Origin of the sequence: Streptomyces sp. NBC_01306 (assembly GCF_026340465.1) — a bacterium.
Taxonomy (GTDB): Bacteria; Actinomycetota; Actinomycetes; order Streptomycetales; family Streptomycetaceae; genus Streptomyces.
On the sequence record NZ_JAPEPC010000001.1, the window covers coordinates 4,277,377 to 4,335,047 of the forward strand.

47 protein-coding genes and 1 pseudogene (2 of these 48 only partly in view) are annotated in these 57,671 nt (G+C 69.1%); 28 read left to right on the top strand and 20 right to left on the bottom strand.

Annotation, left to right across the window (positions count from 1 at the left end; genetic code table 11):
* A protein-coding gene (locus OG385_RS18920) for a hypothetical protein (protein WP_266855876.1) crosses the window boundary here: on the top strand, nucleotides 1–1,443 show its end. It extends 2,859 nt beyond the left edge of the window; only the last 1,443 of its 4,302 coding nucleotides appear in the window; its start codon lies off the left edge, out of view; it ends in the stop codon at nucleotides 1,441–1,443.
* A 1,051-nt stretch (nucleotides 1,444–2,494) separates the two neighbouring features.
* Complete coding sequence (locus OG385_RS18925) at nucleotides 2,495–2,947, top strand: hypothetical protein (RefSeq protein ID WP_266855878.1); 453 nt, start codon at nucleotides 2,495–2,497, stop codon at nucleotides 2,945–2,947.
* 425 nt (nucleotides 2,948–3,372) lie between these two features.
* Here the strand turns inward: OG385_RS18925 and OG385_RS18930 are convergent, their stop codons facing one another.
* The 3 genes from OG385_RS18930 to OG385_RS18940 are packed head-to-tail and all read right to left on the bottom strand — an operon-like array spanning nucleotide 3,373 to nucleotide 5,747.
* The gene (locus OG385_RS18930) at nucleotides 3,373–4,143 is read right to left on the bottom strand and encodes an enoyl-CoA hydratase/isomerase family protein (protein ID WP_266855880.1); all 771 of its coding nucleotides are present in this window, start codon (nucleotides 4,141–4,143) and stop codon (nucleotides 3,373–3,375) included.
* Entirely contained in the window at nucleotides 4,140–4,565 is a 426-nt protein-coding gene (locus OG385_RS18935; RefSeq protein ID WP_266855882.1) for a Zn-ribbon domain-containing OB-fold protein, read from the bottom strand. Before OG385_RS18935 ends, OG385_RS18930 begins: the two co-directional genes overlap by 4 nt.
* A gap of 6 nt (nucleotides 4,566–4,571) precedes the next feature.
* Nucleotides 4,572–5,747 (bottom strand): lipid-transfer protein, encoded by a 1,176-nt coding sequence (locus OG385_RS18940; RefSeq protein WP_266855884.1) that lies wholly within the window; start codon nucleotides 5,745–5,747, stop codon nucleotides 4,572–4,574.
* A 70-nt stretch (nucleotides 5,748–5,817) separates the two neighbouring features.
* Between OG385_RS18940 and OG385_RS18945 the strand changes: the two genes are divergently transcribed.
* Entirely contained in the window at nucleotides 5,818–7,413 is a 1,596-nt protein-coding gene (locus OG385_RS18945; RefSeq protein WP_266855886.1) for a FadD3 family acyl-CoA ligase, read from the top strand.
* A gap of 116 nt (nucleotides 7,414–7,529) precedes the next feature.
* Here the strand turns inward: OG385_RS18945 and OG385_RS18950 are convergent, their stop codons facing one another.
* The 3 genes from OG385_RS18950 to OG385_RS18960 form a co-directional block, all read right to left on the bottom strand.
* The gene (locus OG385_RS18950; RefSeq protein ID WP_266855888.1) at nucleotides 7,530–7,721 is read right to left on the bottom strand and encodes a hypothetical protein; all 192 of its coding nucleotides are present in this window, start codon (nucleotides 7,719–7,721) and stop codon (nucleotides 7,530–7,532) included.
* A gap of 128 nt (nucleotides 7,722–7,849) precedes the next feature.
* Complete coding sequence (locus tag OG385_RS18955; RefSeq protein WP_266855890.1) at nucleotides 7,850–8,005, bottom strand: hypothetical protein; 156 nt, start codon at nucleotides 8,003–8,005, stop codon at nucleotides 7,850–7,852.
* A gap of 240 nt (nucleotides 8,006–8,245) precedes the next feature.
* On the bottom strand, nucleotides 8,246–11,206 hold the full coding sequence (locus OG385_RS18960; protein WP_266855891.1) for an AfsR/SARP family transcriptional regulator: 2,961 nt from the start codon (nucleotides 11,204–11,206) through the stop codon (nucleotides 8,246–8,248).
* A 257-nt stretch (nucleotides 11,207–11,463) separates the two neighbouring features.
* Here OG385_RS18960 and OG385_RS18965 point away from each other — a divergent pair, with 257 nt between their 5' ends.
* The 7 genes from OG385_RS18965 (at nucleotide 11,464) to rph (ending at nucleotide 22,330) form a co-directional block, all read left to right on the top strand.
* Nucleotides 11,464–12,681 (top strand): amidohydrolase family protein, encoded by a 1,218-nt coding sequence (locus OG385_RS18965; RefSeq protein WP_266855892.1) that lies wholly within the window; start codon nucleotides 11,464–11,466, stop codon nucleotides 12,679–12,681.
* Between the two features lie 88 nt (nucleotides 12,682–12,769).
* Complete coding sequence (locus OG385_RS18970; RefSeq protein ID WP_266855893.1) at nucleotides 12,770–13,717, top strand: TIGR03619 family F420-dependent LLM class oxidoreductase; 948 nt, start codon at nucleotides 12,770–12,772, stop codon at nucleotides 13,715–13,717.
* Between the two features lie 40 nt (nucleotides 13,718–13,757).
* Nucleotides 13,758–14,540: an SDR family NAD(P)-dependent oxidoreductase gene (locus OG385_RS18975; protein ID WP_266855894.1), complete on the top strand. Its 783-nt coding sequence runs from the start codon at nucleotides 13,758–13,760 to the stop codon at nucleotides 14,538–14,540.
* 219 nt (nucleotides 14,541–14,759) lie between these two features.
* Nucleotides 14,760–15,884, top strand: coding sequence for an LLM class flavin-dependent oxidoreductase (locus OG385_RS18980; protein WP_266855896.1), 1,125 nt, complete (start codon nucleotides 14,760–14,762; stop codon nucleotides 15,882–15,884).
* A 224-nt stretch (nucleotides 15,885–16,108) separates the two neighbouring features.
* A complete protein-coding gene (locus OG385_RS18985) occupies nucleotides 16,109–17,848 on the top strand; it encodes an amidohydrolase family protein (RefSeq protein ID WP_266855898.1) in 1,740 nt (579 codons plus the stop codon).
* 20 nt (nucleotides 17,849–17,868) lie between these two features.
* The gene (locus OG385_RS18990; protein WP_266855900.1) at nucleotides 17,869–19,332 is read left to right on the top strand and encodes an aldehyde dehydrogenase family protein; all 1,464 of its coding nucleotides are present in this window, start codon (nucleotides 17,869–17,871) and stop codon (nucleotides 19,330–19,332) included.
* 331 nt (nucleotides 19,333–19,663) lie between these two features.
* Nucleotides 19,664–22,330: a rifamycin-inactivating phosphotransferase gene (gene rph / locus OG385_RS18995; RefSeq protein WP_266855902.1), complete on the top strand. Its 2,667-nt coding sequence runs from the start codon at nucleotides 19,664–19,666 to the stop codon at nucleotides 22,328–22,330.
* Nucleotides 22,331–22,462: 132 nt separating this feature from the next.
* Here the strand turns inward: rph and OG385_RS19000 are convergent, their stop codons facing one another.
* Nucleotides 22,463–24,022 carry a CehA/McbA family metallohydrolase gene (locus OG385_RS19000; RefSeq protein WP_266855904.1) on the bottom strand — a complete coding sequence of 520 codons (1,560 nt, stop codon included), beginning with the start codon at nucleotides 24,020–24,022 and terminating at the stop codon, nucleotides 22,463–22,465.
* Between the two features lie 187 nt (nucleotides 24,023–24,209).
* Here OG385_RS19000 and OG385_RS19005 point away from each other — a divergent pair, with 187 nt between their 5' ends.
* From OG385_RS19005 to ligD, 4 genes are all read left to right on the top strand, one after another.
* Nucleotides 24,210–25,043, top strand: a complete 834-nt coding sequence (locus OG385_RS19005) for a TIGR03619 family F420-dependent LLM class oxidoreductase (protein ID WP_266860994.1) — start codon at nucleotides 24,210–24,212, stop codon at nucleotides 25,041–25,043.
* 102 nt (nucleotides 25,044–25,145) lie between these two features.
* Nucleotides 25,146–25,412 (top strand): hypothetical protein, encoded by a 267-nt coding sequence (locus tag OG385_RS19010; protein ID WP_266855906.1) that lies wholly within the window; start codon nucleotides 25,146–25,148, stop codon nucleotides 25,410–25,412.
* A gap of 189 nt (nucleotides 25,413–25,601) precedes the next feature.
* Nucleotides 25,602–25,817: a hypothetical protein gene (locus tag OG385_RS19015; protein ID WP_266855907.1), complete on the top strand. Its 216-nt coding sequence runs from the start codon at nucleotides 25,602–25,604 to the stop codon at nucleotides 25,815–25,817.
* A 66-nt stretch (nucleotides 25,818–25,883) separates the two neighbouring features.
* On the top strand, nucleotides 25,884–26,831 hold the full coding sequence (ligD, locus tag OG385_RS19020) for a non-homologous end-joining DNA ligase (RefSeq protein WP_266855909.1): 948 nt from the start codon (nucleotides 25,884–25,886) through the stop codon (nucleotides 26,829–26,831).
* A 26-nt stretch (nucleotides 26,832–26,857) separates the two neighbouring features.
* Here ligD and OG385_RS19025 read toward each other — a convergent pair whose 3' ends face one another.
* Nucleotides 26,858–28,477 carry a TROVE domain-containing protein gene (locus OG385_RS19025; protein ID WP_266855911.1) on the bottom strand — a complete coding sequence of 540 codons (1,620 nt, stop codon included), beginning with the start codon at nucleotides 28,475–28,477 and terminating at the stop codon, nucleotides 26,858–26,860.
* 476 nt (nucleotides 28,478–28,953) lie between these two features.
* On the opposite strand from OG385_RS19025, the gene OG385_RS19030 reads away from it, so the two are divergent.
* On the top strand, nucleotides 28,954–31,548 hold the full coding sequence (locus OG385_RS19030; protein ID WP_266855913.1) for a bifunctional FO biosynthesis protein CofGH: 2,595 nt from the start codon (nucleotides 28,954–28,956) through the stop codon (nucleotides 31,546–31,548).
* Nucleotides 31,549–31,656: 108 nt separating this feature from the next.
* On the opposite strand, the gene OG385_RS19035 is transcribed toward OG385_RS19030, so the two are convergent.
* Together OG385_RS19035 and OG385_RS19040 are read right to left on the bottom strand one after the other, a co-directional pair.
* Nucleotides 31,657–32,166, bottom strand: coding sequence for a DUF1992 domain-containing protein (locus OG385_RS19035; protein WP_266855915.1), 510 nt, complete (start codon nucleotides 32,164–32,166; stop codon nucleotides 31,657–31,659).
* 132 nt (nucleotides 32,167–32,298) lie between these two features.
* Nucleotides 32,299–32,898, bottom strand: coding sequence for an HD family hydrolase (locus OG385_RS19040; protein ID WP_266855917.1), 600 nt, complete (start codon nucleotides 32,896–32,898; stop codon nucleotides 32,299–32,301).
* Between the two features lie 223 nt (nucleotides 32,899–33,121).
* Here OG385_RS19040 and OG385_RS19045 point away from each other — a divergent pair, with 223 nt between their 5' ends.
* The 3 genes from OG385_RS19045 to sufU are packed head-to-tail and all read left to right on the top strand — an operon-like array spanning nucleotide 33,122 to nucleotide 35,713.
* Nucleotides 33,122–33,967 carry a hypothetical protein gene (locus OG385_RS19045; protein ID WP_266855918.1) on the top strand — a complete coding sequence of 282 codons (846 nt, stop codon included), beginning with the start codon at nucleotides 33,122–33,124 and terminating at the stop codon, nucleotides 33,965–33,967.
* Entirely contained in the window at nucleotides 33,964–35,274 is a 1,311-nt protein-coding gene (locus OG385_RS19050; protein WP_266855919.1) for a cysteine desulfurase, read from the top strand. The genes OG385_RS19045 and OG385_RS19050 overlap by 4 nt, the downstream gene beginning before the upstream one ends.
* Before the next feature lies 1 nt (nucleotide 35,275).
* Entirely contained in the window at nucleotides 35,276–35,713 is a 438-nt protein-coding gene (sufU, locus tag OG385_RS19055) for a Fe-S cluster assembly sulfur transfer protein SufU (RefSeq protein ID WP_266855920.1), read from the top strand.
* A gap of 113 nt (nucleotides 35,714–35,826) precedes the next feature.
* Here the strand turns inward: sufU and OG385_RS19060 are convergent, their stop codons facing one another.
* The 3 genes from OG385_RS19060 to OG385_RS19070 are packed head-to-tail and all read right to left on the bottom strand — an operon-like array spanning nucleotide 35,827 to nucleotide 37,048.
* On the bottom strand, nucleotides 35,827–36,021 hold the full coding sequence (locus OG385_RS19060; RefSeq protein ID WP_266855922.1) for a DUF397 domain-containing protein: 195 nt from the start codon (nucleotides 36,019–36,021) through the stop codon (nucleotides 35,827–35,829).
* On the bottom strand, nucleotides 36,018–36,227 hold the full coding sequence (locus OG385_RS19065) for a DUF397 domain-containing protein (protein WP_266855923.1): 210 nt from the start codon (nucleotides 36,225–36,227) through the stop codon (nucleotides 36,018–36,020). The genes OG385_RS19060 and OG385_RS19065 overlap by 4 nt, the downstream gene beginning before the upstream one ends.
* A complete protein-coding gene (locus OG385_RS19070) occupies nucleotides 36,224–37,048 on the bottom strand; it encodes a helix-turn-helix transcriptional regulator (protein ID WP_266855924.1) in 825 nt (274 codons plus the stop codon). Before OG385_RS19070 ends, OG385_RS19065 begins: the two co-directional genes overlap by 4 nt.
* A gap of 146 nt (nucleotides 37,049–37,194) precedes the next feature.
* Between OG385_RS19070 and OG385_RS19075 the strand changes: the two are divergent.
* Both OG385_RS19075 and gyrB read left to right on the top strand, forming a co-directional pair.
* A pseudogene (locus tag OG385_RS19075) lies at nucleotides 37,195–37,506 on the top strand (hypothetical protein).
* 409 nt (nucleotides 37,507–37,915) lie between these two features.
* Nucleotides 37,916–39,925, top strand: a complete 2,010-nt coding sequence (gyrB, locus tag OG385_RS19080; protein ID WP_266860996.1) for a DNA topoisomerase (ATP-hydrolyzing) subunit B — start codon at nucleotides 37,916–37,918, stop codon at nucleotides 39,923–39,925.
* Nucleotides 39,926–40,032: 107 nt separating this feature from the next.
* Here gyrB and OG385_RS19085 read toward each other — a convergent pair whose 3' ends face one another.
* Both OG385_RS19085 and OG385_RS19090 read right to left on the bottom strand, forming a co-directional pair.
* Entirely contained in the window at nucleotides 40,033–41,004 is a 972-nt protein-coding gene (locus tag OG385_RS19085) for a hypothetical protein (protein WP_266855925.1), read from the bottom strand.
* Complete coding sequence (locus OG385_RS19090; RefSeq protein WP_266855926.1) at nucleotides 41,001–43,241, bottom strand: hypothetical protein; 2,241 nt, start codon at nucleotides 43,239–43,241, stop codon at nucleotides 41,001–41,003. Before OG385_RS19090 ends, OG385_RS19085 begins: the two co-directional genes overlap by 4 nt.
* A 496-nt stretch (nucleotides 43,242–43,737) precedes the next feature.
* Here OG385_RS19090 and OG385_RS19095 point away from each other — a divergent pair, with 496 nt between their 5' ends.
* From OG385_RS19095 to OG385_RS19120, 6 genes are all read left to right on the top strand, one after another.
* The gene (locus OG385_RS19095) at nucleotides 43,738–44,334 is read left to right on the top strand and encodes a LysE family translocator (protein ID WP_266855927.1); all 597 of its coding nucleotides are present in this window, start codon (nucleotides 43,738–43,740) and stop codon (nucleotides 44,332–44,334) included.
* Between the two features lie 177 nt (nucleotides 44,335–44,511).
* Nucleotides 44,512–44,769 (top strand): acyl carrier protein, encoded by a 258-nt coding sequence (locus OG385_RS19100; protein ID WP_266855928.1) that lies wholly within the window; start codon nucleotides 44,512–44,514, stop codon nucleotides 44,767–44,769.
* Between the two features lie 17 nt (nucleotides 44,770–44,786).
* On the top strand, nucleotides 44,787–46,178 hold the full coding sequence (locus OG385_RS19105; RefSeq protein ID WP_266855929.1) for a TrpB-like pyridoxal phosphate-dependent enzyme: 1,392 nt from the start codon (nucleotides 44,787–44,789) through the stop codon (nucleotides 46,176–46,178).
* A 30-nt stretch (nucleotides 46,179–46,208) separates the two neighbouring features.
* Nucleotides 46,209–48,122 carry an FAD/NAD(P)-binding protein gene (locus OG385_RS19110; RefSeq protein WP_266855931.1) on the top strand — a complete coding sequence of 638 codons (1,914 nt, stop codon included), beginning with the start codon at nucleotides 46,209–46,211 and terminating at the stop codon, nucleotides 48,120–48,122.
* A 112-nt stretch (nucleotides 48,123–48,234) separates the two neighbouring features.
* On the top strand, nucleotides 48,235–49,917 hold the full coding sequence (locus OG385_RS19115; protein WP_266855933.1) for an AMP-binding protein: 1,683 nt from the start codon (nucleotides 48,235–48,237) through the stop codon (nucleotides 49,915–49,917).
* A 61-nt stretch (nucleotides 49,918–49,978) separates the two neighbouring features.
* The gene (locus tag OG385_RS19120) at nucleotides 49,979–51,094 is read left to right on the top strand and encodes an ADP-ribosylglycohydrolase family protein (RefSeq protein WP_266855935.1); all 1,116 of its coding nucleotides are present in this window, start codon (nucleotides 49,979–49,981) and stop codon (nucleotides 51,092–51,094) included.
* Between the two features lie 69 nt (nucleotides 51,095–51,163).
* Here the strand turns inward: OG385_RS19120 and OG385_RS19125 are convergent, their stop codons facing one another.
* Both OG385_RS19125 and OG385_RS19130 read right to left on the bottom strand, forming a co-directional pair.
* Complete coding sequence (locus OG385_RS19125) at nucleotides 51,164–52,747, bottom strand: sodium:solute symporter family protein (protein WP_266855937.1); 1,584 nt, start codon at nucleotides 52,745–52,747, stop codon at nucleotides 51,164–51,166.
* A 367-nt stretch (nucleotides 52,748–53,114) separates the two neighbouring features.
* On the bottom strand, nucleotides 53,115–53,942 hold the full coding sequence (locus tag OG385_RS19130) for an SDR family oxidoreductase (RefSeq protein WP_266855939.1): 828 nt from the start codon (nucleotides 53,940–53,942) through the stop codon (nucleotides 53,115–53,117).
* 92 nt (nucleotides 53,943–54,034) lie between these two features.
* Between OG385_RS19130 and OG385_RS19135 the strand changes: the two genes are divergently transcribed.
* Complete coding sequence (locus tag OG385_RS19135; protein WP_266855941.1) at nucleotides 54,035–54,952, top strand: hypothetical protein; 918 nt, start codon at nucleotides 54,035–54,037, stop codon at nucleotides 54,950–54,952.
* Nucleotides 54,953–55,133: 181 nt separating this feature from the next.
* On the opposite strand, the gene OG385_RS19140 is transcribed toward OG385_RS19135, so the two are convergent.
* The 3 genes from OG385_RS19140 to OG385_RS19150 form a co-directional block, all read right to left on the bottom strand.
* A complete protein-coding gene (locus tag OG385_RS19140; RefSeq protein WP_266855943.1) occupies nucleotides 55,134–55,343 on the bottom strand; it encodes a DUF397 domain-containing protein in 210 nt (69 codons plus the stop codon).
* 191 nt (nucleotides 55,344–55,534) lie between these two features.
* Nucleotides 55,535–56,392, bottom strand: a complete 858-nt coding sequence (locus OG385_RS19145) for a helix-turn-helix transcriptional regulator (protein WP_266855944.1) — start codon at nucleotides 56,390–56,392, stop codon at nucleotides 55,535–55,537.
* 256 nt (nucleotides 56,393–56,648) lie between these two features.
* The gene (locus OG385_RS19150; RefSeq protein ID WP_266855945.1) at nucleotides 56,649–57,362 is read right to left on the bottom strand and encodes a GPP34 family phosphoprotein; all 714 of its coding nucleotides are present in this window, start codon (nucleotides 57,360–57,362) and stop codon (nucleotides 56,649–56,651) included.
* A 193-nt stretch (nucleotides 57,363–57,555) separates the two neighbouring features.
* Here OG385_RS19150 and OG385_RS19155 point away from each other — a divergent pair, with 193 nt between their 5' ends.
* Nucleotides 57,556–57,671, top strand: the beginning of a protein-coding gene (locus tag OG385_RS19155; RefSeq protein ID WP_266855947.1) for a D-alanyl-D-alanine carboxypeptidase. The gene runs 2,509 nt beyond the window's last position; the window shows 116 of its 2,625 coding nt (coding positions 1–116); the start codon lies at nucleotides 57,556–57,558; its stop codon lies off the right edge, out of view.

Sequence of the window (57,671 nt, forward strand, 5' to 3'; positions counted from 1 at the left end):
GTCGACCAGAACGGCAACAACGGCAAATGGGTGCCCCTGGGTGCCTACAAATTCACCTCCACTCCAAGTGTGAGTCTGTCGAACTACACGCCAGACGGTTCCGCAGACTCCGACGTGGCTTTTGGCGCCGTCGCTTTCCAGCCCATTAAGGGCACATACGCGTCGGACAGCGTCGAGGCGGATGCATACTTCGACGAGGACCAGAACATCGATGTCCGGCCCGAGAGCCAGATGTTCAACACCCCGTTGAAGTCGCGACAGTCACTGCATGACTGGGCATTGGACGTATCCCAGAAAGTCATTGCTCTCCCAGCCTGCGCCGACGGCGTACCTTCGTCGCGGTGCACCATGCCGGTCACGAAGGCTGCCGTTCAGAAGTGGAACAGCGAGGTCACCACAGCGGGCACGAGCACCACGGACCACCCCGACGGCCATAGCATTCCCGAATGGATACACTTCTCCAACGCGTTCGACAAGCGGCCTACCTCGGACAGCAAGCCATCCTGGTTCGGCACTGACGATGCTGCCTACAAGATGTTCGACCGAGCCACGGTGTCATATGTGAAGACCGCGGACGGGAAGATCATTAATGGTAGTGAGAGTGTGTCGTACGACGACCGCACCGCCGACACCCACATGCCTGACTTCGTCCGTGACTTCTTCACGAATGTCAGCAAGGAATACGGCATCGCGCCACCGGGCCTCTCCTACATCGCGAAGGACCTCAACGTCCACGACGGAAAGCTGACCACGACAAACACGAACAAGGACGGGATACTCCCCGGGCGTGCCTACAAGTCGATCGGTGTGAAGCCAGTCATTACCGACAACAACGACAACGTGGTCACCGATGATTCAGGAACCTGCGTTGCGGTCATGCATACCGCCGGCGGGTCCATCGGCTACCGGCCCGCTCTTGCGGACACGCACCTCACGGACAGCGTGGCGAACTGGGTGGACCAGGTCTCGGCTGCAACCGGGGCATCTCACCCCGTCACGAAGATGGCTGAAGAGATCCGCAACATGTTCTTCAAGCCGGGCCTCACCGGGTCGATCTTCGGTCAAGCTCCCCCAATATGGCAGGAGTTGGACTTCAAGGCTTGCACGGACGGAACTATCAAAAAGGTCAGTGGTGCACCGGTCTTGCGTTCCAGCTACATGCCGAGCCAGTACCTCTATCGCAACGGCAAGGCCATAGACCTGAACGGTGCCTTCACGAATTCCAGCTCACCGGTGACCACTGGCGACTTCTACCACTTCAGCGGGCCTGCCGCCCCGCCCAGCACCGAAGACCCATACGCGAACTGCACGACGGTCGGCGGCCACTCAGGGAACCCGTGGGACATTCCCGTGTATGCCTCACCGAACCCCGGCGTTGACCCAGGAACGGCGCACTTCTGCAACGCCCCAGACAAGAAGCCCGACCCCCTGTACAGCCGGTAGATTTGTGGTGGGGTCCCGATCCGGGGCCCCACCCCTTTGCCGCAAAAGAGAGGTTGTTCCATCATGGCGGCGGGTTCGCTGCTCATTGGCTTTGCGATATTTTTCTTCTCTCCGGTTGTCCCATGGGTTCTGTTCCCGTTCCACAGAAAGACGGGGGCCGCTGTCGCCGCAGTGTGGGGATTGCTTGCCGGGCTAGGCTTCTTCTTTTGGGATGGGGCGCTTATTGCTTCAGCGACTCTTGCCGAGTTCTCATGCTTCGTCCGAATAATTGTGGAAGCATCCGGAACTCTGGAAGAGCCACGTGCCCGACACTGGGAGCGCAAGCGAGTAAAGCTATCGGCTGAACGGAGCCCCTGACCGTGAGTATTGCTGGCGTGATCGAGTTACGCATCGGAGTGGTTCTGTTCATGATTTTGGGTTCTGGCTCAACTTCGACCATGTGCAAAGTTGTGTGAGGCTTGTAGTGTTTTCGGGCAGGTTCCCGAAAGTGATCGGCTGTAGTGTTTGCGTGGTAGGCAGCTTTGCGTCTGATGGAAACAACACCCCACTCAACGGGATCACGGGTGGATTTTCTTGAGGCACTCCCAGTAGTTGAGGCTGCAGAAGGAGTGGACGAAGGCATCGTAGAGATCGGTTAGGTGTCCCCAACTTTCGATCATTTCCAGTGATCCGTTGCGGGGGGCCACGTAGAAGACCCGTCGGTGCCGAGCTCATCGCGGTAGACGTTGGGGTCGTAGCCTTCGCCTCCGAGCACGACTTCGGGTCCGTGACGGGTGGTATCTGGTCGATCGGGGCCAGGATCTGGGCGAAATCTTTGACGTTGGAAAGCGGTCGTGATGCCCTTCAGTCGGTTGCCGCATCCGCCGTGGAGCAGGCAGTACTTACTGCCCGTTTTGTCGCGCGGATGCGGGAACTGGCTTTATCTGCATTGGTTTTGTTCTCTGAGCTTTTTCCGCTTTAACTCGGCATGTGGCGAGCGACGGTTGTATCTGATAGATTGCACTGGCCTCGGAATTCAGAGGGAAAGCTAAACCTGGAGGGGGAGGGGCTAATGCGGAAGAAGCTGGCCGCGGCGGTGTCTATATCGGGTGCGTTGATGGCGGTCTTGGCTGGGCAAGGACCGGCGATGGCGGCGGAGGGTTACGGGAGCCCTGCTTACGCTGCTTGTACGCCAGCCGGTGCAGCAGGAGGCTTTACAGAGACGGGTTGGACTGGTGCCAAGGCATCTGTGAAGCTGGAATTGTATGTCTCGGACATCAGATCCGATGGCCATCATGTGGCAGTTCGGTTCCTGTCCGTAAACTCTTATCTGAAAATCAAATATTGGGCCTGGCATTCGAACTATGATGGTCTGGATCACACGTCTCGCTGGAATACGACGGCGAGTGACTCCGAGGGCTTGTATTACACCGGAGTTCAGGTGGCTACGCTCGAGGGCAGTAAGATCATTAGCTATTGCACCGATTGGGCTAACATCCCAGGTGATCCGCCTGGCGCGACCTGAGAGTGTTCCTGGCTCCGTCACTTAAGGCGAGCGGCTCTAACTGAGGGCCGGATGGTCGAGCCAGGATTCCAGGTTCTGTGACGGTCAGCATCTGATTTCCGATGCTGACCGTCATTCGTAATCCCCACGTTCGGTGGTTTTGACGTAGCGTCACGCGAGATGACATTCTGGACACCTACGTGGTGCATGACTTGTCGTCAGGACCGATACGGTTACTTTCCATTCGGGAAAAGGGGGCCCGGCGGCGATCGCGGCGCTGCTATTTTCGTGGGTAGCAGCCTGCCATTGCAGTACCGGGCACCCAGTAACCAATAGCGTCTCGTTCCGCCCGCTCGGCGTGAGGCGACTGGGTGGCCTGCTTCTTCGTGTACGGGGAAAATTGCCTTGTGGGGCGTCGTAGTGCACGCACCCACCCGCCGCCCCGGTCAACGCACCCGGAAATCATTGCTTCTGGCGCCGAACAGCGCCGACTGCCGGTCCGGCGGCAGATTGCCGAGCGCCACCAGATGGGGGGCCTGCGCCAGAGCCTGCGCGCGGGCCCCCTCCTTCGCGGCCCACACCGCCCGTACCGTGCCCTGCACCGCATCCGTCGGATACGAGGCGATCGTCTCCGCGCAGCCGACCGCGGCCGCCAGCTCGTCGCCGGGCGCGGTCACCTCGCTGACGAACCCCGTCTCGTACGCCCGCTGCGCCGAGATCCGCTCGGCGGTTCCCATCAGCGCCATCCGTGCGACCTCGCCGAACGGCATCCGCTGGGCGAGGTAGATGGTCTCGTAGGCGCTGACCATGCCGTACGACGTGTGCGGGTCGAAGAAGGTGGCGTCGTCGGCCGCGATCACGAACTCCGCCTCGCCGAGCAGATAGAACGCCCCGCCGCACGCCATCCCGCGCACCGCCGCGATCACCGGCTTCCAGAGGTCGTTGGCCTTCGGGCCGATCGCGATCAGCGGGTCGTCGACGGAGTAGGGGGACTCCGGCTGCGGCACCTCGGCCGAGCGGTCGATCCCGGTGCAGAAGGCCCGGGTCCCCGCGCCGGTGACGACGACCGCCCGTACGGAGGTGTCGAAGCGGAACTCCCGCCAGGCGGCGGACAGTTCACCGGCGGTGTCCAGATCGACGGCGTTCAGCCGGTCGGGCCGGTCGAGGGTGACGACCGCGACGCCGGTCTGCCGGTTCCTCTCGACGCGCAGGCTCATGGCCGCTCCAGCAGCCAGCGCGGCACGGTCATCCCGTCGTCCTCGGTGAAGGCGACCTGCACCCGGGCGCCGATCCGCAGCCGCTCGGGGGCCACCGAGTTCAGCGGCGCGTCCGGCGCGGCGACCACATTGCCGACGAGCCGGATGTGCGGGGCGTCGGCCAGCTCCACCACGACCGTGTTGTACGGGGCCTGGGCCGCGTAGTCGGGCAGCAGCGGCGGGTGCGGGAAGACGTACGACCAGATGCGGCCGCGCCCGGACATGAGCTGCCACTCGCTGTCGAAGGACTGGCACTGCGGGCAGCACGGGCGGGGCGGGAAGCGCAGCGTGGCGCACTCCGCGCAGGACTGGACGCGCAGTTCGTGCCGGGCGGTGTACTCCCAGAAGGGCGCGCCGTCCTCGTCGGTGACTGGCTGGAGCATCGGGACTCAACTCCTCAGCAGGATCGCGGATGTGGGGACACACTCGCCCGCCGTGACCAGGCAGGTACTGGCGTCGGGCACCTGGGCGGTGGAGGTGCCGCGCAGCTGTTTGACGCCTTCGGTGATGAGGTTGAAGCCGTGGACGTAGGCCTCGCTGAGCCCGCCGCCGCCCGTGTTGAGCGGCAGCCTGCCGCCGATCTCCAGCGCGCCGCCCTCGGTGAACCCGGCGCCCTCGCCGCGCCCGCAGAAGCCGTACCCCTCAAGAGAGAGCGGGACGAGCGGGGTGAAGGCGTCGTAGATCTGCGCGACATCGACGTCGTCGGGGCCGAAGTCGGCGTGCTTCCACAGATGCCGGGCCGCGGTCCAGGAGGGGCCGGTCAGCGGTTCGTCGTTCCAGTAGTTGACCATGCCGTGGTGCTGGGCGGGCAGGCCCTGGGCTGCCGAGTGCACGTACACGGGTTTGCGCCGGCAGTCGCGGGCGCGGTCGGCGGAGACGATGACGACGGCCAGTGCCCCGTCCGTCTCCAGGCAGTTGTCGAAGAGGCAGAGCGGTTCGCTGATCCACCGCGAGGTCATATACATGTCGCGGGTCAGCGGGCGGTCGTACATGATCGCGGCCGGGTTCTGGTTGGCGCGGTTGCGGCAGGCCAGTGCGACGTTGAAGAAGTGGTCGCGGGTGGCGCCGTACTCGTGCATGTACCGCCGGGCCAGCATGCCGATCTCATCGGCGGGCCGCAGCAGGCCGAAGGGGCGGGTCCACTGGGCGGGGGCCGGCAGCTGGACCGTCGTGTTCTTCCAGGGGCGCGGGCCGCTGCCGCGTTTGCGCGCCCGCCAGGCGACTCCGACGTTGGCCTGTCCGGTCGCGACAGCCGCCGCGAGGTGTGCGATGGTCGCGCAGGAGCCGCCGCCTCCGTAGCCGACCTTCGAGAAGAAGGTCACGTCGCCGGCCCCGACGGCCTTGGCGACGTCCACCTCGTCGGTGTCCTCCATCGTGTACGAGGAGAACGCGTCCACCTCGGACGGTGCGATCCCGGCGTCGTCCAGCGCGGCGAGGATCGCGCGGCAGGCCAGCGCCTTCTCGGATTCGGGGAGTTGCTTGGCGAACGCGGTCTGGCCTATCCCGACTATCGCCGTTGCGTCTTTGAGCGTCGCCACTGCCATCGCCACCTCCGGGGACGTCATGACTGCTGACAGCGGGGAAGGCTACAGCTAATCTGACGGATAGTCAGCTACTGGTCGCGGGAGGCATACGATGCGCGGGGACATGGAGTGGGGCAGTATTCCGGCGCTGGTGCGGTCCGCTGCCGAACGGTACGGCGAACGGGAGGCGGTCGTCGACGGCCGTACCCGGATCTCCTACACGGAGTTGGGCGAGCGGGTCGAGCGGGCGGCCGCCGCGTGCATCGCGTCGGGGGTCGACGCCGGTGACCGGGTCGCGGTCTGGGCGCCCAACACCGTCGACTGGATCGTCTCCGCGCTCGGCGCGGTGACGGCGGGCGCGGTCCTGGTCCCGCTGAACACCCGCTTCAAGGGGGCGGAGGCGGCGTACGTACTGGAGCGCAGCCGCGCCAAGCTGCTCTTCGTGACCGGCACCTTCCTCGGCGCCTCGTACGTGGCGTCGCTGCGGCGCGCGGCCGGCACCGGGAGCGGAACCGGTCCGCTGCCCGGGCTGCCGCAGCTGGAGCAGGTCGTGGTCCTGTCGGACGACGCCCCGGAGTCCTTCCGTACCTGGAAGGACTTCCTGGCGGGCGGCGAGCACATCTCCGACGCGGCGGTACGGGCCCGCGCGGACGCGGTCGACTCCTCGGCGCTCTCGGACATCATCTTCACCTCGGGCACCACGGGCCGCCCCAAGGGTGCCGTCATCACCCATGCGCAGACCCTGCGCTGTTACGGCATCTGGTGCGAGCTGGCAGGGCTGCGCGAGGGCGACCGCTACCTCATCGTGAACCCGTTCTTCCACACCTTCGGCTACAAGGCGGGCATCATCGCCTGTCTGATGCGGGGCGCGACGATGGTGCCGCAGCCGGTCTTCAACGTGGACACCGTGCTCGCCAACGTCACCGCCGAACGCATCTCGGTACTGCCGGGCCCGCCCACCCTCCACCAGTCCCTGCTCGACCACCCGGCCCGCGACCAGCACGACCTGAGCGCGCTGCGGCTGGTGGTGACGGGCGCCGCGGTCGTCCCGCTCCAGCTGGTCGAGCGGCTGCGCTCGGAGCTGCACATCGCGACGGTGATCACGGCGTACGGCCTCTCCGAGGCGAGCGGCATCGTCACGATGTGCCGCAGGACCGACACCGCGGAGGTCGTCGCCACGACATCGGGCCGCGCGATCCCGGACACCGAGGTACGGGTGTCGGCCCCGCCCGGCGAGCCGGGGGAGGTGCTGGTGCGCGGCTTCAACGTCATGCGGGAGTACTTCGAGGCCCCGGAGGCGACAGCGGAGGCGTTCACGCCGGACGGCTGGCTGCGCACCGGGGACGTGGGCATCCTGGACGCGGCGGGCAATCTGCGGATCACCGACCGGATCAAGGACATGTTCATCGTCGGCGGCTTCAACGCGTACCCGGCGGAGATAGAGCAACTGCTCGGCCTGCACCCGGACATCGCGGACCTGGCGGTCGTCGGCATACCGGACGGCCGCCTGGGCGAGGTCGGCAAGGCGTACGTGGTCCGGCGCCCGGGCGCGACCCTGACGGCGGACGACCTGATCGCATGGTCCCGCCGCGAGATGGCCAACTACAAGGTGCCGCGCGAGGTCGAGTTCGTGACGGAACTGCCCCGGAACGCGAGCGGGAAAGTGGTGAAGGGGGAGCTGCGGGGGCGGAGTGGCGGGCGGGGGTAGCGAGCCGACCGCCATGAGCGCCGGGAGAGTCTGCTCGGCACGGGTGCTGGTGCGGTCCGTCTGACGCCGGGGGGATGCGGCAGGGCGTGCCGCATCCCCCCGGCCGACGGGTGGCGTCACGCCGCGCGGGACTCCAGCGGGGCCGCGGTGATGTGGCCGTTGTCCGGGCCCACCGTGGCGGCCCGGACCTGGGCGGTCGACGGGTCGGTGTCCGTCACATGGCCGTTGGCCAGGGCCGGTGTCGCGGAGGCTGCCGCGGTGGCGAGCACTAAGGCGGCAGTGGCGAACAGCTTCTTCGTCAGCGTCATGGCAGCTCTTTCGTTACGGTGGGTCGGATGGGTGCGGACATACGGCAGTGGCCGTGGTGGCTCCCCCTCCGGGCCGCCACGGCCACTGTTCCCCCGGTTCCCCCGTGCCCCGTCGTAAAGGTCTCAGATCACGCGGGCTTGTCGGTGACGTGCGCGTTGTCGGGCTGCACCGCGGTCGGCTTGTCGGTGACATGCGCGTTGGCGGGCTTCGCGACGGTGGGCTTGTCCGTGACGTGCGCGTTGTCCGGATCGACGGTGGTGTCGTTCTGCGGCTCTGCGGCCATGGTGGTCAACTCCCCTGTTCGTGATGGTCCGTGGTGCTGAAGCCCGTCCGGCTGCTCCCCCGAGCGCGGCCGGACGGACGTTCCGCAGGCCGCTCACCTTAGTTCGCCGGTGCGGGGCCCTCCTGACGACCGCCTGCCCCCCGACGCGACGGGTCGTCGTGGAATGAGAATGTCGGGTCGCGATAAACAAACGATGAACGCCCGATACGAGGCAGGGACAGGCTCGTCCGCGGCTCGGACTCAGGCCGCCGGCAGGGGCGTCAGCAGCCTGCGCACCTCGTCCGCCTCCGGTGACTTGAGCTCCTCGTAGATGGCCAGGGCCTCCAGCCAGCAGACCCGCGCCCGGCCCGACTGCCCTATGCCGTTCAGGGCGCGGCCCAGCACGGCGAGGACGTTGCCGCGCCGCCACTCGCCGCCGATGCCGCGCAGGACGGTCAGCGCCATCTCCGCCTCGGCCGCCGCCTGAGCACAGTGGCCCGCCGCGATGTCGACCTCGGCCAGCCGGAAGAGCGCCATCCCCTCCCAGAGCCGCTGCCGGCTGTCGCGGAAGACCTCCAGGGCCTCGTGCAGCCGGTCCGCCGCCGCGGCGAGGTCACCGCTCTGGGTCAGCGCGACCCCCAGCGCGTAGCGTCCGTTGGCCCCCTTGAGGGCGTGGCCCAGGCGGTCGTACGTCTCCATGCCCTGCCGGGAGAGCGCCACCGCCTTGTCGACGTCCCCGGTGACGAGGTGCAGCCGCGACAGGTTGCACAGCGCGCTCGCCTCGCCCGCCATGTCCTCGCAGTCCCGGAACCCTTCGACGGCCCGGGTGAGATGGGCCTTCGTCGTCCCGACGTCGAAGTGGCCCTGGTAGAACTTCAGGATGCCTCGCAGGTTGGCAGCCCAGCACGCCGACAGCCGGTCCCCGGTGTGTACCGCGAGCCGGTCCGCCTCCTCTGCGTCCTGCCCGGCCAGGTCGAACCGGCCCGCCACGTGGTGGACATAGGCCAGCGTGATCGCCGCCCGCCCCTCGGCGTGCTCGTCCCGTGCGGTCCGCGCGGCGTCCCGCAGGAGACCGGCCGCGTAGCTGTACTCCTTCGAGTTCGCCCCCGACTCCGCCAGATCGAGCGCGGCCCACAGCAGGTCGACCGCCCGCCGCAGTGTGCCGGTCGCGCCGGCCGACTGGCGGACGCACGCCAGCAGTGACATCGCCTCCGCGTACAGCCAGTCCTGGGCGTCGTGCCGGTCCGTGAAGGCCAGGCCCTCGTACGTCGTCGGCTCCAGGTGGTCGACCAGCCGGTCGCCCGGGCGCTCGATCGCGTACACCCGGGCCGCGGTCGCCAGATAGAAGTCGAGCAGCCGCGACAGCGCCAGCTCCCTTTCCACCGGCGGCTGTTCGTCGCGCTCGGCGCAGGAACGCGCGTAGAGCCTGACCAGGTCGTGGTAGCGGTACCTGCCGGGCGCGGCCGATTCCAGGAGCGAGGTGTCGACCAGTGACTCAAGGAGGTCCTCCGCCTCCCGGGCCGGCATGTTCAGTACGGCGGCGGCCGCGGCCAGCGAGAGGTCCGGGCCCTCCGCCAGGCCCAGCAGCCGGAACGCCCGTGCCTGCTGCGGCTCCAGCTGCCCGTACCCCAGCTCGAACGTGGCCTTCACCGCCAGGTCGCCCGCCTGGAGTTCGTCCAGCCGGCGGCGCTCGTCGGCGAGCTTCGCGGCCAGCACCGAGACCGTCCAGGTACGGCGGGCCGCGAGGCGCGACGCCGCGATACGGATCGCCAGCGGCAGGAAGCCGCAGGCCGCGACCACGTCCAGGGACGCCTGGCGTTCGCTGCCGACCCGCTCCTCGCCGACGATCTTCGTGAAGAGCTGGAGCGCCTCCTCGGGCGACATCACATCCAGGTCCACCAGATGCGCACCCGCCAGATCGACCATCCGGGCGCGGCTGGTGACCAGGGCCGCCGACCCGGCCGTGCCGGGCAGCAGCGGGCGGATCTGCGCGGCGTCGCGCGCGTTGTCGAGCAGGACCAGGACCCGGCGCCCGTCGAGCGCCGTCCGGTAGAGCGCGGCGCGCTCGTCGAGCGAGTCGGGGATGGCCGAGTCGGCCGTACCGAGCGCGCGCAGGAACGCGCCGAGCACGGTCTCGGGCTCCGCCGCGCGCGACCCCGCGCCCTGGAGGTCGACATACAGCTGCCCGTCGGGGAAGTGCGACCGTGCCGCGTGCGCCACATGCACGGCGAGCGTCGTCTTGCCCACTCCGCCGATGCCGGCCAGCGCCGACACGGCCATCACCGACCCCTCGGCGGTGCCCAGCCGGTCGCCCAGCTCCCGTACGAAGGCGGTACGCCCGGTGAAGTCCGGCACGGTGGCGGGCAGCTGTGCAGGCCTTACGGCGGTGGGCGCGGCTGGCGCCGACTCCTCGGCCGGCCGGGCCAGTTCCGCGTCCGCCTGGAGGATCCGCTGCTGGAGCCTGGCCAGTTCGGGCCGGGGGTCCACCCCCAGCTCGTCGGCGAGCAGTTTGCGTGTGTCGGCGTACACGGCCAGCGCCTCCGCCTGCCGCCCGCTGCGGTACAGCGCCAGCATCAGCAGCTCGCGCAGCCGCTCCCGCAGCGGATGGGCGGCGGTCAGCGAGGTCAGCTCGGAGACCGCCTCCGCGTGGCAGCCAACCTCCAGGTCCATGTCGAGCCGCGACTCGGTCAGCTGGAGCCGCCACTCCTCAAGGGCGGCCCGCTGGGTCTCGGCGTACGGCCCCGGCACGTTCGCCAGGGGCTCGCCGTCCCACAGCTCCAGCGCCTCGTCGATCAGGGCGCGCGCCGTGGAGCGGTCGCCGCTGCCGGCGGCCTTCTCGGCGTTCGCGGCCAGCTGCTGCGCGCGGTGGAGGTCGACGGACTCGGCCCGTATCCGGATCGCGTACCCGCCCGACTCGCTGACCAGGACCTCCGGGTCCAGGACCTTGCGCAGCCTGGAGGCGTACGTCCGTACCGCGGCCAGTGCCTGGGAGGGCGGGTCGTCGCCCCAGATCGCGTCGATCAGCTCACCCGCGGTGGCCGTGCGGCCGTCGCGGGTCAGCAGCGCGGCCAGCAGGGCGCGCTGCTGCGGCGATCCGGGCGGCAGCGCCTCACCGTCCCGCCAGGCGCGCACCGGCCCGAGCACGCTGAACGTGAGCCTGCCGTCCCGGCTCTGCTGCGGAGTCCGCTGCCCCGGTACGCGCGGCCCGCTGTCACGGTCCATAGCTGCCCCTGCCTCCTGCCCCGTGCCTGCTGCCCGTGCCTGTTGCTTCAGGTGGTTGTCCGGTCCTCACCTGTCCGCACCCGTCCGCTCGTATCGCACGGGCCAGTTTGCCTTGTTCATGGCGAGTACGTCAGCTCTGGGGGTGCCTCTCCACAAGCTCTCCGCCAACCGGCGCGCCGGACCGGCGCCGCATCTTTCGGCAGGGAGAGCCGCACCAGTAGCTGACGGTTCGTCAGATGGGCGCTACGGTGGAGAACATGGAGACTTTCCCGAAGATCATCTCGGTGGACGACCACACCGTGGAACCTCCCCACGTCTGGCAGGACCGGCTCCCGTCCAAATACCGGGACACAGGTCCGCGTATCGTCCGGGCGCCCCTCAAGTCCATGTCCTTCATGGGCGGCAAGTTCGCCCCGGTGATGGGCGCCAAGGGCGATGACGGGCCGATCGGCGACTGGTGGATCTACGAGGACCTGCACCGGCCGCTGACCCGCCTGGACACGTCGGTCGGCTACGACAGGGACGACATCAAACTCGAAGTCATCACCTACGAACAGATGCGGCCCGGCTCCTTCTCGGTGCCCGACCGCCTCGCCGACATGGACGTCAACCACGTCCAGTCCGCGCTCTGCTTCCCGACCTTCCCGAGGTTCTGCGGCCAGACCTTCACCGAGGCCACCGACCGCGAACTGGCCCTGCTCGGCGTCCGTGCGTACAACGACTGGATGGTGGAGGAGTGGTGCGGGCCCGAGGCGCACGGGCGCCTCATCCCGCTGCCGATCGTCCCGCTGTGGGACGCGCGGCTCGCGGCGGACGAGGTCAGGCGCAACGCCGCACGCGGGGTGCGCGCGGTCGCGTTCTCGGAGATACCCCCGTTCCTGGGGCTGCCGTCCATCCACACCGACGAGTGGGACCCGTTCCTCGCCGCGTGCGACGAGACCGGCACGGTGATCGGGATGCACATCGGCTCGTCGTCGAAGATGCCGTCCACATCGGCCGACGCACCGCCGGCGGTCGGCTCCACGATCACCTTCGCCAACTGCTGCTTCTCGATGGTCGACTGGCTGATGAGCGGCAAGTTCGAGCGCTTCCCGAACCTGAAGATCATGTACGCGGAGGGCCAGATCGGCTGGATCCCGTACATCCTGGAACGCGCCGACGTGGTCTGGGAGGAGAACCGCGGCTGGGGCGGGGTGGCGGACAAGGTCCACCGGCCGCCGTCCGAGCTGTTCACCGACCATGTGTACGGCTGCTTCTTCGACGACGCCTTCGGGCTCAAGAACCTCGACTCGATCGGGGTGGGGAACGTGCTGTACGAGACGGACTACCCGCACTCCGACTCCACCTGGCCCAAGTCCCGTGAGGTCGGCGAGGCCCAGATGGGGCACCTGGCCCCGGACGTGGTGGACCGCATCGTGCGCGGCAACGCGATCGAGCTGCTCGGTCTGACAGAGGACGGCCTCTGGGCCGGGTGACGCTCCGCGCCCGGCATGAGCACCGGAGCGTGCGAGGTCCTGTTATTTCCTGCCACTTTTCACAGGGCGCACAGGAGGAGTCCCACCCATGACAAGGGTCTTTCCCGAAGGGCAGCTCGTCTACGGGATGCAGTTGCCCATCCAGTCCCAGAGCACCATCTACGCGGAGGCGTGGGAGGCCGCCGCCACCCCGCACGACCTCGCGGAGATCGCCCGCACCGCCGACCGCACCGGCTTCGCCTACATCGCGGGCTGCGACCACGTGGCCATCCCGCGGCGGCTCGCCGAGGCCATGGGCACCGTCTGGTACGACCCGGTCGCCACCCTCGGCTTCCTGGCCGGGATCACCCGGCGGGTACGGCTGATGAGCCATGTCGCAGTCCTGGGGCTGCGGCACCCGCTGCTCACCGCCAAGCAGTACGCGACCCTGGACCACCTCAGCGGCGGCCGGCTGATCCTGGGGGTCGGGGCGGGGCACGTGCCGGAGGAGTTCGAGGCCGTCGGGGCCGACTTCCCGGGGCGCGGCTCCGTACTGAACGAGTCCATCGACGCACTCCGGTCCGCACTCGGCCCCGACGAGTACCCCGAACACCACGGCGAGCTCTACGACTTCGAAGGCCTCGCGCAGCTGCCCAGACCGGCTCAGCGCCAGGTGCCCGTCTGGGTCGGCGGGTCGTCGCCGGCCGCTGTGCGCCGGGCCGCCGAGCGGGCGGACGGATGGCTGCCGCAGGGTGACCCGCGCGACCGGCTGCCCGCACAGATCGCCCGGCTGCGCGCGCTCAGGGAGGCGGCCGGGGTGACGGACCCGATCGAGATCGGTGCCATCACCGAGCCGCTGTACGTGGGGGAGCCCGGCCGGCCGGTCGGGCGCAGGACCCTCACCGGCAAGCCCGACGCCATCGCCGATTCGCTGCGGGAGTACGCGGCGATGGGCGTCGACCAGATCCAGGTGCGGTTCCGCAGCCGGAGCCGTACCGAACTCACCGACCAGATGGCGGCCTTCGCCGCCGACGTCGCTCCGCACCTCAATCAGTAGTCAGTCAGTTGCTCCGCACCTCAATCAAGGGAGAGCGGTTATGGGCAAGCTCGACGGGCGGGTCATCGTCATCACCGGCGCGGCACGCGGACAGGGGGAACAGGAGGCGCGGCTCTTCGTGGCCGAAGGGGCGAAGGTCCTGCTCGGGGACGTGCTGGACGAGCAGGGAGCGGCGCTGGCCAAGGAGTTGGGGGAGTCCGCCGCGTACGTACGGCTCGACGTGACCCGGGAGGCGGACTGGAGCGCCGCCGTCGAGGCGGCCAAGGAGACCTTCGGGAAGATCGACGGGCTGGTCAACAACGCCGGGATCCTGCGCTTCAACGAGCTGGTGACGACGCCGCTCGACGAGTTCCAGCAGGTCGTACAGGTCAACCAGGTCGGCGCCTTCCTCGGCATCAGGACGGTCGCACCGGAGATCGAGGCGGCGGGCGGCGGGACCATCGTCAACACCGCCTCGTACACCGCGCTGACCGGGATGGCGTTCGTCGGCTCGTACGCGGCGACCAAGGCCGCGATCGTCGGTCTGACCCGGGTGGCCGCGATGGAACTGGCGGCGAAGGGCATCCGGGTCAACGCGATGTGCCCCGGCGCCATCGACACCCCCATGAGCAACCCCGCCCAGCTCGACCCGGACGCGGATCCGGCGGAGTCGTCCGCTGCCCTGGACGAGCTCTACCGGAAGCTGGTGCCGCTGGGGCGGGTGGGCAGGCCCGAGGAGGTCGCCAGGCTGGCGCTCTTCCTCTCGGGCGAGGACTCCTCGTACATCACCGGGCAGCCGTTCGTCATCGACGGCGGCTGGCTGGCCGGGGTCAGCATCTTCTGACGCACAGCTTCTTCCGACGCACAGCTTCTTCCGACGCACAGCTTCTTCCGACGCGCAGAACGCGCAGAGCACCTTTCTGACGCACAGACCCGCATGTGACATGTGTACCTGACTCATCGTCAGGTATTGACGCTCCTCGCGTGCGGTGCCACAGTCGACTTCACCGCGATCTGACGATGTGTCAGATAAGCGGCAGAGACCTAGGGACGGTGAACCCCTTTGGAATTCGGGCTCTTTGTACAGGGATACGTACCGAAGCAGCGCGCCCAGGCCGATCCCGAGGCCGAGCACAAGGCGCTGATGGAGGAGACCGAGTACGTCATCCAGGCGGACAAGTCCAACTTCAAGTACGCCTGGGCCTCCGAGCACCACTTCCTGGAGGAGTACTCGCACCTCTCCGCCAACGATGTGTTCCTCGGCTACCTCGCGCACGCGACGGACCGCATCCACCTCGGATCCGGCATCTTCAACCCGCTGGCACCGGTCAACCACCCCGTCAAGGTCGCCGAGAAGGTGGCCATGATGGACCACCTCTCGGAAGGCCGCTTCGAGTTCGGCTCGGGGCGCGGTGCGGGCAGTCACGAGATCCTCGGGTTCATGCCGGGCATCACGGACATGAACCACACCAAGGAGATCTGGGAAGAGACGATCGGCGAGTTTCCCAAAATGTGGCTCCAGGACGAGTACGTCGGCTTCCAGGGCAAGCACTGGTCCCTGCCGCCGCGCAAGATCCTGCCCAAGCCGTACGGGAAGGCGCACCCGGCCATGTGGTACGCCGCCGGGTCCCCCGCCTCGTACGCCATGGCCGGCAAGAAGGGCCTCGGGGTGCTGGGGTTCAGCGTCCAGAAGGTCTCGGACATGGAGTGGGTCGTCGAGTCGTACAAGAACGCGGTGAAGGAGGCCGAGCCGATCGGCGCCTTCGTCAACGACAACGTCATGGTGACCTCGACCGCGATCTGCGCCGAGACCCACGACAAGGCGGTCGAGATCGCCGTCAGCGGCGGGCTCAACTACCTTCAGTCGCTGCTGTTCCGCTACCACGACACGTTCCCCAGGCCCGATGGCATACCCGAGTGGCCGGAGCTGCTGCCCGAGTACAGCACGGAGATCATCGAGCTGCTCATCGCGGAGGAGCTGATGATCTGCGGTGACCCCGGCGAGGTGCTCCAGCAGTGCAAGCGCTGGGAGCAGGCGGGGGCGGACCAGCTGTCGTTCGGGCTGCCGATCGGGATCTCGTCCGAGGACACGCTCAACACCATCAAGCTGATCGGTGAGCACGTCATCCCGCAGATCGACACGGACCCGGTCCACCGGACGACCCGCTTCCGGCAGACCGGCGCGTAGGGCCTGCCGTTCGGATCAGGCCGGACCGCCACCTCGGGGCGGACGGCGGCTCCATCCCGGACGGCTGCCGTCCGGTTCCGGCCGGTGCGTACGGGGGAGCGGCCTTCCCGTATGCACCGGCCGGAGCCATGCGCCCGGCCCGGCCGACCGGGACGGAACCGCACCCGGGCCGGATCCGGTCCGCCGCGCCGCCCAGAAGAGATACAGAGAAGGGACCAGACCACATGCTCGACCACCTCATCCGCGGAGCGACCGTCGTGGACGGCACCGGTGCCCCCTCGTACGTCGCGGACCTCGGCATCCGGGACGGCCGCATAGCCGTCATCGCGAAGCCCGGCACCGTCACCGAACCCGCCGCGACCACCGAGGACGCGACGGGCCTCGTGCTCGCCCCCGGCTTCGTCGACCCGCACACCCACTACGACGCACAGCTCTTCTGGGACCCGTACGCCACCCCGTCCATGAACCACGGCGTCACTACCGTCGCGGGCGGCAACTGCGGCTTCACCCTCGCCCCGCTCAACCCGGACCACCCCGGCGACGCCGACTACACGCGCCGCATGATGTCCAAGGTCGAGGGCATGTCGCTGGTCGCGCTCGAAGAGGGCGCCCCGTGGAACTGGTCGACCTTCGCCGAGTACCTGGACGCCCTGGACGGCCGTACCGCCGTCAACGCCGGCTTCATGGTGGGCCACTGCGCCCTGCGCCGGCACGTCATGGGCGCCGACGCGATCGGCGGACAGCCCACCGGCGAACAGCTCGCCGAGATGCTGCGGATCTTCCACGAGGCGATGGAAGCGGGCGCCTGGGGGTTCTCCACCACCCAGTCGTCCACCCACTCCGACGGCGACGGCGAGCCCGTCGCCTCCCGGCACGCGAGCCCCGCCGAACTGCTCGCCCTGTCCAAGGCGGTCGGCGAGCACGAGGGCACCCAGATCGAAGCGATCGTGGCCGGCTGCCTCGACCAGTTCAGCGACGAGGAGGTCGACCTCTTCGTAGGGATGAGCGCGGCAGCGGGCCGCCCGCTCAACTGGAACGTCCTGACCATCGACGCCGCCGTACCCGAACGCGTACCGCGCCAGCTCAGCGCCAGCGACCGCGCGCGCAAGGAGGGCGGCCGGATCGTCGCCCTGACGATGCCCATCCTCACCCCGATGAACATGTCGCTCGGCACGTTCTGCGCGCTGAACCTGATACCCGGCTGGGGCGACATCCTGGGGCTCCCGGTGCCGGAGCGGATCGCCGAGCTGCGCGACCCCGACGTACGGGCCGAGATGCTGCGGCACGCCAACAGCAAGGAGGCGGGCGTCTTCCGGCGGCTGGCCAACTTCGGGCGGTACGTCATCGGTGACACCTACTCCGAGGCCAACGAGGGGCTCAGCGGCCGGGTGGTGAAGGACATCGCGGCCGAGCGCGGGCAGGAGCCGTTCCACTGCCTGGTGGAGATCTGCGCCCACGACGAACTGCGCACCGTGCTCTGGCCGATGCCCAGCGACAACGACCCGGACTCCTGGGAGCTGCGGCGCAAGACCTGGGAGCACGAGGACGTGATGCTGGGCGGCTCCGACGCGGGCGCGCACCTGGACCGGATGTGCGGGGCCCCGTACACGACGCGCTTCATCGGCGACTGCCTGCGCGGCCGCAAACTGGTCGGCCTCGAAGCGGCGGTGAAGATGCTGACCGACGACCCCGCCCAGCTCTTCGGGCTGCGTGAGCGCGGCCGGATCGAGGAGGGCTTCCACGCCGATCTGGTGCTGTTCGACCCGGAGCGGATCGCGGCGGGCCCGGCGACGCTCGTGCACGACCTGCCGGGCGACAGCCCCCGTCTCGACTCACGGGCGATCGGCATCGTGTCGGTACGGGTCAACGGCGTCGAGACCATCCGGGACGACGAGATCACCGGCGCGGTGCCGGGCACGGTGCTGCGGTCCGGCCGCGACACCAGGACGGTGGCGACCCGTTGAGCGCAGGCCAGGAGCAGCGGGTGAACGCACGCCAGGAGCAGGGGCTCTTCATCGACGGCGAGTGGGTCGCGCCGGACGGCGGGCACTACGACGTGATCAACCCGGCCACCGAGGAGAGCGTGGGACCCGCGCCCGAGGCGAGCCGCGAGCAGGTGTACGCGGCGGCCGCCGCCGCCCGTGCGGCCTTCGCGGGCTGGTCGCGGACGGCGCCGGAGGAGCGCTCCGCGATCCTCGCCCGTGCGGCCGGCATCATGCAGCGGGAGTTCCTGCCGTACGCGGCGCTCGCCCAGGCGGAGAGCGGCGCCACCACGGGGACCGCGCGCGGGATGCAGGTCGGCGTGGGGGTGGCACGCTTCCGGCGTTACGCGAAGGGCGCCCTGGAACCGGTCGAGCAGGGCCTGCCGCCGCAGATCAACGAGGCGGGCCCGATGGGGAAGGCAGGCGTCTTCGGGGCGCTCGCCGCCCGCCGGCCGGTGGGAGTGGTCACCTGCATCACCTCGTACAACAACCCCTGGGCCAACCCGGCGGGCAAGATCGCGCCCGCGCTCGCCATGGGCAACACCGTGGTCGTCAAACCGGCCCCGCAGGACCCCCTCTCCGTCTTCCGGATGGCGGAGGCGCTGACCGAGGCGGGTGTGCCGCGCGGGGTGGTGAACGTGGTCAGCGGGACGGGTACGGAGGTGGGCGAGGCGGCCGTCGACTCACCGGACGTCGACATGGTCAGCTTCACCGGCTCCACGGTGGTCGGCAGGCGCATCGCCGAGGTCTGCGGCCGCGGTATGAAGCGGCAGCTGATGGAGCTGGGCGGCAAGGGTGCGGCGCTGGTCTTCGACGACGCGGACCTGGAATCGGCGGTGTCCGGGATCGGCACGACCTTCTCCTTCTACAGCGGCCAGATCTGCACGGCGCCCACCCGGGTACTGGCCCAGCGTGGTATCTACGACCGTCTGGTCTCCCAACTCGCCGCATACACAGGGCACTTGAGGGTGGGTGACCCGGGTGAACGGGGCACGGTGGTCGGACCGGTGATCTCGGCGGCCCACCGGGACCGGATCGAGTCGTACGTGGAACTCGGCCGGAAGGAGGGCGCGACGGTCGTCGCGGGCGGCGAACGGCCGTCGTTCGACAAGGGCTTCTACACCGCGCCCACGCTGCTCGCCGACTGCACCAACGACATGCGCGTGGTCCGCGAGGAGATCTTCGGCCCGGTCGTCGTGGTGGTCCCCTTCGACGACGAGGAGGAGGGCATCGCCCTGGCCAACGACAGCGACTACGGCCTGCTCGACTACGTCTGGTCGGGCGACGTGGCACGGGCGTTCCGGGTGGCGGCACAGCTGCGGGCCGGAGGGGTGGGGGTGAACACCATCGGCCGGAACATGGAGGCGCCGTTCGGCGGGTTCAAGCAGAGCGGAGTGGGCCGGGACGTCGGCTCGTACGCCCTGCACGCGTACAGCGAGCTCCAGTCGATCGTCTGGCCGGGGTAAGGGCAAGCAACACGTCTCACGCGTAAGAGGGGCTGCAAGGGTCGCTGAAGACCCTTGCAGCCCCTCCGCGCGATCTGCCACCGCGCCGGCAAAGACAGCCAGAGACAGCTGGCAAAGAATAAAGACAAGGAGAGCACTCTCCTTGCCACTCTCAACTTATAGCGCGACGGGGGGCTTGCCGCAAGGCCCCCGTCATGGCGCAGAATCGTCGGCCGGTGCCTCGACCTGCGGAAATGGGAGGGGGCGCCACGACGTGTGGGGGACGCGGTGACGTCGAACCAGTGGTGGGATCGGCAGTGCAACGGAGCCCGGCTGCCTCGGAAGGATCGCAGTGAGTGAGCAGTACGTATTGGATCTTCAAGAGGCCGACGAGACACAGGTAGCGGTCGTCGGTGGCAAGGGCGCCCACCTGGGCGGGCTGTCGCGGATCGAAGGCATCCGCGTGCCGGGTGGCTTCTGTGTGACGACGGACGCCTTCCGGCGGATCATGGCGGCAGCGCCGTCGATCGGTGATCAGCTCGATGAGCTTGATCAGCTCGATCAGCTGTCGCGCTCGACTCGCTCTGCCGGCGAGGGGGACGACCGGGAGACGATCCGCACGCTCAGCGCGCGGATCCGCCGGACCATCGAAGGGATTGCCATCCCGGACGATCTTGCGGCGGCGATCACCGGCGCGCTCGCCCGGCTCGGTGAGCACACCGCCTGCGCCGTCCGGTCCAGCGCGACGGCGGAGGACCTGCCGACGGCCTCCTTCGCCGGCCAGCAGGACACGTATCTGAACGTCGTGGGGCCGGAGGCGGTCCTCCAGCACATCAGCCGGTGCTGGGCCTCGCTGTTCACCGAGCGGGCCGTGACCTACCGCCGGCGGAACGGCATCGACCACCGTACGGTCCACATGGCCGTGGTCGTGCAGCAGATGGTCTTCCCCGATACGTCCGGCATCCTGTTCACGGCCGACCCCGTCACGGGCAACCGGAAGGTCGCCACCGTGGACGCCGGCTTCGGTCTCGGTGAGGCCCTGGTGTCCGGCCTGGTGAACCCGGACGTCTTCAAGGTGCGGCACGGCGAGGTCGTCGAGAGGGTGATCGCCGCCAAACAGCGCGCCGTTCACGCCCTGCCGGCCGGAGGTACGCGGGAAGTGGCGGTCGACCCGCAGCGGCAGGAGCAGCCGGCGCTGACGGATGCGCAGGCCGTGCGGCTCGTGCAGCTCGGCCGGCGGATCGAAGCGCACTTCGGCCGCCCGCAGGACATCGAATGGTGCCTGGCCGACGACGACTTCCGGATCGTTCAGAGCCGGCCGATCACGACGCTCTTCCCCATCCCGGAGACCGGCGACGTCCTCGGGTCCGGCGCCCAGGAGAACCACGTCTACCTCTCCGTGGGCCATCAGCAGATGATGACCGACCCCATGAAGCCCCTGGGGATCTCCATGTGGCAGCTGACAGCGATGGCGCCGATGCACGAGGCCGGCGGGAGGCTGTTCGTGGACGCCACCCGGCGCCTGGCCTCGCCCGCGAGCCGCGCCGCACTCCTGGACGTCGTCGGGAGAGGCGATCCGCTGATCAGGGACGCTCTGGAGACCGTTCTCGGCCGCGACGACTTCGTCCCGTCGCTCCCGGACGCGGCACCCGCCGGACCGCCCGCCGGCGGTGCGTCCGCTCCGGCCGAGCCCGATCCGGCCATCGTCCCCGAGCTGATCGAGCGCAGCCGGACGTCCATCGCCGCCCTGGAGCGCGACATCCGGACGAAGACCGGACCGGCGCTGTTCGACTTCCTGCTGGAGGCCTTCGACGAGCACAAGCGGGGCCTCGGTGATCCGCTGAACTTTCAGGCGATCATGGCGGGGATGGAGGCCACGTGGTGGCTCAACGACCAGTTGCAGGAGTGGCTGGGTGAGAAGAACGCGGCTGACACCCTCACCCTGTCCGCCCCCGGCAACATCACGTCGGAGATGGGACTTGCGCTGCTCGACGTCGCGGACGTGATCCGCCCGAAGCCGGAGGTGGTGGAGTTCCTGCGGGGCGTCGAGCACGCCGGGTACGCCGAAAACACGACCTTCCTGGACGAGCTGGCGAAGCTCCCGGGCGGGACCGGAGCACGCGATGCCATTGAGGCCTACCTCGACCGGTACGGGATGCGCTGCGTCGGCGAGATCGACATCACCAGGCCGCGCTGGAGCGAGCGCCCCGCCACGCTCGTGCCCGTGATCCTCGACAACGTCAGGAACTTCGAGCCGGGCGCCGCCGAGCGGCGCTTCGAGCACGGGCGGCAGAAGGCCCAGCAGAAGGAGCAGGACGTGCTGTCCCGCTTGCGGGCCCTGCCGGACGGGGACCGGAAGGCCGACGAGGCCAAGCGGATGATCGACCAGGTCAGAACCTTCATCGGGTACCGGGAGTACCCGAAGTACGGCATCATCAGCCGCTACTTCGTCTACAAGCGGGCCCTGCTGGCGGAGGCCGGGCGCCTGGTGCGGGCCGGTGTGCTTCCTGAGAAGGAGGACGTCTTCTATCTGACGTTCCAGGAACTCCACGACGTCGTGCGCTCGAACCAGGCGGACGGCCGGCTCATCCAGCAGCGCAAGGATGCGTTCCGGTCGTACCACGCACTCACCCCGCCCCGGGTGCTCACATCGGACGGTGAGGCCGTCAACGGGGCGTACCGGCGCGATGACGCGCCGGCCGGAGCCCTGATCGGTTTGCCGGTCTCCACCGGGACCATCGAGGGAAGGGCCCGCGTCATCCTCGACATGGCGGAGGCCGATCTTGAAGAGGGCGACATCCTGGTCACGACCTTCACGGACCCCAGCTGGTCTCCGCTGTTCGTCGCGGTCGCGGGGCTGGTGACGGAGGTGGGCGGCCAGATGACCCATGGCGCGGTGATCGCCCGGGAGTACGGCCTGCCGGCCGTCGTGGGCGTGGACCGGGCCACCCGGCTGATCCGGGACGGGCAGCGGATCCGCGTGCACGGAACGGACGGGTACGTCGAACTCCTGCCCTGACCGAATCCATCCCTGACCGAATCCATCCGTGCCCGAATCCTGCACTGACTGAATCCTGCCGTGACCGACCACCCCGGGAAGCCCCGCGCGCAGCTTCCCGGGGCCGTCGACCCGCCCCGGCGGCCCCGCCCGTCACGCCCCCAGAAACACCGGATTGGTCAGCGCCGCCAGCGCCCCCGGCAGCCCCGCAGCCGCCGGGGCGTGCCGGACCTCCGCGCGTACATAGGTGGCGTACGCCGGTGTCGTGTGCCATTCCACCGTGCCCGCACCCGACTTGGGCAGGGACGTGGTGTACAGCGTGCCCTGGTCCGTGACGAAGTTCGCCGTGCAGCCGGGGGCCCCGGTGACGTCCAGGCGGACCGTCACCGGGGTGTCGGCGGGCACCCGGAGGCGGTCGCCGATGCCCGCGTGGGCCGCGCGGCCACCGGCGGCGCCGAAGGTGAGCGAGATCGCCGAGGACTCGGTGATGTACGAGTGGCCCGCGCGGATGCCCGCCAGGATGGCGTCCCTGCTGAGGTCGTCGGCCAGTACGACCGTCTGCGGGGTGCCGATCCGGTCCGGGTCCTTGTGCGCGTCGCTGTTGCCCATCGCCGGGGTCCAGTCCCGGCCGCCGCTGACCAGGGTGTTGTCCCAGTCCGCCACGGACACCTCGTCGTCCAGGGTGTAGGGCCCGTTCCACACCTCCACCGCGTCCGCCTCGCCGAAGCCGAACTTCCAGTTGCAGCCGATGCAGGTCGCGTGCGGGTGCGCCGGGACGACCAGGCCGCCCGCACGGCGGATCTCGCGGGCGTAGTGGCCGAAGCGGTTGTCCCGGGCGCGGTAGCGCCAGTCGACCCAGGTGCCGTGGTCGGTGGAGATGCCCAGCACATGGCCGTTGCGCGTGGTGATCTCCTCACCGGTCAGGATGAGCAGGTCGTCGCCCCACAGCCCGTCCCACGCGCGGTGCCCGGAACTCGTGTTGTGCTCACTGGTGTTGATGAAGTCGAGCCCCGCCGAACGGGCCAGCGCGGCGATCTCGGCCGGGGTGCGCTTGCCGTCCGAGTGCACCGAGTGGATGTGGCAGTCGCCCCGGTACCAGGCCCGCCCGCGCCCCTTCGCGCGCACCGGCGGATACACCGGCTTCGGCGTCCCGGGCGTCGGGCCGAAGCGCAGGGTGATGGTGACGGTGTACGGGAGCCCCTCGGGGGCCGTGGTGTACGGGCCGAGCGCGATGTTCCACCGGCCCGCGCGGACCGGGCCCGGCAGATAGCCGGGGGTCGCCGCGTCGCCGCGGATGAAGAACTCGCTGCGCGCGCCGCCCGACCAGCCGCGGAACCCCGTCCCGCCGAGGTCGGTACCGCGCTCGTCGAAGATGCCGATGTCCAGGGCGTTGCCCTGAGTGCCCGCGGGCACCACCGGCTTCTCGTACGTGTACGAGACCGCCAGCTCGCGGACCCCTTCGGGAACGTCCACCGGCAGATAGACGTAGTCGGGCGAGCCGGGCGGCAGCGTGCCGCTCACCGTCCTCGTCCGGTCCTGCGGTGTGCCTCCTGCCGGTGGTGTGCCGCCCGGGGTGCTGTCCTGCGGTGCGCCGCCACCGCCGTCCGCCGCGTTCGCGAAGCTCACGCTTCCCAACGTAAGCGCGGCGGCTGCTCCCGTCACCAGCAGTCCGCGCCGGCCCAGCTCGCCGGGGGTCGGGTCTCCAGGGTTCATGCCAACGGCTCCAGGGGTCTGTGGGGACACAAGGGGTGCAGCTGAACCCTGGTATTCAGCCGTGAACCGGGCGAGAAGGGAAGAGGGCGGGACAGAGACCGTGACACGGCGCTCGGATTTTCGCCCCGGACGTCATAACCTCTGCGCCCACGGCACGGATACACGAGCGCGAATGAGGGCTGATGTCATGCGGCTGGGCACCACGATCTTTCTGACCGACCGGACCGTCACCCCGGTACGGCTCGCACGGGAGCTGGAGCAGCGCGGGTTCGCCGGGCTGTATCTGCCCGAGCACACGCACATCCCGGTCGAGCGGGCCACTCCGTACCCGATGGGAGGCGAACTGCCCGCCGAGTACAGCAGGACGCTCGACCCGTTCGTCGCGCTGGGGCAGGCCGCCGCGGTGACGGACACCCTGGCCCTGGGCACGGGTGTCACGCTCATCGCCCAGCACGACCCGATCGGCCTGGCCAAGCAGATCGCGACCCTCGACCACCTCTCGGGCAGCCGCTTCACGCTCGGTCTCGGCTACGGCTGGAACAAGGAGGAGGCCGCCGACCACGGGGTGGAGTGGACGCGCCGCCGCGATCTCGGCCGGGACCGGATGGCGTTGATGCGGGCTCTCTGGGCGGCCGAACCCACCTCGTACGAAGGAGAGTTCGGCTCAGTACGGGCCAGCGAGGCGCATCCGAAACCGCGGGGCGGCAGCGTACGCACCCTGATCGGCGGGGCCGCCGGACCGAAGCTCTTCGCGCACATCGCGGAGTACGCGGACGGCTGGATGCCGATCGGGGGCCGGGGGCTCGGTGAGTCGATGCCGGTACTGCGCCAGGTCTGGCAGGACGCGGGCCGCGACCCGGCGGCGCTCCACGTCGTCCCGTACGCGGTGCTGCCGACCCCCGGGAAGCTGGCGCACTACGCGGAGCTGGGCATTGAGGAGGTCGTACTCCAACTGCCGTCCGCGGACGAGGCGTCGGTGCTGAAGGTGCTGGACGAGTACGCGCCGTATCTGGCCGCCTGAGCGTCCGCCGTGCCGGATGCGCCTACGGGCTACGGAGCCACGGAGCGGGGGAGCGGGCTCCCCGACGTGCGGTGACCCGCGACCGGGCGGAAGCTGGTTGGTGTGCTTCAGGAACCGAAATACAACGGCCGGGCGGTACTGGCCATCCACAGCCATGTCCTGCCGGTGGCAGCCACGCTCGCCTTCTCCGCGCACGGCTGCTCCGGCGTACTGCGCACGCAGATCATCTCCGACGACGACCTGGATTTCCCCGCGGAGCCTGTGCCGCTCAGGCTCCTGCAGGAGCCGAAGGGGGAGGTCTGGGGCACGGTCTCGGTCTGCCGCGTGACGCCGGAGGGCGCTGTGTCGATGAAGTTCGAGGGCGTCTGAGCTTTCGAGGGCGTCTGAGCTGCGGCCCCCGCCTGAGCCGATTCCCCCGCCTCCGCTGCTTCCCCGCCTGTGCTGCTTCCCCGCCTGTGTTCCTGCCTCCGCCTGCGCTGCTGCACCGCCTGAGCCGGTCCTGTCGGCAGGCACCCTCCCCGGGGTGCCGGAACGGCGGAGCAGGAGCACGCTGGACGTATGAAGATGCCGGTCATTGTCTACCCGCCGGACCCGTCCGGCGGCCGTCGTGTGCGAGCCGGTAAGGAGACCCTTGGCGTAGCCCACAGCCAGCGGGATGTCGTCGAGCTGCTGCGCGGGGCCGGTCTTGCGGGCGTCGACGAAGCAGAGATCCCGACCACGTCGCTCATCCAGTGGCACGGCGGCGGTCCCGATGTGTGGCCGGCGCCCGGGTGACCGGCGACCTGGCCGGAACGCGCCGTACTGCCGGGATCCGCAGCGGGGCCCGCAGCGGGGCCCACCGTGGCTGATCGGCCCGGCCGGCTCGCTCCGATGCTGGCCGGCGAGGCCCCGCTCCCCAGCGACCTCGGCGGCTGGGCGGCGGAGGTCAAGTGGGACGGAATGCGCCTCCTCACACACATTGACGCGCGTGGTGAGGTGACGGTGCAGGCCCGCTCAGGGGCGGACGCCACCGCCAGATACCCCGAACTCGCCTCACTGGCCGGGCTCGTGGACGACGCACCCGTCGTCCTGGACGGGGAGGTCGTCGCCCTGGACCCGGCGGGTCTGCCGTCCTTCAGCAGGCTCCAGCAGCGGATGATGCTCGCCGGGCCGGCCCGGATCAGGACCGCACGCGCACAGACCCCCGTCACGCTCATGCTCTTCGACATCCTGGTTCACCACGGCACGACGGTGACGGGCCGCCCGTATCTGGAGCGGCGCCGGCTGCTGGAAAGCCTCCCCCTCCCCGGCGACGGCACGGTCGTCGTACCGCCCGCGTGGACGGACGACGCGTCGGCCGGGATCGGCTGGACCCGTGACCGGCAGCTGGAGGGGGTCATCCTCAAGCGCCTGACCTCGCGCTACCAGCCCGGCCGCCGGTCCCCGGACTGGATCAAGGTGAAGTTCCGCCCCTCTGCCGATGTCGTGATCGGCGGCTGGTCCGCCGACGCCCGTGGTGAGCCCCGCTCGCTGCTCGTCGGCGTACCCGGACCCGAGGGCCTGCGCTATGCCGGCGCCGTCGGCTCCGGCCTGTCCACCGACCAACGGCGCTTTCTGCTGCCGCTCCTCACGGCGGCCGCCGCCGACACCCCTCCCTTCGCGGCAGGCGCACCCCAGCCCAAGCCACCGCCCGGCGTCCACTGGGTGCTGCCCCTCCTGGAGGGCGAGGTGCGGTACGCCGAGCTGACCCCCGACGGGATTCTCCGGCAGCCTTCGTGGAAGGGGCTCCGGGGGATCGTCGGGGAGTAGGCGGGACTTCTGAGACCGGACAGCCCCTAAGACACGACCTGCTCCCAGGGCCACTTCGCGTCGCGACCCGACTCGATGAGCGGGATCGTGCGGAACGCCTGGTCGGTGAGGCCGCCGAACGTGTGCCGGAACCCGCTTCCCGACGGGGCGTGCCCGGTCTCGTATCCGGCGAGGTTCCACGTGTACATCGGAGTCTGCGCCGGGACGGCCTCGGTGACCTCCTGGGCGTCGTGGCCGTGCTGCTCGTCCGTGACGATGACGACCCGGTCGTGGCCCCGGAACGTCTCCCGCAGCGCCGCCGCCGTGTCCGTGCCGCCGCCCAGGAACCAGCCGCCGTCCCGCCACTTCCGTACGTCCCCGATGAGCGAGCCGCCGCGCGTCAGCGGGAACGCCTTCACCTTCGCTCCGGGGCTGTCGTTCACGTAGTAGCGCGCGGAGGAGAACGACACGACATCCGCAGCGCCGCACCGCCGGCCGATGGCGACGCCGAACAGGGCCGCAGCGTCCCAGCGCATCAGCGTTCCGTCACGGGAGAACGACGACTCCATCGAGGTCGAGGTGTCCACCAGGACGAGGGTCCGGCCGCCGAGCCGGGGAATGTTCGACAGGGACGCGGTGAGCGCCTTGTCGAGAGCATGTCCCCACCGCAGCGACGGGGCCGCGTTGAACGCGGCGTAGAAGCGCATGGGCAGCTGCCGGGAGCGGGCGACCTGCTCGGGGTCGGCGAGCTTCGCCGCGACCTGTGCGGCCGTTTCGTCGCAGACGCCGGCCTCGTCGAAGTTCCGGAGGTTGCGGAGCAGCGCCATGTACCCCATCGACGGGATGACCGCCTCCCAGGCAGTGGCGTCCATCGGGCCCTGGAGCCACCCGGTGAGCGCCTCCCAGGTCATGCCCGCGCGCCCCAGCAGCTCCGGGTGCTCGGTGAGTACGGCGCGGCGCCGGTCGGCCGGGGTCGCCATCAGCTGCTCGCGCGCCCGGAGCGTGGTCAGCGGGGCGGGAATCTCCTCGTCCCGCTTCTTGCGCCGGTCGATCGCGTGCTTGAACAGGTCGCCCTGCCACGGCTTGTCGGCCGCGGGAATGGGGTGGACCAGGTTGAGGACGTCGCCGAACCGGTAGCCCTTGCTGTCGGTGTCGTACTTGAGGAGCGACCGCTCGGTGTAGAGGCGCTGGACGGCGTCGGCTGTCCCCCGCTTCACGGGCTTCGGGAGCGTGCGCCCGTACTGGGAGGTCCAGTAGCCGAGGAATTCGCCGGGCTCGTCGGCGCGCTGGAGCACGGAGTCGATGACCTGCCGCGAGTGTCCCGGAGCTTCCCGCAGCAGCCGCTCGGCGGTGAACTCGGCCGCGCCGACCAGGGCCGCGGTGCGCAGCTGGGCGTCGTTGCGCAGCCAGGACAGCAGCGCGGCGACCCAGACCGGATCGTCGACGGCGAGCTTCCGGACGAGCCGGGCGTACCGGTCGTCCCGCCGGCCGCCGGTCTCGTAGAACGTGTCGGTGCCGACGGTGTTGGCGACGGCGAGGAGGAAGAGCTCCGACCTGGCGTCGCGGAGGTGGCCGGCGCCGCCCTGGTGGGTGGCTGCCCGCTCCCCGGTGGACGTCACGGGAGAGGCGGCGGCCGGGCGGGCGCCGCGCTGGTTGAACCTGGACATGAGGAACCCCTCGCGTGGAGGGGAAGCTCAGCAGGAGGGTGCCCGAGATCAAGGTCGGTGACGGGAAACAACGCGCTCTGGGCCGCTGAGCTACGGAGGTCCGAAGCCTCCGACGGGATTCGAACCCGCGTCTCGCCTGTGGAAGAGGAAGTATCCGTCTCCTGTCGCACCGGGCACCCCCGACGCTGTGCCTCCCGAGATCAAGTCGGCTGTGGTTGTGCGGGTATCGAACCCGCATGCCCGAAGGCAATTCACCCAAAGAAGTAACCACGGCCCGCGCACCGGGAGGTGCATGAAGTGCCCTCACCGTACATGTCATGCCCGCGGCCGATCACTCGAATTATCGGGAGCCGGAGCGGAGTTGGTGCCCCGGTGGCCCGCACCGCCGGGGACGCCGTGCGTTACCTGGCGTAACGGGACGTCACGGCTGGCCAGGCGCCGCAGACAGTGCGAAATCGCGCTCGTATGCTCGGTCCATGACTGATCCGCAGCCCGCAGCACCCACCGCAAATGCCATGCGCCGCGCGCTCAGGCGGGCCAGGGACGGCGTGGCCCTCGACACGGCCGAGGCCGCCGTGCTCCTCCAGGCGCGCGGCGACGACCTGCGCGACCTCGCCGCATCGGCCGCGCGCGTGCGGGACGCCGGGCTGGAGGCGGCCGGGCGGCCCGGAGTCATCACGTACTCCCGCAAGGTGTTCATCCCGCTGACCCGGCTCTGCCGGGACAAGTGCCACTACTGCACGTTCGTGACCGTGCCCGGCAAGCTCAGGCGGGCCGGCCACGGCATGTACCTGTCGCCCGACGAGGTGCTGGAGATCGCCCGCCAGGGCGCCGAACTCGGCTGCAAGGAAGCACTGTTCACGCTCGGCGACCGCCCCGAGGAGCGCTGGCCCGAGGCGCGTGAATGGCTGGAAGCCGAAGGGTACGACGACACGCTGGCCTATGTACGCGCCATGGCCGTCCGGGTCCTGGAGGAGACCGGCCTGCTGCCCCACCTCAACCCGGGCGTCATGTCCTGGACCGACCTCCAGCGGCTCAAGCCGGTCGCCCCCTCGATGGGCATGATGCTGGAGACCACGGCGACCCGGCTGTGGAGCGAGCCGGGCGGCCCGCACCACGGCTCGCCCGACAAGGAGCCCGCCGTACGGCTGCGCGTCCTGGAGGACGCCGGGCGTTCCAACGTCCCCTTCACCACCGGGGTGCTGATCGGGATCGGCGAGTCGTACGAGGAGCGCGCCGACGCCTTCTTCGAGCTGCGCCGGGTCGCGCGCTCGTACCACGGCATCCAGGAAGTCATCGTCCAGAACTTCCGCGCGAAGCCCGACACGGCGATGCGCGCGATGCCCGACGCCGAGCTGGAGGAGCTGGCCGCCGCCATCGCGGTGGCCCGGCACATCCTCGGCCCGTCCGCCCGCCTCCAGGCCCCGCCGAACCTGGTCGACGCGGAGTACGCGCTGCTCATCGGCGCCGGGATCGACGACTGGGGCGGGGTGTCGCCGCTGACGCCCGACCACGTCAACCCCGAGAGCCCCTGGCCGCACATCGACGAGCTGGCCGAGCGCACTGCGGACGCCGGCTTCCAGCTGCGTGAACGACTCACCATCTACCCGGAGTTCATCCAGCGCGGCGAGCCCTGGCTGGACCCCCGGCTGGTGCCGCACGTCCGGGCGCTCGCCGACCCGGAGACCGGTATGGCCCGCGAGGGCGTCAAGCCGTCCGGGCTGCCCTGGCAGGAGCCCGAGGAGGGCTTCACCGCCACCGGCCGCACCGATCTGCACACCACCATCGACACCGAGGGCCGCACATCCGACCGCCGGGACGACTTCGACGAGGTGTACGGGGACTGGGACGCCCTGCGCGAGCAGGCGGCCCCCGGCATGGTCCCGTCCCGTATCGACACCGACGTCAAGCAGGCCCTCGACCAGGCGGCCGCGGACCCGACGCGGCTCACCGACGACGAGGCGCTCGCCCTGCTGCACGCGGACGGCCCGGCGCTGGACGCACTCACCCGGATCGCGGACGACCTGCGGCGGGACGTGGTCGGTGACGACGTCACGTACATCGTCACCAGGAACATCAACTTCACCAACGTCTGCTACACCGGCTGCCGCTTCTGCGCCTTCGCGCAGCGGCGCACGGACGCCGACGCGTACACGCTCTCGCTGGACCAGGTCGCCGACCGGGCCGCCCAGGCGTGGGACGTCGGCGCGGTCGAGGTGTGTATGCAGGGCGGCATCCACCCGGACCTGCCCGGCACGGCGTACTTCGACATCGCGCGGGCCGTACGCGAGCGCGTCCCGGGGATGCATGTGCACGCGTTCTCCCCGATGGAGGTGGTGAACGGCGCGACCCGCACCGGTCTGTCCATCCGCGAGTGGCTGACCGCGGCGAAGGAGGCCGGGCTCGGCTCGATCCCCGGCACGGCCGCGGAGATCCTGGACGACGAGGTCCGCTGGGTCCTCACCAAGGGCAAGCTGCCGACGGCGACCTGGATCGAGGTCATCACGACCGCCCACGAACTGGGCATCCGCTCCTCGTCCACGATGATGTACGGCCATGTCGACCAGCCCCGGCACTGGCTCGGCCACTTCCGCACCCTGGCGGAGATCCAGCAGACCGCGCTGGCCAAGGGGGTGGAGGGCTTCACGGAGTTCGTGACGCTGCCCTTCATCCACACCAACGCCCCGGTGTATCTGGCCGGGATCGCCCGGCCGGGCCCGACGGCCCGCGACAACCGCGCGGTCACCGCGATGGCCCGGCTGCTCCTCCACCCGTACATCCCCAACATCCAGACCAGCTGGGTGAAACTCGGCGCGGAGGGCGCGGCGGAGATGCTGCGCTCCGGGGCGAACGACCTGGGCGGCACGCTGATGGAGGAGACCATCTCCCGGATGGCGGGCTCCAGTTACGGTTCGTACCGCTCGATCCAGGACCTCATCGCCATCGCCGACCTGGCGGGCCGCCCGGCCCGCGCCCGGAACACGCTGTACGGGCCGGTGCCGGAGGAGCGGATGCAGGCGGCCGGCGCTTCGGACGGGCACCTGCCGGAGCTGCTGCCGGTGCTGGACTGAGCCTTGCGCAGCGCCTGGTGAATGGACGCCGGGCCGGCCGGTCACAACGCCGGCCGGCTTGGCGCGGTTTGGCTCGGCGCGGCTCGGCGCGGTGTGGCGCGGCGCGGGTCAGCCGTGGCGTCGGAGGCGGGGGATGCGGAGCCTCCGCCTGCGGGGCCGGTCGCCGTCCTCGCTGTCCCTGCCCTTCTCGCTGTCCCCGGTGTCGTCCCCGGTGCCCTTGTCGTGGGCCTGCCGCCACTCGGCCACGGCCTCGTCGATGTCGATCAGCGGGCGGCCGAGCGGCGGCCCCGGCGGTGGCGTGCGCAGGTTGGCGGCGATCTTCTCGTTGACCGGCTCCAGGAGCTCGCGCACGCGCCGCTCGTACGGGGCCCGGGCCGCCTTGGCCAGGACGTCCTCGATCTCCTTGCGCAGCGCGAGGGTCGGGTGAAGGATCGCCGCGGAACCCTCCTGGGCCATCTTCTGCTTGATCCACCACAGCTCGTCGTACGGCGCGTTCAGATTGGGCAGCGGCTTCCCCGCGCCGGGCAGGTGGGCGAAATCGCCACGCTGTTCCGCCTCGCGGATCTGCCGGTCGACCCAGGACTCGAAGCTGAGCCCCGGGGGCTTTCGCTCAGTCATGACGCCATTCTCCCACTCCCGGCATCCGCCGGACCAGGGGGACCGGCGGATGCGGACCGAGTTCCTGGTGGTGGTCCACCACCGCCAGGCCGGCGGCCGGGGGGTCCGGACCGGGCTCCGGCGGGGTGACGGTCAGGACACCGGAGTGAGCATTCCCTGGGCCACTGCCGCGTCCCTGATTTCCTGGTACAGGGCGGTGAGGGCCTCGCTCACCTGGATGCGCGGCAGTTGGAGCCGGTCCAGGGCCTCGGCGTCGGCGCCGACGTCCTGCCAGCCCTGACCGGTCAGGAACCGCATCAGCGCGGGGTTGAGCCGGTCCACTCCCCGTACGATCCGGGCCTCGGGCGTCTGTCCTTCCTCGTACTCGTGCCACAGGCCCAGGAACTCGGTGCCGAGCCCGTCCGGGAGCGGCGAGAACCGGCGTTGGGCGACCTCCTCCTCGATCCGGGCCTTGTCGCCGTTGTGCTGGGCCGTCCAGGCTGACGGGTCGCCCGCGTCGATTTCCACGAGGTCATGCATCAGACACAACTTGAGCATTTTCTCCAGGTCGAGGGAATGGCCGCATTCTCTTTCGAACTCGCGGTGCAGGATCCAGCTGACCAGTGCCAGGTGCCATGAGTGTTCGGCCACGCTCTCCTTCCTGGCGGAGGTGGCATTGTTGTGCCGGTCGACTTCCCGCAGGCGTGCGGTGAAGGCGATGAAGTCGAATACTTCCCGGAGGTTGCCGTCCATGGCATCTGCCTTATTTTTCGTGGAATTGATATCCAAGGATTCCTGTGGACTTTAGCATCGGTGATGCGCAGGGGTGCATTTTTCAGCCAGGTGGATCCCTCCTGATCTGGCTCGGAGGAGCTGCTTGGGTCCGTCGAGACTGTCCAGAATTAATCGTTGACCGGTGTGTTGCTCGGTTCTAGTTTCGTACTGGCATAACCGTCGATCAACAAGGAGAGTTCTCATGGCAAAATTCTATGCGGAGTCGGAACTCGACGGCACATTGGCGGGATTTCGATCGTGCGGCCCCGCGACACTGAAGGAATGCCTCGAACCGGGAACCCTGTGGCAGCCGGTATTCCAGGTCACGATCATGGCGAATTCCGAGAACGGCCCCAGTGTGCTGACCGGCACACGAAGGGCCGAAAGTAACCCCACCCACCCCAACGTCATCAGCACACCGACCAGCATGCTCCCGTTAGAATTCGCCCGATGTTACGTCGAGAGCATGACGGCGTCGGCGACGGAGCTGAAGCCGGTCCATCTCACAGACCTGCGGGCCGACGATCTGAGGATCGTGGCCCGCTTTCGCGAGTCGGAGCAGCGGACTGTGGTCCCCGACCCGTCAGCGGCGTTGCCGTACCTGGTGGGTGACCTGCTCGCCCGCAAACTCGGCTGCGAGAGCGCCATGGAGGCAGCCTCCCGGGAGAAGCCGCTGGGCGAGTGCCGCATATCCATGATCGGGGCCGGCTTCAGCTATGTCGCAGACCGCCCCACGGAGGACCCCGAGACCGTCGAGCCGCTCTACGAACCGCTGTTGATGTTCGGTGCGATCCTGGAACTCAAGGACCCCGCCGTCATACCGGAGCACACCTCCTCGTACAAGGATCTGTGCTGGACAGCGCCCGAGGACTTCGCCGAGGGCGTCCGCACCAAGCGCATCGAGAGCTTCAACCCGAAGTTCCTGGACGAGGCCGACCGGGCGGACAGCGACAGCGTCACCGTGTGCGCCCGCGGTCTGTGTCTGCAGACCACCGACAAGGTGCTGGCAGAGCTTGCCACTGGTGCCGCCGACGGTGCATCCGCATGACGGCCACCAGCACACCCCAGGCGCTGGACCTGGCCCGGATCCGCTCCGACTTTCCGATCCTGCACCGAAGTGTCGAGGGGCAGCGGCTGGTCTACCTGGACTCCGGGGCGACCTCCCAGCGGCCGGTCCAGGTGCTCGACGCGGAGCGGAATTTCTCGGAGACATCGAACGCGGCAGCGCACCGGGGAGCGCACCAACTGTCCGAAGAGGCGACCGCGGCCTACGAGCAAGCCCGCGCCCAGGTCGCGGGTTTCATCGGTGCGGACCCCGGAGAAGTGGTGTTCACCAAGAACGCCACCGAAGGCATCAACCTCGTCGCGTACGCGATGAGCAATGCCACCGCATCGGGTGATGAGTCCGCGCCATTCCGTGTGGGTCCTGGCGACGAAATCGTGGTGACCGAGATGGAACACCACGCCAACCTGGTGCCTTGGCAGGAGTTGTGCCGACGCACAGGCGCGACGCTGCGCTGGCTCGGTGTCACCGCCGACGGCCGGCTCGATCTGTCCGACCTGGACGACGTGGTGACGGCACGCACCCGGCTGGTCGCCTTCTCGCACCAGTCGAATGTGCTCGGCACGGTCAACCCGGTGGGGCGGATTGTTGCCAGAGCCGCGGAGGTGGGTGCATTCACCGTGCTGGATGCCTGCCAGTCCGTACCGCACTTCACCGTCGACTTCCACGACTACGGCGTGGACTTCGCGGTCTTCAGCGGCCACAAGATGCTCGGACCGACCGGAATCGGCGTTCTGTACGGACGGCGCGGACTGCTGGAATCCATGCCGCCGTTTCTCACCGGCGGTTCAATGATCGAAGTCGTCGGAATGACGGAGTCCACCTATGCCGCGCCGCCCCAGCGGTTCGAGGCGGGTGTCCCCATGGCCTCCCAGGCGGTCGGACTGGCAGCAGCGGTGCGATACCTGACAGCCGTGGGCATGGACCGTATCGCCGCCCACGAACACGTACTCACGGAAGCCGCGCTCGCCACCCTGGGTGGCATCGACGGTGTACGCGTCCTCGGCCCCACCGCGCTGACCGATCGTGGCAGCGCGGTGTCCTTCACCGTCGACGGCGTACACCCGCACGATGTCGGCCAGGTCCTGGACGCGCGAGGCGTCGCCGTCCGGGTCGGGCACCACTGTGCCTGGCCGCTCCACCGCCGGCTGGGTGTACCGGCCAGCGTGCGCGCCAGCTTCTACCTCTACAACGGGCTGTCGGACATCGAGACGTTGGCTGAGGGAGTCAAGGAGGCGCAGTCGCTCTTCGGGGTCGGCGTGCCGGGCTTGATGACTGCCGGGGAGCTGTGACGTGCGCCTGACGGCAGAACACCAGAAGATCATCCTCGCCCACTACCGGGCTCCGCACCACAGCGGGCTCCGGGAGCCGTACGACGCGGAGGTCAAGCAGTTCAACCCGATGTGCGGGGACGAGATAACCCTGCGCGTCAGCCTGACAGGAGAAGGGGACGGGGCAGCCATCGACGATGTCTCCTACGAAGTGCAGGGCTGCTCGATCAGCCAGGCGTCGGTCTCCGTCATGACAGATCTGGTCATCGGCCGTCCTGTACGGGAGGCAGCCGAGTTGCATACGGAGTTCGCTTCGCTGCTGCGCCGACAGGCCCAGGGACCCGTTGCCTGGCCGCCTCATCTGGCCGACGCCGTCGCCTTCAGTGACGTGTCCCACCACCCGGCGCGGATCAAATGCGCGCTGCTCTCCTGGACAGCACTACGGAGGGCCCTGCAGTAGGGGAGCCGAGGGCCGCGTTCTTCACGAGCAGCGGTTCTGGCTCGGGCGACACCGACGCGTCAACGGCCCTGAACGCTGGGGTCGTTGACGCGTCCGTGTATGGGCGGGTGGGTTCAGCGACCGGCGGCGAATCCCACGAAGGCGGCCCAGGCCGAGTCGGGAAAGACCAGCGCCGGGCCGGTGGGGGCGGCCTTGCTGTCGCGTACGGGGATGATGCCCGGGTAGTTGACTGCGACCTCGACGCAGTTCGTGTCCCCACCGTCGCTGTAGCTGGACTTGTGCCAGGTCGCGGTGGAGAGGTCGGTCACGAGCTCTGCCCCCGTACGTTGTGGATGAAGGCCGTCCAGGCAGCGACCGGGAAGACGAGTGCGGGGCCTGCGGGGGCGGCCTTGCTGTCGCGTACGGGGATGAGCCCAGGGAAGTCGTGTGCGACCTCGACGCAGTTCGTCTGGCCTCCGTCGCTGTAGCTCGACTTGCGCCAGTGAGCGGTGGAGAGGTCGGGCGTTCGGTTCATGATCTGTGCTCCTCCAAGACGCCCCTGATAAACGTCAGTGAGTCCGACGGGGACAGCGCCAGATCTCGGACTCGATCGTAAGCCAGGCGGTAGCTGGTGACCTTGTCCGGATCATCGATCAACTCGCCGAATCCATTGCCCTCAACGTAGGCAACAGAGCTGCCGTCCGGCTGCCACAAGACGGAGAGGTGGCTTCCCATGAGGCCGTGAACGCCCGCGTTGAACGGGAGTACTTGCAGGACGACCGAGGGAAGCTGCGCGACCTCGTTCAGATGCTTCAGCTGTTCCTCCCACACCTTCGGGTCGCGCGACCGACGCCGAAGCGCCACCTCGTCCAGGATGACCCGCAGATGCGGCGCCGGGCTGCGGCGCAGTATTTCCTGGCGGCTCATCCGGGCAGCGACCTGCTCCTCGACCAACTCCGCCCCGCCCTCGGTGGTCTGGGCCGCCGACAACACCTCGCGGGCATAGTCCTCGGTCTGGAGGAGCCCTGGAACGGCCAGCTGGAACATCCACATCACACAGGCCGAGTTCTCCAGCCGCATGAACTCCTTGTACTGGTCCTTGAACACCTCCCTCCGCGCGACCTTCCACAGCTGCACCAGCAGCCCACCGGTCCCGTAGTACCGGTCCAGGTCCTCCATCACCGCGAGCTTCGAGAGCCGCTGGCTCACTTCCAGCCGGTACAGGTAGCTCTTGTCGTACCGTGTCTCGGCCGCCAGCTGGCTGAGCGTCTTGCCGGCCTTCTCGCGTAGATAACGCAGCGCGCGGCCGAGCGCCGCGCGTCCCGACTCCTCTTCCGCTTCGGCGAGTTCGGACATCGGTCCCCTCCTGTTGCCGTGCGCGAAGGCAATCGCGCGTCCCTTTCCGAGCGTAGGGCCAGGACGTAATCATCGGGACACGAACGGTAATCACCGCTCGTCAGCCAAGAGCCGAACCTTCGATCCCCCCATGTGAGGCGCTGATCATGCCCGATTCCCTGCTCCGGCTGCTGCCGTGGATCTCTCCCGAGGGCAAGCCGTGCTACCTCAGCACGGACAACCCGCGCAGCCTGCTCTCCCGCCTGGCCGACGATCTGGAGGATCAGTAGATGGACTCGGCGGAAGCGGTGCTGGCCGGGTCGCGTGCGGTGCTGGCCGATGCGGTGGCGGGGGAGCGGGCCGTACGGTTCGCGCTCACCCGGGCCACCGAGTCGCTCGGGGACGTGCTCCGTATCGCGTACAGCAGGGGCGGGCGGATCGAGGAGGGCGGCGGGGGTGGCTGTGTCGAGGATGCGTAGCGCGCGGCGCGCGGGTCGTGCGGAAACCCGCTCGCAATAGTCCCTGTAGCCCTCGGCGGCGCGATACCCAGAGAGGACGGAATGGCCCCTCTGGTGGACTGTCGGTCGAATCATTCAGGGGGGATCGACTGTTGAAGAGTTCGGGGCTCTGCGGGCTATTCAGGGGCCTTGTGGCCCTATTGCCTGTGGTGAGGTTCGGTAGGCTGAGGGCGTCTCGGCGTCCTGATGGGCGCCGGGAATCGCGGCCCGGAGGGTCCTGTCCAGCCTGTCCGCGGCCGACTCGTATCCCGTGACCTGACCGCTCTCGCACTCCGGTGCCGGGGCGCGGCTTGTCGTGCCCGAAAAGAGAGCATCTGTGACTGAATCAGGCATCCACGCCACCCCTGCTGCCGCCCACACCCTCGCTGGCATCCCCGCCCGGCAGAGCGACGCGGCTGTACCTGTCGCGTACGACGCCAGCGCGATCACCGTCCTGGACGGGCTCGACGCGGTGCGCAAGCGGCCCGGCATGTACATCGGCACGACCGGTGAGCGCGGTCTGCACCACCTGGTTCAGGAGATCGTCGACAACTCCGTCGACGAGGCGCTGGCCGGGGTGGCCGACCGGATCGAGGTGACGATCCTGGCCGACGGGGGCCTGCGGGTCGTCGACAACGGGCGGGGCATCCCGGTGGGGATGCATCCGGTGGAGAAGAAACCGGCCGTGGAAGTGGTGCTGACCGTGCTGCACGCGGGCGGAAAGTTCGGCGGCGGCGGATACGCGGTCTCCGGTGGCCTGCACGGTGTGGGTCTGTCAGTGGTCAACGCACTGTCGACCCGGCTCTCCGCGGAGATCCGGACTGACGGCTACCGCTGGACCCAGGACTACAGGAACGGTGCGCCCATCGCGCCGCTGGCCCGCCACGAGGCCACCCCTGCGACCGGTACGTCGCTGACCTTCTGGGCGGACGGTGGCATCTTCGAGACCACCGCGTACTCCTTCGAGACGCTGTCACGGCGCTTTCAGGAGATGGCCTTTCTCAACAGGGGCCTCACTCTCACGCTCACCGACGAACGCTCCTCCGCGCGGGCGACCGCCACGGCCGACGAGGCCGGATCGGACACCGCCGAGGGGCAGTCCGCGAAGGCGGTCACCTACCGCTACGACGGCGGCATCACCGACTACGTCGCCCACCTCAATGCCCGCAAGGGCGAGCCCGTCCACCCGTCCGTCGTCGCCCTGACCGCCGAGGACACCGAGCGGTTGCAGTCGGTGGAGGTCGCGATGCAGTGGAACGGCCAGTTCGCCGAGAGTGTCTACTCGTACGCCAACTCCGTTCACACGCACGAGGGCGGTACCCATGAGGAAGGTTTCCGTACCGCGCTGACCACGGTCGTGAACCGCTACGCGCGGGAGCGGAAGCTGCTGCGTGAGAAGGACGACAACCTCACCGGTGACGACGTCCGCGAGGGCCTGACCGCGATCATCTCGGTGAAGCTGGGCGAGCCGCAGTTCGAGGGCCAGACCAAGACCAAACTCGGCAACACCGAGGCGAAGACCTTCGTGCAGAAGGTGGTGCACGAGCACCTCACCGACTGGTTCGGCCGCAACCCCAACGAGGCGGCCGACATCGTCCGCAAGGCGATCCAGGCGGCCACCGCCCGGGTCGCCGCCCGGAAGGCCCGCGACCTCACCCGCCGCAAGGGGCTGCTCGAATCGGCGGCGCTGCCGGGCAAGTTGTCGGACTGCCAGTCCAGCGACCCGGCGCGGAGCGAGATCTTCATCGTCGAGGGCGACTCCGCCGGCGGCTCGGCGAAGTCCGGCCGCAATCCGGAGTTCCAGGCGATCCTCCCGATCCGCGGCAAGATCCTCAACGTCGAGAAGGCCCGTATCGACAAGATCCTCCACAACCAGGAGGTCCAGGCCCTCATCTCGGCCTTCGGCACCGGGGTTCACGAGGACTTCGACCTCGGCAAGCTCCGGTATCACAAGATCATCCTGATGGCGGACGCCGACGTGGACGGCCAGCACATCAGCACCCTCCTGCTGACGTTCCTGTTCCGCTTCATGCGCCCGCTGATCGAGCACGGGCACGTGTACCTGTCCCGCCCGCCGCTCTACAAGCTCAAGTGGAGCCGTGACCACATCGAGTACGCCTACTCCGACCGGGAGCGCGACCTGCTCATCGCACGCGGCAGGCAGGACGGACGACGGGTCAAGGACGACTCCGTCCAGCGGTTCAAGGGCCTCGGCGAGATGAACGCCGAGGAACTGCGCGTCACCACCATGGACGCCGATCACCGCGTGCTGGGTCAGGTCACGCTCGACGACGCGGCAGTGGCGGACGACCTGTTCTCCGTACTCATGGGCGAGGACGTCGAGGCGCGGCGCTCCTTCATCCAGCGCAACGCCAAGGACGTCCGCTTCCTCGACATCTGACCCCCGCACGCCGTTCAGGAGAGCACCCGCGTGAGCACCAGACCGCTCGCGCATCGACAGGAAACCATGACAGTCCGGCCATATGGCCTGCTTCACATGGCGCCGGCTCACTCCTCCCCGCGGTCGATCTCCTTCAAGTTGGCCGCGTAGACGTCCTCGCCGGTGCGGTCCCCGTGCCGTCGGCACTCCTGGACGGCTCTGCGCGTCCAGGCCCTGGCCTTGTCGCGTTCGCCCGAGTGGAAGTGGTTCAGCCCCAGCAGGCCGCAGAGTTTGCCCAGGAAGCGGCGGGCGGACGCCTCGGCGGGGAGTGCCTCCAGCTCTTCGAGCAGTCGCAGCAGCACCTGGGTGCTCTCCGCGAACCAGGCCCGGTCGCTGAGCTGTTGTGCGTGCGTCAGGGTGTCCCGGCAGGCACCGAGCCGGTGTCCGTCGGGCGTGCCGCGCCGCAGTTCGCGGGCGGTCACCAGGTCGTCGAGGATGGCGGCGGCTCTCGGCGCGCCCCGGTCTCCCGTGCGCAGGGCCAGGTCGTACGCGCGGCGGCCGTGCTCGATGGCTGTGTCGAGGTCGTCCTGCTTGGCCGCGTGTGTGGCCAGGCGGGAGTGGATGACCGCTGCCCGGACGCCGTCGGCCGGGACCTCGCCGAGTTCTTCGCGGAGCAGCGCGCCGGCGGCCTCGAACTCCCCGTCCTCGGCGAGGATCTCCGCCTCGTGAAGCCGGTCCGCCGAGTGTTCCGGTGAGGGGCCCGGCTGGTCGGCTCCCGACATCTGGCGCAGGGCGCCGGGGCGGCCCAGCCCGTCCAGTTCGCGGGCGATCCGCTCGACCGTCATCGGGTAGGGGCGCATCGCGTTCATGTCCCGGCGGAAGCTCGCCCGCAGTTCCGGGGGGACCCGTAGCCATTCACCCCGGCGGGCGTCGAGTTCGGCGGCGTGCTGGCGGCACAGTGCGCTGAAACCGGCGTGGTCCCCGCCCCGGTCGGCCACGCTGAGAGCGCGCAGCACACGTCCCAGCTCCCCGTCGACGAACTCCCCCACATGCGGCACCTTCACAGGGGTCGTGGGCTTCATCGGGTTCGTAGGATTCATCGGACCGGGGCTCCCCACTGCAGCAGATGTTCGTACAGGTGCATGTACAGGAGCCCGGCCGGGTGCTCGTACCCCGCGCCGTACCCGGACAGGAGGGCGCTGTGCGGTGCGCCGGGCGACACATCACCGACGACCTGCGCCACGTTGTCGGCGACGAAGTCCAGGGACACGGTGATGACCGGGAGGCGTGCCTCGTACACCACGCGGCACAGCGCCTGGCCCACCTCGTTCGCCACCGGCCCGGACTTTCCCACCACCACCCACACGTCGGCCCGGACGGGCTTCGCCCGCAGCCGCCCGTACGGCAGGTGCCCCACGGGGACGGGGTCCAGCGCGGTCCAGCTCCCGGAGACGACCGTGACGTGCAGGAGCCTCTCCAGCTCCGGGTGGTGCCGTCGTACCCAGGACGAGATGAGGACGGCTTCCCCCTCGCATTCGGCGACGACCGCGACGTGACAGGTCGGTGCGGCGCCGCCACCGGCAGCGACCGGCCGTTGCGGGACGTGCCAGTACGGGGTTACGTCCGCAGGTCCGGCGTCGGCGTGCCCGTCCTTCACGTAACCACCGAGGTTGAGACCGGCCCACCCGTCGAGGGAGCCGATCACCCGGACCGGCCGCTTGCCCTCGACCGGCTGGGACCCCGTGTAGTCGGGTGCCGGAATCAGGACCTGGTCCTCTCCCATGTCCGGCAGCGGAACCACGCCCGTGGCCAGGGCCTGCCGGCTCCTGCGGCCGTTCGGTACGGCGAGGGAGAGCATCCGGTCGTAGAGGTACGGGAGGTCGCCCGGGTCCGCCATGGACAGTCCGAGCCGGCGCACACACTCCTCGCGCGTCTGCACCCGGAACAGTTCGGTGTCCAGCAGCCCGCGCCACATGACGAGTTGGCGGTCTTGCACGAGGCTGCGCAACGACTCGGCCTCCGTGGTGGGGCCCGTCGGCCGCGCCGGTCCGTCCGTGAGCAGTACGTCGGGGGCTCCGCCCATCGTGAGCACCAGCGAGGTCGTTGCCTCCAGGCTGCACCAGGCCCGGCCCAGATAGTCGGCGACGTCGTCCAGCAGCACCAGGGTGCGCCCGGCGAACTGCAGCAGGGACAGGGATTCGAGTGTCCGCCGGAACAGCGCTTGTTCCTCAGGGGTGCGCGGGGCCTGTGGCACGCAGCTGTAGTCGTACCAGAGATGGATCCGCTCCAGCAGCGGCCGCAGCGAGGGCAGAGCGTCGATCAGGGCACGCAGGCGCCGCAGGCCGACGTCGCCGGACGCCTGGGCCGCACCGAGCTCGACCGCGTCCACACCGACCCGCTCCACCTCCTGGGCCACCGGTACCAGTGAGGTGTCGTCCAGCGTTTGCCTCAGGACCCCGACCAGCAGGCACTCCGTCAGGTCCGAACCGGCCATGCCGACGGGCATCCCCATCGCGGCGTGAGCCACCCGGCGAGGAGTGTGCAGCCCACGCCGGTGGGCGACCAGGACCGCCTCGCACAGCGACGCGAACAGATGCCAGGCGACCAGTCGCGCCTGGGTGCCGTCCGGGTCGGGCTGTTCCGTATCCAGCCAGCGGTGCGAGACGAACACATGGTGCCGGCCGGGGAAGACTCCGCGCGCCAACCTGGACGCCGCCTCGTGCATCGTGGGGAAGCGCGCGTACCCGATGAGTTCGTCCAGCGGCAGCCAGCGCGACTCGGTGAGCTGCCGCCACACCGACATGGTGGGCTGGGGGCTCATGTCCCGCGGCTCGGCGATCGCGTCCAGAGTGCGGTTGGGAACCGCCAGTGGGAACCTTCCGGTGACCTCGCCCCCGGGTTCGGCCATGGTGTAGAGCAGCCCTCGCTCGATGCCGAACCGGGACCGCCCGTCCTGAGCGACGAGCCGCCGGTGGGCCAGGAAGTCGTGCTGCCCGCCGAGCCGGACCAGGTCGGCGGGCAGTCCCGCCCGTTGCTTCCGGCGCTCACGCACCGCCAGACCCGCCAGGGTCTCGACGCCGAGGTAGGGGACCTGCGGGCAGGCGCACAGGTAGCGGTAGGCGATGTCGTCGTACGTCCGCTCGCCCTCACTCGGGCCCTCGCCACCGCCCTCGAACCCGCCCCCGCCCCCGCCCCCGCCTCGCGCGTAGGCCAGCGCCTTGGCGGCCGCCTCACTGGCGCGCCGGACGTGCAGCAGCCGGGGATGCCTCCGTAACTTCTCCGGCGGGATCGGCAGCATGGCCTCGATGCCGTCGGTCGGCGGTTCGCTCGGGGACAACCAACTCACCTCTCTTCAAGGGGTGTTGTGATGTGCCCAGTGTCGCAATAAGTTGCGTAATGAGACGGCCCTTTGGCGCTGTGGGTCCGTACATGGCGAGTTGGCCGAGCGGATGGCGCCCGAGGCGCGTTCACCGGTGTCGCGCTGAACAAGCACTCTCCAGCATGTGGACGTGGTCACGGCAATGGCTGAATGTGCACCACGCGAACCGGCGTATCCGTCGTGGGGAGTTCGCGGTCGCACTTCGGGTGACTGAAATTCGATCTTACTGACCTGTAACTTCGGCTCTTGTGCTGATGCGTCCTTCAACAAACTGTTGCCTGGGCTACTCGAAGCGGCTAGCGTTCCACTCAGTTGGGATCAAGAGCCGGGGCGTGGGATCTCTGAGGGGAATTCGATTGGACGCGTATGCGTTAGTGCAGCACCCCGGCCGAATGGCGATCGGTACTTTGGCAGTCCTATGGTGAACGGGGTTTTCATCGCAACGGTTTTCGCGATGGTGGCCGCGCCCGGACCGTCATTCATGGTGTTGGTGAATGAGACATTGCGCCGTGGACGCGGGGCCGGTCTGGTGACCATCCTCGGCAGCAGTACCGGGCTGCTCATGTGGGCGGCGGCCTCCGCCCTCGGGCTGGCCGCGCTGACACAGACCTCCGAGCTGGTGTTCACCGTCTTCAAGCTGGCGGGCGCCTGCTACCTCTGCTACCTCGCGGTCATGACCGTGCGCAACCGGCGGAACTTCGGCCACCAGCAAGCGGAGGCGGTTGAGGAGCACGGCACGGCCGGCCTCTGGCGGTCCTACCGGTCAGGGCTGGTCACCAGTGTCGCCAACCCCAAAATGGCCACCGTCTACCTGGCGTTGATCCCGCAGTTCCTGCCCACCGGCGGCGGTTCGCCCGCCGACGTGGTCACGCTGACCGCCGTGCAGATCATGATCAGCGCCGCCTGGTACGTGGTGGTGATCGCCCTCGTAGGCCTGGCGAGACGGCTGCTGGTCATGCCGAAGGTACGGGTGGGACTGGCCTGGGTGAGCGGGGCGGTCCTGCTGGTGCTCGGGCTGCGCACCGCGGTGATGACGGGCCCCATGGTCTAGCTGACAGGACTCCGGACGATGGGCCCCGGAGATGACGGCCCCGGAGACGACGGGCCCCGGGCGGAACTGTCCGGCGGAACCGGCCTGCCGGAAATGGTCTGCCGGAAATGGCCTGGCGGAACAGGTCCGGCGGAACGGCCGGAATAGCGAAGAACTGTCCAGGGAAGAGGGATTGTCTTGACGTCTCCTGAGAAAGTTGAAACTCAGGTGTGCGGGATCATCAGAGCCGCACTCGGCCCGTCCGCGCCGGCCGAGATCGGGCTTGATGACGACCTGCACGGACTCGGTATCGAATCGCTGACGATTCTTGAAATCGTCGTCCGCGTGGAGCAGGAATGCGGCATCACGATCGGCGACAGCGAGATATTCGAGGCCGCGCTGCGGCGGGTCGGCGATCTCGTGAAGCTGGCCCAGTCGCACGTAGGAAACTCCTAGAAAGAGGACCGGAACCAATGGTGCATTCGGCAGAAGCCTCGCTGACCGCTGAAGAAATCGTTCCCACGCACTGGTACAACGTGCTGTCCGACCTCACCGGCGTCGAGGACGCGGCGAAGCTGCGCCAGGCCAGGCCGGAGACCCGCCAGGACGGCGGCGCGGTCACCCCGCAGATCCCGTTGTCGATGTACCGGCAGAGCATGGGCCGGGAGCGCTTCGTGGAGATCCCGCAGCCGGTGCGTGAGGAGTATCTGCGCTGGCGCCCGACCCCGCTCAAGCGGGCCCGTGGGCTGGAGCGGCTCCTCGACACCCCCGCCCGGATCTACTACAAGTACGAGGGCACCAACACCACGGGCAGCCACAAGCTCAACACCGCGCTGGCACAGGCCTATTACTACAAGCAGGCCGGCATCACCAGCCTGACCACCGGCACCGGTGCCGGCCAGTGGGGCTCGGCCCTCGCCGTCGCCTGCCGCATCTTCGGCATCAAGTGCACGGTCTACATGGTCCGGGTCAGTTACGAGCAGAAGCCGTACCGCCGGATCATGATGGAGATGAACGGGGCCGAGGTCATCTCCAGCCCCAACAAGAACTCCGAGGCGGGCCGCGCCGCGCTGGCCCGCGACCCGAACACCGACGGCAGCCTGTCCATCGCCAACGCGGAAGCCTTCGAGCACGCCCGCCAGGTGGAGCGCTGCAACCTCTCGGTGGGCAGCGGCGAGAACCACGTCCTGCTCCACCAGACCGTGATCGGCCAGGAGGCCGTCCGGCAGTTCAACGCGATCGGCGACTTCCCGGATGTGGTGATCGGCTCGGTCGGCGCGGGGAGCAACTTCTCCGGTATCGCCCTGCCGTTCTTCCACGAGAAGGTGCGCCAGGGCCTGGACACCCGGTTCGTCGCGGTGGAACCGGAAGCCTGCCCCAAGCTCACCAAGGGCCGTTACGCCTGGGACTACAACGACTACACCGGCATCACACCGATGACGAAGATGTACACCCTGGGGCACACCTTCGTCTCGCCCGGCATCCACGCCGGCGGCCTGCGCTACCACGGCGCAGCTCCCCTGGTCAGCGCGATGTACCACCAGAAGCTGATCGAGGCGGTGGCCTACCCGCAACGCCCGGTGTTCGAGGCCGGCATCACCTTCTCCAACGAGGAAGGCATCATCCCGGCCCCCGAGTCGGCGCACGCCATCCGGGCCGCGATCGAAGAGGCGCTGGTGGCCAAGAAGGAGGGCAAGGAGAGGGTCATCCTCTTCAACCTCAGTGGCCACGGGCTGCTCGACCTTTCGGCCTACGAGCAGTTCCTCAGCGGGAACATGACCGACATGGCGGCATCGGACGAGTTGATCGCCGCATCGCTCGGCCGTCTGCCGGCCATGTCCGACCTGGGCGCGGAAGCGCGCTGAGGACGGACTCCAGGGAGGGGGTGACAGGCCGTGCGACACCTGACCGACAAGGTGCTGGACGTGGCGATCGTGGGCACCGGTCCACGCGGGATCTCGGTGTTCGAGCGGATCGCGGCCAATCTGACGGCCGAACCGGAGCCGCGGAGCATCAGAATCTGGCTGATCGACGCGGTGGAACTGGGGGCGGGCCGGATCTGGCGGACCGACCAGGAGACCTGCTTCCTGATGAACACCGTGGTCGGTGAGATCAGTATGTTCTCCGGGGTCTCCGACGGTGAGCGCTGCCGGCCGGGCGCCGGCCTGTCCTTCCTGCAGTGGCTGCACTCACAGCCGGACCCGGCGCTGTCCGTTCTCGGCCATGACGACTACGCGCCGAGGTACGCCTACGGCAGGTATCTGCGGTACGTGTACGCCTCGGTGGTACGCGGTATGGCCGGGCTCGGCGAAGTGGTCGAGACCGTCGGCAAAGTGACCTCCTTACGGGAGAACGGGCACAGCTACGCACTCCGGGTGTCCACCGTGGAAGGGGAGTTCACCGTCACCGCCGACGCGGTGGTGATCACCACGGGGCACGCCCCGGCGGAGCTCTCCGATGACCAGCCCGAACTGACGCGGTTCGCGCGGGACAGGCCCGGACTCCGCTATCTCAGCGGGGATTCGGCCGCCGACCTGGACCTGGCCTCGATCGAGCCGGACGCCGCTGTCGGTGTCGTGGGCCTCGGCCTGTCCTTCTACGACATCCTGATGTCCTTCACGCTCGGCCGTGGCGGGACGTTCGAGAAGAGCGCCGACGGGGCGCTGTCGTACGTACCGAGCGGCAAGGAACCCAGAGTGGTGGCGGGCTCGCGCAGCGGACTGCCGATCCGTTCGCGCGGCCGCAACCAGAAGCACGTGACCGCCCGCGCGGCACCGGAGTTCCTCACATCGGCCGCCGTCGGCCGGCTGCGCGAGCGCAACATGGCACACCGGGGCAATCCGGCTCTGGACTTCGACCAGGACGTGCTTTCCCTGCTGGCGGCCGAGATCAACCATGTGTACTACACCACCCAGGCCAGGACCCAGCACGGACCGGAGTGCGCCGATGCCGTCGCCGCCGAACTGCGCGCACGGGGACCGGAACTGGCGAGCTGGCGCGAGGTGGCGCTGCGCTACGGACTACAGGACGTGGAGCCGGTCGACCTGGACCGGCTGTCCAGACCGTTGCAGGCCAAACGGTTCGACTCCGCCGCCGGCCTGGTCGCCGAGGTCAGGCGCATCCTGCTCGCCGACATCGCGGAGGCCGGCCAGGGCAACAGGGACAGTCCGCTCAAGGCCGCGCTCGACGCCATCCGGGATTCCCGCGAAGTGCTGAGGCACGCTGTCGACTTCGGCGGCCTGACCCCGGAATCCCACCGGACCGACTTCCTCGGCCGGTTCGTCACCCGGACCTCATCGCTGTTCACCGGCCCGCCGCTGGAACGCACCGTGCAGTTCCTGGCGTTGATCGACGCCGGAGTGCTCGAAGTGGCCGGTCCGGACGTGGTGTACGGATGCGACACCGGGCGGGGCCGGTTCTTCCTGGAGTCCCCGGCCGTCGAGGGCTCGCGCCGACACTGCGATGTCCTGATCGACTCGCGGATCCCGGCCGCCGGCCTGGTCCGCAACACCGATCCGCTGATGCGGCAGCTGGCCGACGAGCGGCTGGCCGTCGGGTTCGTACACGACGATGCCGGGGAGACATTCGAAACCGGCGCACTGCACATCACCCCGGCCGAGCGCCGGGTGATCGCCGCCGACGGCCGGACGCACCGGGCCGTCTACGCGCTGGGCATCCCGACCGAGGGGGTGTGCTGGTTCACCCAGATCGGCAACGGCCGGCCGGGCGTACCCACCTCGTTCTCCAGGGACGCCGACGTGATCGCACTCAGCGTGCTGCGCCGGGCCACGTCCGACACCTTCCAGTGACCAACGCCTGTCACTGAGCAACGCCTGTCACTGATCACGCCTTCCAGTGACCAACGCCTTCCAGTGACCGAAACCTTCCGGCGGTCAACGCCTTCCACTGATCGGGGACAAGTTGTCCGGGCAAGACGATGCGTACCGGGAGTTCCGGGACGCGCGGGACCTTCTGCTGCACCACGCCGACGACCAGGACGCCGCGCGTGCGGCGTTCACGTGGCCACGGCCCCGGTGGTTCAACTGGGCGATCGACTGGTTCGACCGGATCGCCGAGGACAACGACCGAGTGGCCCTGCGCATCGTCGGCCAGGGCGAGCTGACCTTCCAGGAGCTTTCCCGGCGTTCCGACCGGGTCGCCGGCTGGCTGCTTTCGCAGGGCGTACGCCGGGGCGAGGTGGTGATGCTGCTGATGGACAACCGGATCGAGCTGTGGGAGCTGATGCTCGCACTGATCAAGATCCGGGCCGTCGTCGCACCCGCCTTCATCACCATCTCGCCCGAGGAACTGCGTACGAGGATCGGCAGGGCCGGAGCGCGGCATGTGATCGCCGACCACCGGATCGTGCCGGGACTCGCGGTGGACGGCCTCGTGGACGGTCTCCAGGCGAAGATCATCGTGGGCGGGGAGCACGAGGGCTGGACCGGCTTCGCCAACTCGGAAGACCACGAGGGCGGTTACGTACCGGAAGGCCCCACCGAGGCCGACGAGCCGCTGTTCTACTACTTCACCTCCGGCTCCACCGCACGGCCGAAACTGGTGGTGCACACACACGTCAGCTACGCGATCGGGCATCTGGCGAGCATGTACTGGAACGGGCTCAAGCCAGGGGATGTGCACCTCAACGTCTCCGCCCCGGCCTGGGCGAAGTACCCATGGAGCTCACTGTTCGGGCCCTGGAACGCCGAGGCCACCGTGGTGTCCATGGACAGCGCCGACGCCACCCCTGAGCGGCTGGCGGAGGTGTTGCGGAGCGGGACGGTCACCAGCTTCTGTGCGCCGCCCAGCATCTGGAGGGCACTGATCCGGACCGGGCTGCCCGACGGCCTGCCCGGGTTGCGGCACGCGGTGAGCGTCGGCGAGCCGCTCATGGGCGACGTGGTCGAACAGGTACGCAAACTGGCCGGGGTGACCGTCCGCAACGGGTTCGGGCAGTCCGAGGTCACCGCGATGGCCGGGGTCACCGCCTCCTCACCGGCGGCCCCGGTCTCCATGGGCTACCCGCTGCCCGGCTACGAACTGGTGGTGGTCAAGCCCGGCACCGACGAGCCGGCTCAGGAGGGAGAACTCTGCCTGGACCTGTCCAACAGTCCGGTCGGCATGATGAGGGGCTACCTGGACCCGGAGGACAACGCCACCAGCCACACCCCGGGCGGCCTCTACCGGACTGGTGACCTGGCCCGGTGGGACAGCGACGGATCCCTGGTCTGTCTCGGGCGGCGCAAGGACGTGTTCGACGGGCCGGACGGCGTGCCGATCGCGCCCCTGGAACTGGAGCACGTGCTGGTGCTGCACCCCGCCGTCGCCGAACTGTCCGTAGTGCCGGTGTCCGAGGGCACGGCACTGCTGCCCAAGGCGTACGTCGTGCTCGCCGCCGGGTGGAACGCCAGCCGGGCCACCGCCGAGGTGCTCTTCGCGTACCAGCGGGAACAGCTGCCCGCGCCCAAGCTCGTACGGTTCGTGGAGTTCGTGGACGACCTGCCGCGCACCGAATCGGGGAAGGTCCGGCGAGAGGCCGTGCGGTCGCTGCGGAGGTCCCGGAACGTCGAGTACACCGCCGAGCTGCCGACTGCCCAGGCGTAGTTGATCAACGTAAGGATCGCGCTCTTAAACGGTCGCCCCTGGTCGATTAGAGTGCTCCGCCATGAGCGCATCAACCACTCCCCTCTGGGGCCGCACCGAGCAGCAGGACTTCCGCAGCCGGGTGCGCGGATGCCTGCTGGGCGGTGCGCTGGGCGATGCGCTCGGGGCGGGTGTCGCGGGGCAGGGGCTCGACGCCATACGTGAGACCCATGGGGCCGGCGGCCTCACCGACTTCGCCGCCGTGTACGGCAGACGCGGGGCGGTCACGGCCGCGACCCAGCTCTCCCTGTTCACCGTCGACGGTCTGATACGGGCGCAGGTCCGGCGGGACACCGGTGCCTGGCATCCGCCCACCGATGTGTACCGGGCCCATCTGCGGTGGGCGGCGACCCAGCGCGACTGGGGACCCGACGAGCGCCGCACGGACAACGGCTGGCTCGCCTGCGAGGAGTGGCTGTACACCCGCCGCGACCCCGAACGGAGCTGTCTGACGGGGTTCGGCGACGAGGTGATGGGCACCCTGGACAAACCCAGGAACCCGGAGGCGCGCGACGCGTCGGCCGTCAGCCGGTCCGCGCCCTTCGGGTTGCTCGTCGGCTGGGAGCCGGGGCTCGTCTTTCAACTGGCCGTCGAATGCGCCGCGCAGAGCCACGGCCACCCCACCGGCTACCTCAGCGCCGGGGCGCACGCCGTCATCGTGCACGGGCTCGCGCGCGGCGAGAGCCTCGACGCGGCGGTGCAGCACGCGCTGGGCCAGCTGACCCCTCGCCCCGGCCACCAGCCGGTCACCGACGCCCTCCAGCACGCGCTCGGCGCCGTACGCCAGGGGATGCCCAGCCCCACCCGCGTCGAGTCGCTGGGCGACGGCGAACTGGCCGATGAGGCACTCGCGATCGGGGTGTACTGCGCGCTGGTCGGCGAGGACGTACGCCATGGGCTGCGCCTCGCCGTGAACCACAGCGGCCCGTCCCAGGCCACCGGCGCCATCTGCGGCAGCCTGCTGGGCGCTCTGCACGGCGAGACCGCGCTGCCGCCGGGCTGGCTCGCGGAGCTGGAGGGACGTGCGACGGTGCTCCAGCTCGCCGACGACTTCTCGATGGAGATGACCCAGGGCCCGGCGCTGCACAGCCCGGCGCTCACCACACCGGCCTGGCTCTCCCGCTACCCGAGGGGCTGACGGGCTGAGCCGACCGGCCGGGCGGACGCCACCGCGTACGTACAGCCGCGCCGCGCCCCCGGTCAGCCGTCAGCCGTCAGCGCCTTCGCGCCCCCGCACCTTCGCGTCGGCCGCGCCGCCCTGCGCCGGTACGGCAGCGGCTGACGCCGTGTCCGGGCCGTCGCCGTCCATGTTGACCTTCGCGATGATCGCGTCGCGCTCCGGTGTGTCCTCCGGCTTGATGAAGCCGATGAGGATGTAGAGCACCAGCGAGATCGCGAGGGGCAGCGAGACCTGCCACTCCAGGGCGACGTCCGTGTTGGTGGAGCCGTCCAGGTGGTAGTTGGTGAAGTAGAACGCGAGCAGCCCCGCGGCCCAGCTGACCAGCGCCGCCGTCGGCCCGGACTTCCGGAACGAGCGCAGCAGGCCGAGCATGAACGGGATCGCGATCGGGCCCATCAGACCGGCCACCCACTTGATGACGACCGAGATGATGTCCTTGAACGTGGGCGAGTTGATCTGGGTCGCCAGCGCCATCGACAGGGCGAGGAAGCCGAGCGTCGAGATCCGCGCGGCCAGCAGCCCGGTGCGGCTGCTCCACTCGCGGGCCGACTTGGACATGGCCGGGGCGATGTCCCGGGTGAAGACGGCGGAGATGGCGTTGGCGTCCGACGAGCACATGGCCATCGTGTGCGAGAAGAAGCCGACGACGACCAGGCCGAGCAGGCCGTGCGGCAGCAGCGACTCGGACATCAGCGCGTACGCGTCCGACGCGTCCGGCTTCTGCGCGTGCACCAGCAGCGGCGCGCACCACATGGGGAAGAAGAGGACGGCGGGCCAGACCAGCCAGAGGACGGCGGACAGCGTGGCCGAACGAGTCGCGGAGCGCGGGGAGTCGGTGGCCATGTAGCGCTGGGCCTGGTTCCACATGCCGCCGTTGTACTCGAAGGTCTTGATGAAGAGATACGCCAGCAGGAACGTCATCGTGTAGGGGCCGGCCGTCGGGTCGGTGTGGCCGCTGGGGAGCTTGTCCCAGACCGTCCACAGCGTGCTGAAGCCGTCGAGCTTGCCCATGGCGGCGACCAGCATCGCGACACCGGCGACCAGCTGGATGATGAACTGCCCCAGCTCGGTGAGCGCGTCGGCCCACAGACCGCCGACCGTGCAGTAAATGGCCGTGATCACACCGGTGATGAAGATGCCCTGGGTGATGGTGATGCCGGTGAAGACGGCGAGCAGGGTGGAGATGGCCGCCCACTTGGCACCGACGTCCACGATCTTCAGCAGCAGCCCGGACCAGGCCAGCGCCTGCTGGGTCTGGATGTTGTAGCGGTCCTTCAGGTATTCGAGCGGTGAGGCCACATGCAGCCGGGAGCGCAGCCGGTTCAGCCGGGGCGCGAAGAGCTTCGCGCCGATCCCGATGCCGATGGCGATCGGGAGCGACCAGGTGACCATGGATGTGAGTCCGTACTGGTACGAGATTCCGGCGTACCCGGTGAACATCACCGCGCTGTAGCCGGACATGTGGTGGGAGATGCCCGACAGCCACCACGGCATTCTGCCGCCGGCGGTGAAGAAGTCGCTCACGTTGTCCACACGCTTGTGGGACCAGAAGCCGATCGCGATCATCACGCCGAAGTAACCGATGAGCACGGTCCAGTCGAGACTGTTCATGTGCCCCCTCCAGGGGTCCGCCTGTACTGAGTTCATCTCGATGAACCGCGATGGAACCTCGATGAACGGGAAACGCTTCGCCAGTACGTCGATCGGGCGGCGCCCCCGTGCGGGACCGGGGGCTTCACGGATTGAACCCTCTGTGCCAAGGGCCGGTCAAGGGTTCAGCGATCACAAGTATGAACAGGGGTCAGTAAGTCGAACGATTTTGCGTCCTCTTGACTCACGGACCCGTTGCTCTCGGAGTGACGGGGGCCACACCATGAGCGGGCACTTCGCCAGCGGCAGCCATCCGGAGGCAGAACGGCAGGACCGCACGGGATGCGGGTCCCGTGCGGTCCGAGAAAAGGAGGTCCAACTGAGCTGTTCAGCGCATCAGTTCACCGGCATTGACTAGCAGCGACTGCCCGGTGATGGCCCGCGCGCGGTCGGAGGCCAGGAAGATCGCGGCGTCCGCCACGTCACCGTCCGTCGCCAGCTCGGGCAGGGCCATCCGGCCGGTCAGCCGGCTGAGCACCTCCGCCTCGGGGACGCCCTCGGTGTGCGCGGTGAACTGGACGAACGCCTGCACCGGCGGCCCCCACATCCAGCCGGGCAGCACGGTGTTCACCCGGATCCGGTGCGGCCCCAGCTCGCGCGCCATGGAGTACATGGCCGAGGTGAGCGCGCCCTTCGACGCCGCGTACGCGGCCTGGTGCACCTCTGACGGTGCGGCCACCGCCGACTGCGTCCCGACGATGACGACCGATCCGCCCCGCGCCTTGAGCCCGGGCAGGCAGGCCCGTGTCATCCGCAGCGTACCGAGCAGGTTGACGTCGATGACGCCCTGCCAGGTGGTGAAGTCGGCGTCCTCGATCCCGCCGAAGTAGCCGTCCCAGGCGGCGACATGGACCACCGCGTCGATCCCGCCGAACCGCTCGATCGCCAGCGCGGCGAGGGCGTCGCACTGTGACTCGTCGCCGATGTCCGTGGGCAGATGGGCGGTCCGGGTGCCCGAGGGGTCGATCTCGGCGGCTGCCTTCACGAGGTTCGCCTCGGTGCGCGCGCCGAGTACGGCGTTGCCACCGTCCCGTACGACCGCCGCGGCCACCTGGTGGCCGAGCCCGGCCCCGACGCCGGACACGACGACGGTCTTCCCCGCGAGCGCCGCGCCCTGCGATTCCGTGGGGCGGGATTCCGTGGCACGGCTTTCCATGGTGGGGCCCTCCGGACTCTGGCAGTTTTCCTGACGGAGCGTCAGAGTAGGTCCGTCCAGCGGTGGAACGGAAGAGGGAGGACGGGGTGCCGATGAGCGAGAAGTCAGGGAGCGGAAGCGGAACCGGGAGCGGAAGTGCGGCGGTCGGCGGGGGTGCGGGCGGCGGGCAGGCGGCCGGTGGCACCCGGAGCGAGGTGTACGGCGAGCTGGCCTCGGTCGGGCCGTACGGGGTGCGGCCCGGCCACGCCCTGATCACCATGGTGGAGCCTCATCCGGGCCATGAGTACGCGTACAACCGGTGGTACGAGGACGACCACTTCTACGCCGGTGCCATGGCGATGCCCTGGATGTACTCGGGCCGCCGCTGGGTCGCCACCCGGGAGCTCCAGGAACTGCGCTACCCGGAGAAGTCGGCGGTCGCCCAGCCGGTGACGGCCGGCTGCTACATCACGACGTACTGGGTGACCGAGGGCCGCTACGACGAGCACATGAAGTGGACCGTCGGCATCAACAAGCGGCTGAACCGGGACGGCCGGGTCTACCAGGACCGTACGCATGTCTTCACGTCGTTCCAGGACCACGAGGCGACGGTCTACCGGGACGGGGCCGCCGGGCCGCGCGACTTCCACGCGCTCGACCATCCGTACGCGGGTCTTGTCGTCGAGGTGGTCGACGCCGAAGGACCCGAACAGCGGGCCGAGTTGCTGGAGTGGCTGCGGGCGAAGCATCTGCCGAAGCGGCTCGCGGGCGGGCCGGCGGCGATGGTGACGATCTTCCGGCCGACACCGCTGCCGAGCGACCGGATGGCGTATGTGAAGCAGGTGGAGGGGGTGGATACCCGGCTCACGCTGCTCTGGTTCCTGGAGACCGACCCGAGGGAGGTCTGGGAACAGTCCTTCACCGGGCTCGACGGGGATCTGGCCGAGCGCGGGCTGGGGCGGGTGGAGCTGGTGGCACCCTTCGTGCCGACCGTGCCGGGAACCGACCGCTACGTCGACCAACTGCGCTGACCGGGGCGGCTGCGGCGGCTGTTCAGGACCGGCGGCTTCGGCTGGGGCGGGCGGCCTTGTCCGGACAAGCGGCCGGTCATGGCCGGGCCCGCCCGGTCATGACCGAGCCCCCTCGGCCGGGACGGCGATCCAGTCGAGAGGGCTCTTGTTCAACGAGCGGGGTGACCATGGGGGCCGGGGATCAGTCGAGAGTGAACGCGCCCTGGCCCACTTCGCTCACGAAGCTGTTCCACGAAGCGGGAACAAAGGTGATCGACGGGCCGTCGGCGACTTTTGAGTCCCGCACGGCGATGGCCTGCGTGAGCGGTGACTTGACCTCGACGCATGCACCATTACCCGTGGAATACGAAGACTTGGTCCAGGACTCGGTCGCACCCTGCTGAATTGCCATGTTCGCTCCGGTATGCAGTGGTCGTGTGCGCCGCCGTTCTCGGTGGCGTGGTCGACGCTACTCGCGAACTCTGCTGTCCGAGACGGCCGTTCACCCGACCGGATGGCTTATGCCTGTTCAGTCTTCCGCTCCGGGGCGGCTGGGGTGTACCGTGCCGACCTTGAATCCAGGAATCGGACATAGCTGGCTATTCAGCGTGCGTAGCCCTTGGCGATATCCATGATGAACTGCCGCGTCTGATCCACGTTGAGGGCCTGCGCGCGCAAGTGCTCATACATCACGCTGTACTTCTGCACATCGTGCGCTTTCTCCAGATAGAGGTCGCTGGTGACGCCCTCGATGTAGACCACGCTGGAGTCCGCCGCGTCGGGGAATTCCAGAATGGCGTACTGGCCGTTGATGCCGGGGTGCGCGCCCACGGCGAACGGCAGTACCTGCACCGTGACATGAGGGAGCTGGGACAGCTCGACGAGGTGTTCCAGCTGGGCGATCATCAGCTGCTTGTCGCCGATGACCCGGAGCAGCGCGGACTCGTCGATCACGACCCAGAGCCGCAGCGGGGACTCGTCGGCGCTGACCCGTTCCTGGCGGCGCAGCCGGACCTGGACCCGCTTCTCGATGTCGGTCACGGCGGTCTCCGGCAGCGCGCCGGCGATCAGGGCCTCGGCGTACTGCTTGGTCTGGAGCAGCCCGGGGACGACCTGCGGGTCGTACACGCGCAGGCTGGCCGCGTCGGTCTCCAGGCCGATGTAGACGCTGTACGGGATGTCGCCGAAGGCGTGCCACCAGCCCTGCTGGCGGGAGTCCTTGGCCATTTGCATCAGCGAGTCGACGATCCGGACGTCCTCGACCTCGTACACGCCGCAGAGGTCGCGGACATCGCGCTGGCTGATGGAGCGGCGGCCGTTCTCCAGGCGGCTGATCTTCGACTGGGAGACGAGCAGGCGCTCGGCGACCTCTTCGGCCGTCATGCCCTTGAGCTCACGGAGCCTGCGCAGCTCCTGGCCGAGCCGGCGCCGCCTGACAGTGGGATTGACGTTGGACGCCACGGGAACTGCACCTCCGGCATTGACGTACTGAGCCCTACCGCGATGTGCCCGGTAGGTCTTACTGCTCAGCAGATTGCCACCAATGCAACGCGCTGCGCTGGGAAATGGCCAGAGAGTGAGCGCGCGGGGCCGGCGACGTGCCGGCCCCGCGCGCTCGTGTTGCGGCTCCCGAACCGGGTCTTGGGGACGTCGGTGCGGCGGCTCTGATGCTCGTTCGTGCTCGTGGTGCGGTTGAGCTCACCCGGTGCGGCTGGGCTCAGTGCGCCGCCACGCGGGCCATGGACCCGTGGTGCGACTGCATCGGCGCGGCGTTGCCCGGTGCCGGTGCTGCTCGGCGCGGCTGTGCCACCGCACCGTTCTGGACGTCCATGACGGCGTGCGCCACGAGACCGCCCATGGGGTCGTGTCTGATCAGGTCCCGGAGGCGGGAGCGTGATGAGCGCCCCTCGTTGCCGGGGTAGAGGTGCTTGCCGAGCCCCACTGCGTGAGCGAGCGCGGCGAGCGCCGCGGTCCGCGGGTCCGGCGGTACGCCGGTGCGGATCGCACTGTCCAGCCGGGCCCTGATGTCCCGGCTGATCGCTGTCTCCGTCGCCTGGTAGCGAGTCGTCGGCAGCACTCCGCACATCTGGCCCGCCACGGCATGCACCATGCCGCACCGCTCCAGATGAGCGAGGTAAATCTGGCGGAGCCCCAGCCGGGGCCCGCCGATCCAGTGAACTGCCCGGACCGGGCTGCCGCGCCTGCGCAGCAGTTCCAGTGCGGAGTCCAGTGTTGGATCTCCTGTCGGCCGTGCCATCACCACGGCGATACGATCCCCGTCCGGGGCTATCCGTCCTGCCAGAGCCAGCTCTACTAGCTGGGCTCCGGCCAGGCCGAGGTCGAGCGACTGCGGCTGCGCTGTGGTACCCGTGGTCGGGTCCAGAGCGAGCAGTAGAAGCTCTTCCGGAATCGTTCTGCGGCTCCTGCCCATCCATGCCTCCCCGCGTGGATGAGTGACAGGGTGACCCCTCTCACATTGGTCTGTCGAGAGCGCCTGGGTGTTTTGCACCGGAATCTAGATGTATGTCGTTCTCGTCCGGTGCAGCGGTTAAGCGCCCACACAGGACACTGGTAGATGGTTCGGACAGGCGGGAATTCCCGCGCGGCGTATCCAGGAGGCATCGGTGGCGGGCGAGTCCCCCGACAAGTCGGAGCAGCGGAAGTCGTCAGAGGGAACGGCTCCCGGTACGAGCGATCCGAGGCTTGCGGTCTTCCGCTCGGTGCCGGATCCGGAAGCGGG

Coding starts and splice junctions, on each gene's coding strand:
- OG385_RS18935 (WP_266855882.1), bottom strand. CDS start 4,565: ATGCTCCAGCCAGTCACCGACGAGGACGGCGCGCCCTTCTGGGAGTAC.
- OG385_RS19005 (WP_266860994.1), top strand. CDS start 24,210: ATGCGGCTGGGCACCACGATCTTTCTGACCGACCGGACCGTCACCCCG.
- OG385_RS19140 (WP_266855943.1), bottom strand. CDS start 55,343: ATGGCAATTCAGCAGGGTGCGACCGAGTCCTGGACCAAGTCTTCGTAT.
- OG385_RS18965 (WP_266855892.1), top strand. CDS start 11,464: ATGGAGACTTTCCCGAAGATCATCTCGGTGGACGACCACACCGTGGAA.
- OG385_RS18930 (WP_266855880.1), bottom strand. CDS start 4,143: ATGAGCCTGCGCGTCGAGAGGAACCGGCAGACCGGCGTCGCGGTCGTC.
- OG385_RS18955 (WP_266855890.1), bottom strand. CDS start 8,005: ATGGCCGCAGAGCCGCAGAACGACACCACCGTCGATCCGGACAACGCG.
- OG385_RS19040 (WP_266855917.1), bottom strand. CDS start 32,898: ATGGACGGCAACCTCCGGGAAGTATTCGACTTCATCGCCTTCACCGCA.
- OG385_RS19035 (WP_266855915.1), bottom strand. CDS start 32,166: ATGACTGAGCGAAAGCCCCCGGGGCTCAGCTTCGAGTCCTGGGTCGAC.
- OG385_RS19150 (WP_266855945.1), bottom strand. CDS start 57,362: ATGGGCAGGAGCCGCAGAACGATTCCGGAAGAGCTTCTACTGCTCGCT.
- OG385_RS18945 (WP_266855886.1), top strand. CDS start 5,818: ATGCGCGGGGACATGGAGTGGGGCAGTATTCCGGCGCTGGTGCGGTCC.
- OG385_RS19065 (WP_266855923.1), bottom strand. CDS start 36,227: ATGAACCGAACGCCCGACCTCTCCACCGCTCACTGGCGCAAGTCGAGC.
- OG385_RS19095 (WP_266855927.1), top strand. CDS start 43,738: ATGGTGGCCGCGCCCGGACCGTCATTCATGGTGTTGGTGAATGAGACA.
- OG385_RS18940 (WP_266855884.1), bottom strand. CDS start 5,747: ATGACGTCCCCGGAGGTGGCGATGGCAGTGGCGACGCTCAAAGACGCA.
- OG385_RS19015 (WP_266855907.1), top strand. CDS start 25,602: ATGAAGATGCCGGTCATTGTCTACCCGCCGGACCCGTCCGGCGGCCGT.
- OG385_RS19105 (WP_266855929.1), top strand. CDS start 44,787: ATGGTGCATTCGGCAGAAGCCTCGCTGACCGCTGAAGAAATCGTTCCC.
- OG385_RS18950 (WP_266855888.1), bottom strand. CDS start 7,721: ATGACGCTGACGAAGAAGCTGTTCGCCACTGCCGCCTTAGTGCTCGCC.
- OG385_RS18975 (WP_266855894.1), top strand. CDS start 13,758: ATGGGCAAGCTCGACGGGCGGGTCATCGTCATCACCGGCGCGGCACGC.
- OG385_RS18970 (WP_266855893.1), top strand. CDS start 12,770: ATGACAAGGGTCTTTCCCGAAGGGCAGCTCGTCTACGGGATGCAGTTG.
- OG385_RS19000 (WP_266855904.1), bottom strand. CDS start 24,022: ATGAACCCTGGAGACCCGACCCCCGGCGAGCTGGGCCGGCGCGGACTG.
- OG385_RS19130 (WP_266855939.1), bottom strand. CDS start 53,942: ATGGAAAGCCGTGCCACGGAATCCCGCCCCACGGAATCGCAGGGCGCG.
- OG385_RS19070 (WP_266855924.1), bottom strand. CDS start 37,048: ATGTCCGAACTCGCCGAAGCGGAAGAGGAGTCGGGACGCGCGGCGCTC.
- OG385_RS19045 (WP_266855918.1), top strand. CDS start 33,122: ATGGCAAAATTCTATGCGGAGTCGGAACTCGACGGCACATTGGCGGGA.
- OG385_RS19135 (WP_266855941.1), top strand. CDS start 54,035: ATGAGCGAGAAGTCAGGGAGCGGAAGCGGAACCGGGAGCGGAAGTGCG.
- OG385_RS19085 (WP_266855925.1), bottom strand. CDS start 41,004: ATGAATCCTACGAACCCGATGAAGCCCACGACCCCTGTGAAGGTGCCG.
- OG385_RS19125 (WP_266855937.1), bottom strand. CDS start 52,747: ATGAACAGTCTCGACTGGACCGTGCTCATCGGTTACTTCGGCGTGATG.
- OG385_RS19030 (WP_266855913.1), top strand. CDS start 28,954: ATGACTGATCCGCAGCCCGCAGCACCCACCGCAAATGCCATGCGCCGC.
- OG385_RS19120 (WP_266855935.1), top strand. CDS start 49,979: ATGAGCGCATCAACCACTCCCCTCTGGGGCCGCACCGAGCAGCAGGAC.
- OG385_RS18985 (WP_266855898.1), top strand. CDS start 16,109: ATGCTCGACCACCTCATCCGCGGAGCGACCGTCGTGGACGGCACCGGT.
- OG385_RS19050 (WP_266855919.1), top strand. CDS start 33,964: ATGACGGCCACCAGCACACCCCAGGCGCTGGACCTGGCCCGGATCCGC.
- OG385_RS18960 (WP_266855891.1), bottom strand. CDS start 11,206: ATGGACCGTGACAGCGGGCCGCGCGTACCGGGGCAGCGGACTCCGCAG.
- OG385_RS19025 (WP_266855911.1), bottom strand. CDS start 28,477: ATGTCCAGGTTCAACCAGCGCGGCGCCCGCCCGGCCGCCGCCTCTCCC.
- OG385_RS18925 (WP_266855878.1), top strand. CDS start 2,495: ATGCGGAAGAAGCTGGCCGCGGCGGTGTCTATATCGGGTGCGTTGATG.